The sequence below is a fragment of the Vreelandella sp. H-I2 genome (assembly GCF_052959335.1).
The window spans coordinates 398,980-456,321 of the sequence record NZ_JBRAMC010000002.1; the positions used below are offsets into that span (position 1 = coordinate 398,980).

Here is a 57,342-nt window from a genome sequence, read left to right on the forward strand (position 1 = left end):
CAACGCGCGAGCTAAACCAACACGTTGCTGCATGCCGCCGGAAAGCTGGTTGGGGTAAGCGTCTTCCCAGCCCTCTAAGCCAACCTGCTTGAGCGAATCATGAGCAATTTTGTGTCGTTCTGCTTTTTCGACGCCGCGAATTTCCAAACCGAACTCGGCGTTTTGCTGCACAGTGCGGTGAGGAAATAGCGCGAAATTCTGAAACACCATCGAGAAGTGTCGGCGGCGACACTCCAGCAGCGCCTTTTCTTTCAGGGTTGGAATGTTCTCCCCATCAATGACGATCTCACCTTCGGTGGTGTCAATCAGGCGGTTAAGGCAGCGAATCAATGTCGATTTACCCGACCCTGATAGGCCCATTATGACAAGTAGTTCGCCTTCAAACACATCAAACGAAATATTGGATAGCCCTAATGTCTGGCCAGTTTTCTCCAGAATCTCGGGGCGCTTCATGCCCTGGTTACGTAGCTCAATCCCTTTTTGAGGATGCTTGCCAAAGACTTTGCTTAAGCCACGTACTTTAATTTTGACGGGTCGTGTCTCGTCCATCGGCGATGCCTTTTGTTGAGCGGAATTGGGGCGTGTCGTTACTGTCTGTATCGCCACTGACCGTTATTAGGTCATGTTTCACTAGCCATCAGAATAGCGACACAACACTATCCATAAAGAAAAAAGAGCTTGGTTTGGATAATTTATTAATAATTATTATACATAGGTGGGGCGTGTGTGTCACAACGGCTCGCTCAACGGAGCAATTAACGCTACATGTGTCATTTTTTACCCATCAAAGGCTAGTTGACAAAACCTTGATAAAAGGTAGTTTTTATAAAATATGTAACTGTTTTAATTAATTTTTTATTTGTTTTTTTGATATTGGCACGTTAAATGAAAGGGGTTGAGTGTATTACCTTTGCATGTACAAGGTTAATTATCGAATCAGGTAGGCAATATTTGGTACGACAGAATATTTAGTAAGTGAATATTTAGTAGGTAAAGTACTGAGTAATTAACGGTGTTAGCAATGGAATGGAGGTGGGTATTATGGACAAGCGATATGGCTACATGGAGAGTAAGCAGATTACTAAGCGCCCACGTTGGTTAACATTGTGCATGATGGCAACTGCTGCGAGTGTTATTACGTTAGCGGGTTGCGGTGATGAAGAGCCGCCCGTGCCTGCGGAAGAGCCTTCTCCGTTGGAGCAAGACGCCACCTCTGAGCCTGAGCCCAGCATAAATGAAGAGCCTGCGACGCAGCAGAATTCTGGCTTAGAAGCAGAATCAGCATCCGAAGGCTCAATCACACAAGACAATGGCGAAGACTCTGAAGCGCCTGTATCAAGCCAGGGCATGTCGGAAGAGAATATGCCGGAAGACACGATGGATGAGCCTGTAGAAGGCGGTAATAACTCAGATGAAGATGACGCCGGTTTTGGCGAAGGGACTGATCCCATGCCTGGCACCGAAGATGACGAAAATTCGACCAGTAACCAGTAAGTACCGCTCCCTACGATGGTAAATCGCTCAGCTGTTTGTTCCCTGCGGCTGCCCCACACGGTTTACCATCTTTTCCGCCCCCGCGCCCGCGGGGGTTTTTTTAACAGTGAGCGCTTAATTTACCTTAATCTTTGCTTGCTAAAAGTGGTATTTAAGCTGGAAATCCAGTGCATCACCACTATGTTTAAAAGGACGGAACGTAAAAACGTATTGGTAGAGGCTGACTAAGGAGTGAATAAGACATGATGTCATTAAAAACCAACATGCCGTCTTATGCTTTACTACTGATGACAATCTTGGTGGTAGGGGCATTATCTGGGTGTGGCGAGAGTGCTCCCCCTGAAACAGATGCCCAACCCGAAGAGCAAGAACCTATGAATACCGGCCCAATGCCCCTAGATAGTGACCCCGCCGCTGAAGCGCCAGGCGAGGGCGTAACAGAGTAAGCATAATTAGCGTAGATGTGCTGAGCGCGCCTGAATGCCAATAATTATTCTTCTTTGTCTTCGAGGCGGCGGTAGAGGGTCCTGCGAGCAATCCCTAGTACCTCTGCCGTACGCCGCTTATTACCCCCCGTTGCTTCTAATACTTTATTGATATAACGCTTTTCGACTTCTTCTAGGCTGGGCCAGCGGATTGGTGGAGGTGTTGGCATTTGGCTTCCTGCCACCACTTCGCCACTTAAGGTAGGCACCAGCGGCGTGCCAGGCTCCGAGGTTGCTTGCTCGCGTAGTCGTTCGGGTAAGTCTTTATGGCTGAGTGAGCCGTCTTCGCTCAACGTGACAGCCCGCATAATCGCATTTTCCAGTTCGCGCACGTTGCCTGGGTAGGTGTAGTTCAGCAAATCATTAAGTGCTTCGGGTTCGATTTTCTCTATCTGCTTGCTTTGTGCTTCTGAGTGCTTGTCGATAAGGGCAAAAACAAGGTGCTCAATGTCAGCACCGCGCTCGCGAAGAGGAGGGATGCGTAAAGAAAAGGTTTCCAGGCGGTAAAAAAGATCGCTACGGAAGTTATCCTGCTCGATCTCTTTTTCAAGGTTACGGTGAGTTGCGGCAATGATACGTACGTCCACGGGCTCTTCTCGCTCTCCACCCACCGGGCGCACGGTTTTCTCCTGCAGCGCTCGCAGCAACTTAGCCTGAAGATTGATAGGCATTTCACCAATTTCATCTAGAAAAAGGCTGCCGCCATGGGCGCTGTGGAAGAGCCCTTTGCGCGCTTCGTTAGCACCGGTAAAAGCGCCTTTTACATGACCAAAGAATTCGCTTTCCATCAAGTCAGCAGGAATGCTTGCACAGTTAACCGGTACGAATGGTTGGTCATTGCGTGGACTTTCCTGATGGATAGCGCGGGCAAGTAGCTCTTTGCCGGTGCCGCTTTCGCCTAATATCAAGATAGGAGCGTCGCTTTTTGCAAGGCGAGAGGCGTCATGAAACAGAGCTTGCATGACCTGGCTTTTACCTACAATGCCATGGAAATGACTAATGTCTGAATCGTGACAAACCGCTAAACGCTGGCGTTCTAGCACCCGGAATACGGCTTCTCGAATAGCATCCAAATCGAGTGGCTTGGTTAAAAAATCATCAGCCCCGAGCTTGAGTGCCTCGACAGCTTGGTCAATGGTGCCAAAAGCGGTAATCACGATAATGCCCAGCTCACTGCCTGCTTGGCGTAGCTGCTGAAGTAACTGTATGCCCGTCATGCCGGGCAAACGCACATCGGTGATTACCAGCGAGACAGTGGTATGGCTCAACAAGGCGATAGCTTCTTCAGCGCTAGGGACACCAAGCGTTTTATAGCCTGCATCCTGCAGTTCTTCTTCTAATAGCTCACGTATAGCGGCGTCATCTTCCACCACCAATAAAGGTAAAGGGTGTTCCTGATGGGTCACAAACGTTGTCCTCACGCGGATACGGTTTCACTAAGGGGGAGCGTAATTTCAAACCCAGCGCCGCCAAGGGCGCTGTCAAACACGCCGATGGTGCCGCCGTGGTCATTAATAATGCGATGTACCATAGAGAGTCCTAAACCACTGCCTTGACCGACGGGTTTGGTAGTGAAAAAGGGATCGAATACTTTATGATGATGGACGCTGGGAATCCCCGGACCATCATCTTCCACCCACAGTATTAGTTCGTTTTCTTGTTGCTGGGCTCGCACCCTGATGCGGCTTACCTCGGGAGCTTGCGCCGCATTTCGCAGCAAATTGGATAGCACTTGCACAATTTGTTGGCCGTTGGCGAATAAATTGGGTGTCGGCGACGGTAATTCAATGTCTAAGCAAATATTACGTGGTTCAAGTTCTTCTTCGACGAGGTCGCTGGCGCTCATAATAAGCTGATCTAGGGCTAGCTCGCCTTTCTCTACGTTATGCTGTCTACCTAATTCCATCAATTGGCGAACAATTTCAACGATACGTTCCACTTCGCCACGAATTCGCCCCAGCCGAGAGCGTTCATCATCGCCAATGACTTCACGGCGAGCCAAGCGCTGGGCCTGCCCATTAATCACTGTTAGCGGCGCGCCTATCTCATGGGCGACCCCTGCCGCAAGTACGCCTAGTTCAGCGAGTTTTTTCGATTTGCGCAGGCCCTTTTCAAGCTCTATTTCGCGTCGCTGACGATCCTCTATTTCATGGTCTTTTTCTGCCATCGCATCCAACATGCCGTTTAACCCGGAAGCGAGGCGGCGATATTCGGTAGGCCCGTCTTCAGTGGCGCGTTGGCTGCGGTCGCCATCTTCAACCAGCAGCATGACGTGGAGCAGCCGGTTAAGCGGGCGTTCAATATGGCGACGAAACCCCCACCAAATACTAAAAACGATCCCGGCTGCGCCGATCACAAACACCAATACGGCCACAATACTGATAAAGCCAGTGTAGTTCTCAATTCCTGTGTTTAGTCGATTAACCTGCAGTACGCCATATACTGTGCCATCTTGTGAGCGCAAAGGTGTCAACGCAGAGTAATAATTCCAACCCTCGTATTCACGATAATTGCTATATAAGTCATCGCGTTCAATGACCTGTTGAATCTCTTCCTGGCTGAAAATATCTTTGCCAAGGCCTAGCCCGTAAATATCGCGCCCCTGGGTATCAAATACATAGGCGCCATAAATGCGATGGAAGGAGAAGGCCGATTGCAGGGCTTCTTCAAGTGGCGTGCTGCTATCTGGAGTAACCGCGTAGCTCAACGAAGAGCTCAATGTGCGGGTAATAATCTCTACTTCTGTTTGTAGCTTTGAACGTACATTATCCTCAAGTGATTTAATGGCCACTAAGCTAAATACCACGAGGATGACAAACAGCGGCACAATCACCGTTAAAATAATTAAATTGCGTAGTCGCATGCGGCGTCCATGATGGCATTAATGCATTTTAGTAACAGCTAATGGAAAGGGCGCTATTAATGGGTTGGCGTCAGGCGATAAAGGCCACCCTGAGGATCATCCGTAAGCAAGTAGATGGCATCGTCCGGGCCTTGAGCAACCTCCCGAATACGACCAATCTCTCCCTCCAGTATGAGCTCTTCTTCGGCTACGGCGCCATCTTCTATGCGCAAACGAAGTAGCTTTTCGCTGCTAAGCCCGCCGGCCAATAGATTACCTTCCCATTCACCATAGGCATCGCTGGTAACTTCTGTAAGCCCAGCCGGGGCAAAGCGGCCTTCAAATACATACACCGGATCGACCATGCCAGGCAACGAATCTTTGCCAATCGGTTCATTGGTCGCATAGTCATTGCCTTGGCTTACGTCGGGCCAGCCATAGTTATTGCCTGCTTCAATATGGTTCAGCTCGTCGCCGGTGCGGGGGCCGTGTTCAGTTACCCATGCTTCACCATTGCTAAGTACCGTCATGCCTTGGATATTGCGATTGCCCAAGGTGTAAATTTCATCCAGGGTACCGGGGTCATCAACAAAAGGGTTGTTATTCGGAACGCCGCCAGTGGCGGTGAGACGTAAGATGGATCCAGCATGGTCGTCGCTTGCTTGGGCGCGGGATGGTTCACTACCACGGTCACCAATACTCATTAATAGTGTTCCGTCGGGCAGCCACGCCAGGCGCGAGCCATAGTGGCGGCCAGGGCCTGAAGCGCGACCCTGCTCAAACAAGTGTTCGATATCACCCAGTTCGTCACCAAGCCATTTAACGCGTGATAGCGCCGAGCGCGTTTGATTGCCATCGGGCTTGCTCCAGGTGAAGTAAATCCAATCGCTGTCACCCGCGCTATCACCGCCTTCAAAGTCAGGGTGTAGAACGATATCTAACAGGCCGCCCTGGCCCTGAGTACTGACATCGGGCATCCCATCCAAGGCGCGAGTTTCGCCACTGGCAGGGTTAACTAACGTCAACTGCCCGCTGCGTTCACTCACCAGATAGCGACCGTCGGGTAAAAACGCTACCCCCCAAGGGTGCTCAAAGCCATTAGCGACACGCTCAAGGGAAAGGTTTAAATGATCGGTTTGCAAGGATTCCAAAATGACGGCATTGCTTGCAGTGCAAGCCAGTGGAAGGCCAAAAATTCCTGCCCCTAGCACCCCAGTCATTAGCCAACGGCGAGTGGGACTGCTCGTGTTTGTAGACTGCATAGCGTTCCCTCTGGTGGTGTTAATCCCCATCATTATTGCCTGTAGTTTAGCAGTGACTCTTCGCCCGCGTCGGGGTTCCGCTAATAGTAAATAAACAGTGTGCCTGGAAAAGAGTGTTTACATTAGCAGGGCGAGCAGCACGGGCAGATAAAATAGCGCTAGCAGCGTTGAGCAGAACACCAAACTGGCGACATAAGCAGGTTCACGCTGGGCGCGCTGAGCAAAAAGATAATTGAATACCGCTACCGGCATGCACATCTGCACTACTAAAATGCTTTGTGCCAAAGGCGGGAGGCCTACCCAACCCGCGATCAACCAGGCGATCCCAGCAGCGAGGGGAACGCGCACCAAGCTAAAACCGAGCCCTGATCGCAGGTTTTTTACCTGAATGCTGGCCAGCGATACGCCTAGGGTAATGAGCATGAGAGGCACCGTAAAACCCGACATTAAATCTACTGTATTCGCCAGCCAGGGCGGCAGTGAAGTGCCCGTCAGCAGCAGCGTCATGGAAATAATAATGGCGTACACCGTAGGCGTTTTAACGAGGGTTTTGAGCGGGTTGCCTTGGCTACTAAGCGCAGCACCCAGGGTGAATTGAAACAGTGATACGGTAACCATTACCGTGATTCCGTAGGCAAAACCTGCACTACCAAAGGCATAAAGCACCACAGGTAAACCCATGTTGCCGGTATTGGGGTACATCATAGGCGCAATTAACACTCGCCAGCTTCGGCGCAGCAGTTTCGCCACTAGAAAGGTGGCTGCACCCATGCAGATAATGACCAGCGATGCGGCCAGCATGGTCTGGCCAAAGGTGGCCGCATCAATATCCGCACCCGCCAGAGAAGCTAACACCAGCGAAGGTGTTCCAATGTTAAATACTAGCCGAGTGATGAAGTCGACCGGATAGGGGTGGCCTAGGCGTACCCATAAATAGCCAAGCCCTGCACCGGCAAGCACGGGCGCCATGACGGCAAAAAGTTCGGCAAGCATTTACTGTCCTTGGCAATCGTTAGCCGCCTATTGTCGTTAATGCGCGGGCTAACTGGCAAGGCAAGCGCTTGAATTAGCCTAAACTGCGGCGGTTTTTGCGCGCCATTGGGTGGGTACTTGGCTTCTTAAAAACTCTAAGAGCGCATGGGTGCGGCGTGTTTGATGGCCGTAGGCGTAGAGCAGCGTAATGGGCAGGGGCTCCGGCTCCCAGCCTGGCAGGCAGTTGATCAGTTCGCCTGGATGATGCTGCTCGCGCCTGGCGGTTAACCAGTGTGAGAGCAAGCCGATCCCCTGGCTGCGCGCGATGGCGTCAATATGCAGGGTGGTGAGGTCTACACGCAGCCGTGAACGGGGCGGGTTAAACGTGTATTCGCCATGATCAGGATGAGCGAGCCGCAACCCATTAGACGATGAACCCAGCAGGTCTATCCAGGCATGCCGATTAAGTTCTTCGGGATGATTGGGCATTCCGGCGCTCGCTAAATAGTGGGGGCTGGCGTAAAGCCCGCGGGTTAAATAGCCCAAGCGCTCCTGGTTTAGCCCACACTCATGAGTCTGCCCTAACCACACATGCACACTGTTGCTGTGCATTTTCGTCGGCGGGGTCTCACGGGTGTGCAGCGTTAGCTCTACCTTCGGATGACGATTTAAAAAGGCATCAATCGCACTGGCTAACCAACTGCGCGCCAGGGCGCCGTGCACTTCAAGGGTTATTTCACCGCTGATCTCCTCACGCAGTTCAGCCAGCGCCTCCTGGCTATGGGCCGCCATCGCCAATAGCTCGGTACAGTAGTTGTGAAACAGCAAACCTGCTTCGGTAGGGATCAAGCGATTGGCTTGACGTCGCAACAGCGGCTGGTTAAGCCGGGTTTCAAGTTGGCTGATTCGCCGGCTTAGGGTCGATTTGGCTAATCCGAGCTTTTGCGCGCTGCGTGTCAAACTGCCCGTGGTCATTACATCGGCAAACGCAGTGAGTTCGTCAAAGTCATACATGGTTAGGCCCACGGGAAAAGGGTGAATGCTAATTGTGCCATTTTTCGGTGTAAATGAAAATAATAGGCATTTGTGTTCCGGTATGCTGAACGTACCGTCTCACCCCAATGTGCAAAGAGTATGCAAAAATATAAATGCTAATAATTCGTATTTAATAGAGCGAATCGTCACACATCTTGCTCACCCACTATGAAGGACGAAGTTATGTCTCCCTGTTTGCGCCGTACGCTGCTGGCCAGCGCCATCTCTTCGCTTGCCAGTAGCGCACTATGGGCACAAGAAACGCCCCGTTTAGACGATATGGTGGTCACTGCGTCGGGTTTTGAACAGCAGGTTACCAATGCGCCTGCGTCTATCAGCGTGGTTTCCCGGGAAGAGTTAGAGCGTGGCCACTATCAAAGTGTCACCGATGCGCTGCGCGATGTGCCCGGTGTGATTATCACTGGCGGGGGCGCAGGGGATAACGGCCAAGATATCTCCATTCGCGGGATGCCCTCCCAATACACGCTTATTCTGGTGGATGGTCGTCCGCAAAATTCCCGTGAGTCCCGGCCCAATGGTAGTGCTGGGTTTGAGCAAGACTGGCTGCCGCCGCTACAGGCCATTGAGCGAATTGAAGTAGTGCGTGGGCCCATGTCGACGCTTTACGGCTCCGATGCCATCGGCGGTGTCATTAACGTGATTACCCGCAAGGTTGCGCAGGAGTGGCACGGTAATGTGCAGCTCGACACCGTGCTTCAGGAAGACAACGACTCCGGCGATAGCCGCCAAGCTAACTTTTATCTTAGCGGTCCCTTGGTGGGAGAACGGTTAGGCCTTCAGCTTTACGGGCGCGCCTCTCAGCGCGACGAAGACAATATTCTTAACGGCTACGAAGATAAAAGCCTGCAAAGCCTCACCGCGCGATTTACGCTTGCTGCCTCGGATAACCACGATTTCACTGCCGAAGCAGGTATTACCGAGCAGGAGCGTCAGTCGCTAATGGGAAACTCGGCGCCATCAGAGGGCTGCAGAGGTGGCTGTGAAGACAGTTTCAATGAATTTACCAACCAGCACGTTGCGCTAACCCACAGTGGACGCTTTGATTGGGGTACCAGCGAAACCTACATCCAGCAAGAGAGCAGCGAAAATAAATCGCGTGATATTGAAATCACCAATACCACGGCCAAAACCAGCGCGGTCATTCCGCTGGGAATGCATATGCTGACGGTAGGGGCGAACTACGAAGAAGAGTCGCTTAAAGATAGTACAACGAACAAAATATCCGACCGCAAAGAAATTGAGAACAGTCAGTGGGCGCTGTTTGTTGAAGATGAGTGGATGCTTACCGATTCCTGGGCATTGACCGGCGGTTTACGTGTTGATGATGACGATAATTACGGTAGCCATTTAAGCCCGCGTCTTTACAGTGTGTGGAATATGACGCCTGACTGGACGTTGAAAGGCGGCGTCTCGACCGGTTATCGTGCACCTAACCTGCGCGAGATTACTCCCGACTGGGGGCAGGTCAGCCGTGGTGGCAATATTTACGGCAATCCTGATCTTGAGCCAGAGACTTCGCTCAATAAAGAGCTGGCCCTGCTTTATACCAGCGAAACTGGCTTGAACGGCAGCGTCACGGTATTCCATAATGACTTTGACGATAAAATTACTCGTATTGCTTGCCCCATCGATATCTGTACAGATGGGGCTAACGATTATGGTAGCGACCCGACTTACCGCGTCAATGTGGACGAGGCCATTACCCAAGGCGCCGAAGTCAGTATTGCCGCGCCGCTAAACGATGCTCTAGCGCTAACGGCCAGCTACACCTTCACCGATAGCGAGCAAAAAAGCGGTGAATACGCGGGCGAGCCGCTAACTCAACTGCCGCGTCACCAAGTATCGGCTACGCTGGATTGGCAAGCCTCGGCTAAGCTCAGTCAGTGGACAAAAGTGACCTACCGCGGTGAAGAGAGTCAACCAACTACCGGCCCTTCGAGCAGTTCCCTTGTGGCCCCTTCCTACACCTTTGTAGATGCAGGCGTTGGCTACCAGCTAAATGAATCGACTCAACTGAACGCGGGTATCTACAACCTATTCGATGAAGCGATCGACTACGACGAGTACGGTTATGTGGAAGATGGTCGCCGTGTTTGGTTGGGTCTTAACGTCGCTTTCTAGATTTTATAGACAAGTAATTAGCGCAATACAACAGCGGCTATCCAGCGATAGCCGTTTTTTTATTGCGAGCGAACGCTAAGGCTATTAACTAAAAAAGCCCCGGCGCATAGCCGGGATAGAAGGGGAGCATCGAAACAGTAATTGAAACTTGAGAGTTAGCGATGATTAGAACTCGTAACGGGCTGACAACCACAGACGGCGGCCTTCTTTGCTATTGGCGTAGCGGTTGCCGTAGCAGGTTTGTGGGTTGCCCGCACGGTCGGTGGATGCATAGCCCTGATAGTCGCCCAAGTCATCATAGGAGGGAGCGCCGCGTACGCTCTCACGGTTACGTTAGCGTTTGCTACGGTACTCCGCTGAGAGCCAAGCAGGGGCGAACTGGTAGTGCGTAAACCAGTCAATTTGTTAATGATATTAATTTTCAAAATAATGTTTAAATGCTAATAATATTTTACAAATACGAGTATTTTCAAAAAAACTTTTGTTGCGACTTTTGAAACCTAGTGCTCTGGAAGAGCGGTTCCAGTTAAGTGTTGCGTGGTATGGAACGCTGTATTCGCAGGAATGTTGATGCAAGTGCTTTTGATAATCGTTACTATTCTGTTCAATTCAACAGCGAGGACACTTTATGCGGGCCGCTACGTTACGCAATAGCATTGTGGTACTACTAATGAGTGCATTATTGGTGAGTGCCGCTCAGGCACGTACGCTGGATACCGCTTATGGCGATATAGAAGTGGAAGGCACACCGGAACGTGTGGTCACGCTGTACGAAGGGGCGTTAGATGCCTCTTTGGCCGCTGGTATAACGCCGCTGGGAGCAGTGACCACACGCGGTGGTGACAACGTAGCTGAGTATGTGGAAGCGCATTTAGGCGAAGATCGTCCCGCGATTATGGGCGTGGTCCGCGAGATTAATATTGAAGCCGTGCTGGCGCAGCAGCCCGATCTGATTCTGGCGCCAGCACAGCTCTCGGACGAGCAGTATCAACTGCTTTCTCGCATTGCGCCGACCGTAGTGCCCCATGCTCAGCCGCTCGCTGCTGATAACTGGAAAGCTGAAGCGCGTCTTTACGGTGAAGCATTAAACCGTGAAGAGGCTATCGAAGACGCTATCAACTCCGTTGAACAACGCTCGTCTGCGTTGGCAGAAGCGCTAGCAGATGCCAATATCAGCGGTACGGCTTTTTTAGTCCGCTGGATGCCCGGAGGCCCAATGGTAATGTCGGAAAATTTGATCGCGACAGGGTTGTTAGAGCGGGTCGGCCTTGATGTCCAAGGCGCAGATTTGATTGGCGAACGTGGCGTACACAGCGATGTCCTTAGTCTGGAGAACCTCTCTCAAGTAGACGGTGACTGGCTCTTCCTGGCCACTCTTAACGAAGATGGACAGGTAGCATTAGAAGCGGCAAAACAAAGCCCTGCGTTTACTCGGCTTAATGTGGTTCAGCAAGAGCAGGTAGTGCCTGTTAATGGTCAGCTGTGGAGCAGTGCTAATGGCCCATTAGCTGCCCAAGCGATTCTTGATGATATAGAGGCTGCCTTGTTGCCGTGACGGTTCCACGTTTTGCAACGCCTAACGTTACCAGGCGTGCCACTTCCCGTACCCTAATGTTGCTACTACTCACCGCCCTTATGGCGGTGAGTGTGGTTAGTTTGTTGATCGGAGCGGGCAGCGTTGGCCCCTTAAGGGCGTTAGCGATGCTCTTCGGCGAGCATGACAGCGAAGCGCGTTTCGTGATTTGGGAACTGCGTGCACCGCGAACGTTAATCGGTATTGTGGTAGGTATGGCATTAGGTGCATCGGGTGCGCTACTGCAGGCGGTAGCGCGTAATCCATTGGCCGAGCCGGGGCTGTTAGGGGTGAGTGCTGGCGCAGCTTTTGCTGTGGCGCTTGCCTTAGTGCTGGGTGCCAGTGCCGCTACTTTGCGCATTTCAGTTGCACAGTTAGGTGCCTTAGTGGGCTGCGTTTGCGTTTTAAGCGTTGCGCGCTTTCGTGGTGTCGGTAACGACCCTATACGCCTAGTGCTCGCCGGGGCTGCTTTCTCTGGTCTATTAGCGTCACTCACATCGTTAATACTACTTTACGACCAACGTGCCGCTGACGAAATTCGTTTCTGGGTCATTGGCAGTTTAGCCGGGCGACGCCTTGACGACCTGATTGCCGTGCTGCCTAGCTTATTGTTAGCGACAATAGTGGTCGCTTTAATTGCCCGTCCCCTCGCCGCTCTGGCCCTAGGCGAGCGTGTTGCTTCTGGGTTGGGTCATCACCCAAACCTCATTCGTTGGCTGGTCGTGGCTTGCGTGGCGCTTTTAGTCGGTGCGGCGACTGCCATCGCCGGTCCAATTGCGTTTGTGGGGCTGGTGGTGCCGTTTGTTGCTCGCGCTTTTGCGGGGCCTGATATTCGCCGCACGCTGTGGTTCTGCCTGCCCATTGGTCCTTTAATTGTGCTGTCGGCTGATATTATTTCGCGTGTGGTGGTTGCTCCTTCGGAGCTTCCATTGGGAGTGCTTACTGCGCTTTGTGGTGCGCCCGTACTGATAGCCGTCGTGCGTGCACGTCGCTTACCGATGTTATGAGTTGGTTCATGAAAGCCACATCTATACGTTCCTCTGCTATTCATTCCTCATCAGATAGAACCATTGATATGCCTTGCGCTTCTGACGATCAGGCGCGCGAAGGAGAAAATGGCAGTGTACCGCCACCGCAAGGCTACTGGCGGTTGGCGTGGCGAAGCCGATATGGCGCAAACAGCCTTTTGTTCGAACAACGTGCAGTGGTGATTAACCTTGGCCTGTTAGTCACGCTGTTGCTCGCTTGTATGCTTTATCTAAGCCTAGGCAGCGTTAAGGTGGCGCCGGGGGCGGTGCTACAGGCGCTACTTGGCAACGCTGACATGATGGCGAACTTTGTCGTGCAAGAGCTACGGTTGCCACGTTTAACCGCTGCCTGCTTCACTGGTGCGGCCTTTGCATTGGCAGGCATACTCATGCAAACGCTAGCCCGCAATCGCTTGGCGACACCCGGTATTATCGGTATTGATAATGGTGCGACGGCGTTTGCCGTGGCATCCATCGTCGGGGTCGGCTTTTCCATTGCGCCCCCAGCCATGGCGTTGGCGGGGGCCACTACCGCGGCGGTGCTTACCTTTGGCCTTGCGGCAGGCAGTGGTACCCAGGGGTATCGCTTTATCGTGGCGGGAATAGGTGTTGGCGCCGTGTTTGGGGCGATCACTCAACTGTTACTCGCCCGGGTGGCGATTGACACCGCTAATGCCGCCTACCCATGGACCGTGGGTTCATTGAATGCCCGCCCCATAGGCGCACTGCAGTTATTGATGTTGGGATTAGGTCTCGGCTTAGCAACCGCACTGGCACTAGCGCGTTCGCTAACACTGCTACGTTTTAAGGATGCCACCGCTAGCGGTTTAGGGGTTAAGGTTAAACATCGGCGACGGGAAGTGCTGTTACTGTCGGTAGCGCTGACTGCCTTGGCGGTAGCGGTCGCTGGGCCGGTAGGCATGGTGGGGCTTATTGGCCCCGAAATTGCCCGTTCACTTTCCAGTTCACGCAGCGTACCCATTTTGGCGGCGACGCTATCGGGCGCGCTGGTGATGGTGCTTGCAGACCTAGCCGGGCGCACGCTGCTGGCGCCTATCGAGATTCCGGTTGGTATCGTTACGGCTGTGGTCGGCGGGCCCTGGCTGCTATGGATATTAATGCGCCCTCAACGGAGCTTCACATGAGCCAAGCCCCGACATCACCCATGCCTTCACTGGCGACTCAATCACTGGGCATGAGTTATGGAACTCGCCAAGTGATTGAAGATTTGGATATCTCCTTGCCTAGTGGCCAAGTCACCGCCATTGTGGGCCCCAACGGCTGCGGTAAATCAACGTTGCTGGCTGGGCTTGCCCGTTTGCATAAACCCGATAGCGGAGCTGTATTGCTAGATGGTGCCGATATTCAGCGCCTGCCTACTCGTCAGTTGGCCACTCAATTGGCGCTGTTACCCCAGGAGGCGGTGGCGCCGGAGGGCTTAACCGTCACTGAGCTAATTCGCTTTGGCAGACAGCCCCATCAAGGCTGGCTGCGCCAGTGGTCGGCGGAAGATCAGCGCGTGGTACAACACGCGTTGGCAGCGGCAGGGCTTGAGCAACTCGCCGACCGGCCGATTGATGCGCTTTCCGGCGGCCAGCGCCAGCGGGCCTGGATCGCCATGACCATCGCCCAGCAAACCCCGCTGTTGCTTCTCGATGAACCCACCTCGGCATTGGACCTTGGCCACCAGATCGAAGTCTTCGAACTGGTCAAGCACCTTGCCCATCATGGCCGCACCGTGGTGATGGTGTTGCACGATCTTGCTAGCGCCTGCCGTTATTCCGACCATCTAATCGCCATGCGCGAGGGTCAGATCGTTGCGGAAGGCCCACCCGCTGCGGTGGTTACGCCAGATTTAGTCCGAACGCTTTATCAAGTAGAGTGCACTCTATTAACTGACCCTGATACCGGCAGCCCGTTGCTTGCCAATGTGCGGCGTTCTCGGGTAGGTGCCTAGTTTAAGTCTATCGTTTGGTCTACGAAAAATTTAAGAAAGGAACGCTTGTGTCTTCTCCTTCACTCAGTTTTCAAGCATTGGTGCGGCTACTGCGCTATGCCAAAGGCTATCGGCGGCGCATTGCTGCCGCCACCGCCTGTTCAGTTATCAACAAGCTGTTTGATATTGCCCCAGAGATTCTGATTGGTGTTGCCATCGATGTAGTGGTTAACCAAGAACAAAGTTTTGTCGCAAGCCTAGGGTTTGAAACGCCACAACAGCAGATCACCATGTTGGCGGTATTGACGTTTGTTATCTGGGCGGGGGAGTCACTGTTCGAGTACCTGTTCCAAATCCTGTGGCGCAATCTGGCCCAGCGACTACAGGCGGATATGCGCCAGGATACCTATGAGCACGCCCAGCGTCTGGATATGGCGTTCTTTGAATCGAAAAGCTCCGGCCAGTTAGTGGCCACCATGAACGATGACGTCAATCAGCTCGAGCGCTTTTTGGACGGTGGCGCCAATGCGTTAATTCAAGTGCTCGTTACCGTGGTGGCGGTAGGTGCGGTTTTCTTTGTGCTTTCGCCGCTCATCGCGTTGTTGGCGTTCACGCCTATTCCGCTGATTATCTGGGGCGCGTTTTTCTTCCAGCGTAAAGCAGGGCCGCTCTACAGCGATGTGCGTGAGAAGGTCGGAGATTTGGCCAGCCGGTTATCCAACAACCTTAGCGGCATTGCGACGATTAAAAGTTTTACCAGTGAGGATCGCGAAGCCAAGCGCCTACGCGATGCAAGTGAAGCCTATGTGGAAGCCAACCGCCGTGCGATCAAGGTTAGCTCTGCGTTTATTCCCGTTATTCGCATGGCGATTTTGGCGGGCTTTCTCGCCACCTTCACCGTGGGCGGCATGATGGCACTCAACGGCTCGCTGAATGTGGGCGCTTATGGCGTACTGGTGTTTCTAACCCAGCGGCTGCTCTGGCCGCTCACCGGCCTGGCTCAGGTAATCGACCTGTTCGAGCGCGCCATGGCCAGTACGCGGCGGATCCTTGATCTACTGGAAGTGCCTATCACCGTTAAAGACGATAGCACCACTCCGCTTTGTCAGCCGGTACGCGGCGAAGTGACGATTGATAACGTGAGCTTTCGCTACGCTACCAGCCAGGTCGGTGTCGATGGCATTCAGCTACACGTGCCCGCTGGCAATACCTTGGCACTGGTGGGGGCGACGGGGTCGGGTAAATCTACCCTGGTCAAGCTGTTGCTGCGCTTCTACGACCCGGAAAGAGGCCGAGTGCTGATTGACGGCCAGCCCATCACTGACGTCAGCATGAACTCACTGCGCCAGTCGATTGGCTTGGTGAGCCAAGACGTTTACCTGTTTGAAGGCAGCATTCGCGACAATATCGCCTACGGTAAGCCCGACGCGGACGCCGCTGCGATTATCGATGCCGCCAAAACAGCCGAAGCGTGGAGCTTTATCGAGACGCTACCCCAAGGGCTGGATACGCCGGTAGGGGAGCGGGGCGCGCGGCTTTCCGGCGGCCAACGCCAGCGGCTCTCTTTAGCAAGGGCGCTACTTAAAGACCCACCTATTTTAGTGTTGGATGAAGCCACCAGTGCAGTGGACAACGAAACCGAAGCCGCCATTCAGCGCTCACTAAAACGCATCGCTCATGGCCGCACAGTCATCATGATTGCTCATCGGCTTTCCACGATAGTCCACGCCGATGAAATCGTCGTGATCGAGAAAGGCCAAGTGGCCGAGCGGGGTAGCCACTCAGACCTATTGGCGACTAATGGCCATTACGCCGCCCAATGGCGAGTACAAACTGGCGAAGCCCAGGCGGGGGATATAGAAGCACTCAGTGTTTAAATGACGTTTTAGCGGTTAACTAACAGGGCATTCAGAGTGACGGGTACATGCTCATCAATCTCCTGATAGCCCAACATCGACAGCACGGTGCGCACCGTGCTGTTCGCCATTAGAACTCTCCCATCCATCGCCATTGGCTCGGCATGGGTCACGCGTATTTCATTCAATCCTTCACGAGTAAACCGCAACGGTACGGTTTCCTGTTGGTTAATCATGTCTGACTGAACGCTAAAGGTCAGTGTTTCTACAAGCGATTCACCCATGTCCAAGCCGTCCAACCGCTCAGGCGGCATTTGCGCCACCAGCGTCACTAAGGTGGTGTTCGCCAGCATCCCTATCCACGGCGGCAGCTCGCCAAAGCGTTCCAGCACATCGGTTTGGCTGAGCTTTAACGGTAAGCGCAGGGTGCCATCGCTGGAGATATCGCCTTGAAGGTCGCGTACTTGATGGTGATGCGTTTGCGGCGCCTCGCCATTTAATTGAGTAATTGACGCTTGTACCTGGGACTGGGCCGGGTCAAGCTGCCAGTCAGCGTGTACGGGCAACGCCAACAATAAGGGCAATAGAGCAATCAATGCTTTCGCTTTCACAGACGTCTCCACATAAAGAACGATTCAACAAACCAAGAGCTACCCACCAGACCCCAAGGCATGCAATAAGTGCCGAAAAAAATGCCACAATGACATTAAGATAGCGTGATGGGGCTAGCCTCACACCGCCACATTCGCTATTATATGCACGCTTTTCGGGCCTATAGCTCAGTTGGTTAGAGCAGGGGACTCATAATCCCTTGGTCGTAGGTTCAAGTCCTACTGGGCCCACCATTAAATCAAAGACTTACCCTCCACTGTACCCTCCCTCGCTGTACCTTTTTTCGCTAGTGTCTACAAAGTGTCTACACCCTAGAATTTAGGCCCGTATGTGACGGCTTCCGTCAGATGGTCAGGGGCTACGTGTGCATAACGCATGGTCATTTGTATGGATTGATGACCGAGTATCTTTTGCAGTGTTAATAAGTTGCCGCCGTTCATGATGAAATGGCTGGCAAATGTGTGTCTTAGCACGTGGGTTCGTTGTCCTTTAGGCAGTGTAATACCTGCTTTATTAATAGCATTGGTAAATGCTTGGTAGGCATCGCGAGGGAATAGGCGCCCGATCTCTGGGCCGTGTGCCTTGAGGCGTTGATAGAGGTCATCGGAAAGCGGTACCGACCGGCTACGTCCATTCTTGGTGTCGACGTAGGTGACACGGCCATCCCTGACTAATTCAGCGCGTAGATATTGGGCTTCGCTCCAGCGGGCTCCAGTGGACAGACAAAGGGTCGCTATTAGCGTGACGTGTTTGTTACGTGACTGCTTTAATTCTTCAAATAGTATTTTGATCTGTTCGTGGGTGAGGTAACTAAGCTCACGCTCTGGTAGTCGTATGGCTTTAATCGCGGCAAAGGGATTGTCGCCGTGCCATTCTCCTAGCTGTATGAGAACGTTAAAAACCGCTCTGAGATAGGCGATATCGTGGTTAACGGTATTGGGTGAGAGTCCTTGTTCAAGCCGAAATTGGCGGAATTTTGCAGCGCTTGCAGGGCGGATCGTGTAGGCATAGGGGTTCTCCATAAGACCCACTAGCTGATGCAGCTTGGCGAGGCGTGACCGGCCATCCTTGAGCGTGGCGCCGTGCATGTCGTACCAGAGTTGAACCAGTTCCAGTAAACGTCTGCGGTCTTTTTTCTTTGGTACGTAGTCTTCACCCTGGGCCGCTTTGGTAAGCAACTGGGCTTCAAAGCGCTTTGCTTCTCCCTGAGTAGGAAGTGTTTTTCTAATACGTTTGCCATAGCGACCGTCCGGCCATATATCGACCTTCCAACCACCTTTGACCTTTTTGATGCTCACGCGGCTTTCCCTACCAATCGTCGTTCTATGAGCTTTTGCTCTACTATCTGCCTGAACTGCGCGGAGTCGACCCCTCGACGGCGGTAGTATTCTGCTAGGTCTTCCCACATGCCGGAGCGTTGGAGGAAGCGCACCGCTTGATGGGTGCGGAAGCCTTGTCGGGCGTAAATGCTGATGAGGTTGCCAAACGCGAGGGTGACGTTCTTCTCATTGCCTAAGCCAGGTGTTTTGCGAGCGCGTTTATACATGAACGCAGGCTCATGGCAGTAGAAGCGGGCGTCTTCCTGCATAAGCTGCCAAGCAGGGTCGATAAGGTCGCGGCTGTGGTTGAGGCGGTATGACTGCATGGCGGTTCGCCAGAGGCCGGAGAGGTGAGGTACCACGTCAATGAAGCGGTTGAACCCGTGGGAGGCGTCCAGCACTTCGCCGGTATCGACGTTGCAGGGTATGCCCATCGCGAACTCACGAAGCACCGATTGATGGAAACGCAGCTCGATACGCCAGACGGTTTTTTCAGGATCGTAGGCGGAGCTGAGGTCATCATTTACGGCGTGTTTCCAGATGCCTTCCCAGAAGTGCATTTTGTCGCGGTGTTTGGCTTCAAGCGTTTTGTTGTAGATCGAGCATTGAAGCGCCCCAGCAGTACCAAACATATAGGTTTCACCACGCCCATAGGTGGTGGCAATGGTGTTGTGGGCAAACTCCAGCTCTTCAATGCCATCAATGCGCATGATCTTTTTAGATCGGGTCACAAAACGCTGCATGAAGTCTTTGGGAGGCTCCCAGCCTTGAACGTCTAGCGCGAGGTGGATGGCACAGCCGACCGGTTCCACGTAGGCGAGCATGTGCGCTGCGATGTTGTACATGAAGTCTTGGCAGTCTTGGGGGCTACGCTCTTGGATGAAGTGGGGGGAGAGCTCGATTTTTAGGTGAGTACCGATGTTCTCTACCTTGGTATGCCGCGCCTGGAAGAACACGATCACGCCTAGCTCATTGTTTTGGAGACGGTAGCGGAAGCCTGAACCGGCTGCGCCGGCCCCTACTGACCAAGTGACATCAAACAGTTCCATGGTGGCACCGTGGCCTTCGTTGTAGACACTTATAATTTGATCAAACTGGTATAGGCAGGGTTTGCCCTGGTAGAGCTGACGAACGGTATCCACGCCAGCATTCAGCAATTTGATTCCCCCTAGCGACTTTTGGCCCTTCTGGGAAATAAACAAGGAGCCCCGTGCATCCTGTTCACCCTTGATCAATGAGTCTTGTGAATAGCGTTCCCAACGTTTCATTTTTCAAATGTTCCTTACTGTCAGGTAATGGCAGGTTTCCGACGGTTTCACCGTTATTCTGCGAGACGTGTTACAGGGATGGTCTCGACCGCTTGCCGCCAGTTCATTGCAACGAAATTGGCTGTGATCGAGCCGGTTTGATCGTTGGTTTTGGCGAGTTGGGTCGCGTCGTAACGGGGTAGCACGGTGGCCTGGAGCAGCACGTGGAGGTTGGTACGTTGGGTGGAGGTGGATTCGTTTTGGAACAGACGACCGGCAACGGGGACGCTGGAGAGGCCTGGAACGCCGGAGACCTGGGAACGGTCGTCCTGTGACGAGAGGCCGCCTAAAAGCAGGGTTTGGCCGGAGCGAATCTGAACGGTGGTGTTGATTTGGCGTTGGTTGGTGATGATATCGGACGCTAACAGGGAATCCGTGAGTGAGTCGGCGGAGGTGGTGATATCCATGATGACCAAACCGGAAGCAGTGACCACCGGTAGCACGTTTAAGCGTATGCCTACGTCACGGCGTTCGATGGTCTGAAAGGGGCTGTTTACGTCCGCAGATTCGCCAGTCACGCGACCCGTCACAAACGGTACATTCTGGCCGATAGAAATAGTGCCGCGCTTGCCGGAGAGGGTAAGAATTTGCGGTGTGGATAACACGTTAGAGCTTGAGTCGCGCTGTAAGGCGTTGATGGCAAAGGCCAGAATATCACCGTCGAAGATCCCGAAGGTACCGCCCGACGAGGCGAGAGAAGTGCCCAAATTATCGGTGTTAAAGCCGCCCACGATACGGCTACCGGTTGCCCGACCCAGTGAGACGCCTAGATCAAAGGTGTCCCCATCGGTCGTTTCAAAGATGACTGCCTGAATGAGTAATTGAGGGTGGGCAACGTCTACTTGCGGGAGCAGTTCTTGCAGTTGGGTAAGCTGCTTTTCCGGTCCTTTGGCCAAGATGGCGTTTGAGGCATGAAGCACCTGCACACGCGGCAGGGTGGTGCCGTCCTGGGCGTTCTGGGTCAGAAAGCTAGTCACCAACGGAGCGATATCGTCAGCGCGTACATTGTTGAACGAGAACAGGTGTGTGGCCTGGGGTTCTGGTGGCGGTGTCAGCGTGGGCGCGTTGGCGATTGCGGCGGCGGGATCGTATGGGCCGGTTGGTTGCGGGTTGGTCATCGGCGCTTGGCTGGACGGTGCAACGGTCGGCGGATTACCAGGGAGGATGGTGTAACCGTGCGAACTCAGCACACCTTGAAAGAATTCATCCAACTGGTGATCGGGGACCTCGGGCGCGTATACGGTGAGTGTGCCGGTGGCGGTGGGGTGAATGGCCAACGGGGTATCGGTTTGCTCAACATACCAACGCACGAAGTCGCGGATATCGGTGTCTTGCATCTGGATCGGTGTAGCGTTGGCGGTGGCGGCGAACGTGGCCAGGGCTAACGTGGCGGCGGTGTTAGCAACGAATTTCAGCATGGGTAACTCCATTTTCTACGCGAACAAGACAGGCGCTCACAGGGACGATGGCAAAGCCTTGGCGGGCGAGATCGTCGGTGGTGAGGGTCTGGCGGTCGCTATCAATGAGGCGGTAAGTGGTGTGCTCGCCAAACTGGCTAAAGCTGGCGATACGGGTGGTACTGAGGTGGGGCAGTTCTAGCGGTGCAGCAGGGGGAGCAGCGTCGGGTGATCGAGCGTTGACGCGATCGGCCACGAGGACCGACAGGGTGATAAAGCAGCCCAGCGCAAACGAGGCCAGGGAGAGAAACGGACGGTTAAAGCGTTTCCAGTAGATACGGGTCATTTTCATGTAAAACCTCGCGTCACGCGGTACCCGCAATCTGCCGTGGGTAAGCCAGGGCGGCAGCACGGAGTAAGTGCCGTGGGGGTAGTGGTCAGAGAAGGCTTGTTTGGTGTCATACGCGGGATAGAGCGCGCGACCGGTGTAGGTCCAGCGTTCAACGGTGAGGCTTTGGGGAGAGTCGCCGTATTTGACGATACCTAGATGCACTTTTGGCATGGGCATCTTTGAGCCCATGAACATCGAGTAAAGCGCGCCGATGAAGGGCACGGAGACACGATCCAGGCGGCGGCAATAGACCACGTGTTCCGCGAGAGCGACGCGGGCTTGCTTGTCCATGATCGACAAGTCTTGAATCAGAAAAATAATATCCCAGCCCAATTTGCGAGCATGGAGAAACCAGTTGATCACATCCTGGCGGCTTTTATCGTTCCAGGAGCGAGCGTTAAACCACGTACCGCATTCATCGAGCACCAACAGGCCGTTTTTGTTTTCGTCGTAATCGTCGGTACCGGTACCGATGGACTCCAGGTCGGTAAGGACGGGTTTATCAGGGATGCGGTAGCAGCGGGTTAGCTTGGCGTGTTCACCAATCAACTTATCCAGATTCAAATCCAGATTGGTGGCCACCTTGCAGCCCTGGGTAAGCTTGTCCTTGATCTTGCCCACGGCAACCAGGGTTTTACCGGCGCCCAATTTGCCGGTGACGACGTAAACGGCCATTAGAGAACGGGCCTCCCTTGCTCCCAGTCGATCAACTGCTTTTTCTGCTGGAAGACCCACATGGCCACTTTGCTGCTGTAAATGGCGGCAATACAGCCTTCGAAGTTATTAGGCTTGATAGCCCCAATGCCTTGGGCAAGGTCTGCAGGGAGCGTAGTGCTAATCGTGCTGATTATGGCGGCAAAGGTGACCCCCAAGCCGACAAGGAGCGTGATATACAGCGTTGTCCAAATAAGTGCACCCGCTAAGCGGTTGGTAAAGCGGGAGGCAATACGGGTGATAAACCATTCCAGGGCGCGAGAGAAAAAGCTGATGATTGCGCCCATGCCGAGCAGTGCAGGAAGTGCCATCTATGCTGTCCTCTGACCAGAGCGAAAGAAGGTGTCGACGATGCTGACGACCGTCCAGAAATAGATAATCCAGGTCAGCCAGGACTTGATTAAATCGAAGGGTCGACAGGAGATTTCGATGGGGCCAAACGCGATAGGGGTACAGCCACCAGAAGGCAGCGAGGGAAGGCGCGAGGTAATTTGATCGGCAATGTCGGAAGTAGCACCGTCGCCGATTTGATCCATGAGGGCGTTTACTTCGCCGGTGTATTCCTGTTCTTGCGCGGCGACGCCATCCAGGGTTTCATCCATGCCGGAGGCGTCGAACAGGTCGTCACCATCACCGAGGTCTTCAGTAAAGCGTGAGGTGAGTTTATCAACCATGCGGTTAAGCAGTTTGGAAATGCCACCTAGTAAGCCATCGCCTTCACCGTCTTCACCTTCTCCCTCGCCATCCCCGTCACCGTCGCCTGTGTCATCGCCAATACTGCCCAGGCCTAAGCCCTTGAGAGCATCGGTAAAGGTGGTGCCTAGAGCGTCAAGTGAGTCAGTGATGGTTTCTGTTTGGCCATCAATGGTGTCGGTCACGTCGCTGGTTTGGTCGCTCAGCGCGTCAGTAACCGTAAGAGAGGAGAAGTCAATTTGCTCATTAATCTCCCTCGTCTGATCACTAAGGGAGCCGGTTACATCGTTGGAGAGTGCGTTAATGGCGTTACGGTTGGATTGGCCAGATGAACGAATAGCTTCAATGATGCCGGATTCGTCAAACTCAAATTCCGGTACAGTTGAACCGCCACCAGAGCCGCCACCATTGTCATTGTCGGAATCATCCCCGCCACCGGTATCGCCACCACCGTTGTCACCGCCTGGGTCAGTGGGATCGGTTGGGTCGGTAGGATCGCCACCACCGTTGTCACCCCCACCCGTATCACCGCCAGTGTCGCCACCACTACCACCACCGCTAGATGATTTAGTGTGAGTATTACCGGAAGAATCAACATAAGAAAAATAGTCGGGAGCAGACTCCCAATCGACTAGATACGAGGTATCGCCAATCTTGACGCAGCTAGACGGGTCAGAGCACCCCCCAGGAAGTGCATTTAGATAGTCAGGCGCACTAAAATCGATAACAGAGAAAGTACCATCACCACCAGCGTTTAAATTAGCGTCAACAGCATCAGGGTTAGGCTTTTGGCCCGTTGCAGAAGCTTCCAAGGTAACAGTACATTGCACTTCATCAGAGCCAACCTGAGAGCAGACAGCAGCAGAACCAGTAACAGCACAAGCCCCGCCAGCGGTAGAAGCCGATCCCCCAGAGGTTAAGTAATTAGCAGATGAAGCCGAGACAGGAACACTTGAGCCGGAATACTGCGCACACTCTTCATCAGTATAAGTAAGGCCATATACAGTTGTATTTGCAGGTTTTACAAAAGTTTCAAGGTCAGCAGCGGAACCGTATTTAAAAGCAACTCTATTTTTTTCACCTTTATAATTATTCTGACAACCAATTACCCATGCAAAGGCAGCACCGTAATTAGTCGTATAATAATTCGCATAAGCCCCACAAGACATAGGCGTTAAATAGGAAGATTCTTTAATAGCCGCGTCAGAATCAGCAGAAAACACCATTAAAAAAGGCACTATAAGAGTTAATAAAACGGCTTTTTTAATCATGTTCCCCTCGCGATATAAAAAGGGGCGTTTCCGCCCCTTGGTGTCCCTTGCTTAGCGGTATTAAGAAGCGCGGTTAGCAAACTTCTTAAACAGCTTGATGCCAATTAACGCGGCGGTGATAGACGCCACGACCGGCCATGCGTAACCGGCCATTTCAGCACCCGAGGCGGAGACTTCATCGAAGGCCGCAGCGGCACCGGTGGCTTCCTGTGCGTGAACGGCTGCCGAACCCATCAGCAGAGCGGCACCGCCTGCCACTTTGGCTTGTGTGGTCTGAACGGCGGTTTTTGCGTTTTGAAAGAGTGCTTTCATGGTCATTAGACTGACTCCATAAATTTCTTAGTGATGACGACGATGTGTCCGAATGCCCAACCAGCGGCATACGAGGTGAAAAGAGAACCAACCACAAACGTTAAGCTCGGATCGTTCATCGTTGGCCCCCACTTACCGCGCCGATCCCGAAAGCGAGAACGAGGCCGACGCAATAAACCAGGAGCCACAGACCGGAAAGTTCAGATGTGTCCATGGCTCAGAATCCTATTTTTTGTCGCTGTTGGTAGCGGGTTGTTGCTGGCTACCGGTGGCGTTGGGTCGGCGGGCGGCAAGTACGTGAAGCACGGTTTTGCCACCGGCAGCCGCGGAAGAGGTGCGGAGCTCGATATCAAGTTCCATGGCACAGGGCATGTGTGGAGCAGCGGCGTGGAGCTGGTCGAAAATCTCATAGGGCGCCGTCATGACGCTGACCTGATTACCGAGAGCGTTTTCGTTCTCGGCTGAGGCAGCTTGCATGATGGAAATTTTGGCGCCCTGAATGCCGTTATCCATCTTGTAGCGAGAGGCACCGATAACGTGGGCTTGAATGGTGTTGATCATGGTGATGTTTCCTTTTCGTTAGCGTTGGGTTCTGGCGGCTTGGGTTAAGCAGTAGTCCGCGAGAATGGCTAGCTCAGTGGTTTCAGGTGTTACGCCGTTTCGTACCAGTGCCAGGTATTCGGCCTGTGCGTAGTAGGTGGCGGCGCGTGCATAGTCCCTGCCGTGGAGGCACCGCTGGCCCCGCTCCCTCAGAGCTCGGGAATCAAGGCAGGGGGATGTCCCAGCCCGCCCTCCGTGGCCCTTCTGTCGCGTCGCACGGCAGCCCACCTCGGGGCCGCTGTCAACCGCTCGTGCCTCGGGTATGACAGCGGCCCCGAGGCGGGCTAAGGGCACCGTGCGACCGAAGGGCGACGGATGACGGGCAGGGGACACAGGATCAGGCCTCGTTGCCGTGGGGAGCGGGGGAGGCGTCACCCGCAGGGGCTTTCAGCGGTGCTTTTTGGCCGCTTTCTAGCTGGGTCAGGCCGTACTGAATCAGATGTTCCCCCAAGGCGGAGGGGGTGAGGCCGTTAGTGCCTGCCTGGATCAAGTACCGGCTGTGAATCTCTTGATCGAGAAACACGCGGATGGGCTGTTTTTTACTCATGTGCATAACTCCGAAAGGGCTAAAGGCCGTTGTGGATAAAGGGCGACGCGTTAGCCGTGGGGGTGTGGATAGGTGTGCCAAGAAGCAAATTTTCATAGCTTCGGAGGTTTTGCTTGATGGCGTGGCGAATCTGGCCGCCGACTGAGCGACCTTTTAGCTCAGCTAAGCGCTTCATTTCCTCGTAGACCGATGGTTCAACCATCATGGAAATGGTGATTTTCTTTTCTTTTGTGCGGCGAGCAGGTGCAGGGGCGCGGTCGGTGGCCTGGACAAGGCCGTAGTGCTTGGCGAGGTAGTCGAGAGCGTGCTGGTAGTGCTTAAACACGATGGCGTAGGTCTTACCGCCGTCGATTTTGCTAAAACGGGTAATGGTGGCGTCTTCTAGGTCGAGGGCGAGCATGTGGGCCGCAGGCACCGCGATAAAGCAGAAGCCGCCAGCAGGGACGATGTGCTGATGTAGCAATACGTTGTCGAGGGTGGCTTCACCGTCCAGCAGCAGGCGTTGAGTGCAAATAGTGAGGCCTTCCATCTCCAGCAGCGTTAAAGGGGCTGCTAGCGTGGCGGTAGGGGCTTTAGTGGCGACAGCGCCCATTAAGGCATTCATGACCACTCCTCCGCGTTCAGGCACTGTGCGTTGAGGAGGGCGACGTTGATCATGCGGTAACGACCTACCTTAATGGTGGGGAGGTAGCCGCGGCGGATGTGACCTTGAATCACACCTTCATCTAAACCGGAGAGCTGTGAGAAGCGTTCGATGGTCATTGTTGGCACATTAGCCGGGACCTGGGGCGCGATGCTCGTTTCCATGTGTCATTACCTGCACTGTAATGGGCTGTGATAGTCTTTGAATTAGAATTCGACTTTTTGAAAATCTGGTGTATCTCATATGGAACACCATGTCTCAAATGGAATATAGCCCATATGGACAATACGTCAACCCCTATTGGGGAAAAAATTCGTGAAGTACGCGAAGTCCAGGGATTAGGAAGGCAAGCGTTTTGCGATATGACTGGGGTTCCAAAGCAAACGCTGATAAATGTAGAAAACGGAAGAAATGAGCCTTCATTCAAAGTAATGAAGAAAATTGTTGATGCATTTCCGCAGTACACGATGTGGTTAATGCATGAACAGGTGATCGAAGAAGCAGGTCAAATCAGCCCACAAATAGAAAAAGCTCGTGCTGACCTCAAGAAAACGGGAACGGATACCAACTAGCAAAAAGGGTTGTTGATAAATGGTTCCAGGGGGAAGGCATTGTGGATAAAGGGGGCAGAGAAGAATGGTAGATATGAATTTTTTGGGTGCCCTCCCACCAATATTGTTTACTTTTTTGATTGGGGTAATAGCGCTTAAATTTTTAGAGCTTTTGTTTTGGGAGAAAACATGGCAGTCATTTTTTAATGCTTTTTTAAAAGGGCTGAAAGACGATGGCGCTAGTAGTCGAAATAATAAAAGATATCACTCAAAGAATAGGCGGAAAGAGCCTGAAGTAAAAGAAGCTGTTATGAACTCAGAGTCGTTATCTGAAACGCTGCTTAGAAAAGGGGAGGCGTACATAGGTAACGACTTTTTAATGTCTCCAACCGAACGAGACGTTTACAAAGTTTTAGAACGTGCTTATGGGGATAAGTATTATATATTTGCTCAGGTGCGTGTTGTGGATGTTTTGAGTCCTAATGCCAGGAAATACCATACGTGGACAAAGGAGTATCAGGCACTTTTTAGGCAAGTGTCTCAGTGGCATTTTGACTACTTGATGTGCCATAAAGAAGACTTCCGCATCTACTGCGCGTTAGAGCTAGACGACTCCAGTCACGAGCGCCCGGATCGACAGCGTAGGGACAGGATTTTAAACGCTGTATGTAGTGATGGTGGAGTTGAGTTGAAAAGAATGCGACTGAATCATAAAAGTAAAAAAGTAGAGGTGATATATGGATAATCAAATTCCATTGCTAGTGGCTATACTTGCAGGTCTAGTGGCTTTAGGAGGTGCATTGATAAGCCGAATGTCTAAAATACATGAATACAAGTGGAAAAAATTAGAGGAAATAAAAGAATTAGTTCAAGGTTTATGTCTTGATATGAAAAAGATAAGCTCTATCAGCTCAGCTAAAGATAATATTAGGAATTTTGACCTTTGGATAGATAATGCTGATCATGCATATAGTTCTGCCGGAGAGCTGAAATTAGTTTATGAAAATCTTTATGGAAATGATTTTACACCCGAAGGATATTCAAGACTAATAGAAAATGCAGAATCGAAAAAATTTAGTTTAATTATGAATATGAATTTTTTTAATCATTTTTTAATGAAAAGGAAAAGGTATTTCAAGAAATATAAACAAAATGTAGATGTTTTTTTTGGAGATAAGGAAGCTAGGTTTAAAAAGGAGTATTTGATTCTCGTTGAAAGGGATTTGATTGACTTTTGTAAAAAAATAGATAAAGAATTAAGCACGCTTACTTTGTTGGAATATGCAATTATACTTTCAATTTTGGGTGGGATGGGCTTGTTGTTATACATTATTGGAGGAGGGCAGTTTCCGTATGGATATATTGAGTTGTTTGATAGATTTAAGTAATGAATTAGGTTTTTTTGCCATTAAATTAGTGTGGTTACTTGAATGTTGATCTAATGGAAAGCAAAATAGTTAAATTAAAGGTGTGGTTGGATGGTAAATTATAGTTAACGAATTTTTGTCCACAAAACGTCAACAAGGATGAAAATTATAGACGAGTATAGACAGACATGAATTATATAACTGATTGAAAAGACGACTAAAGCCGATTATTGGCATGCTATTCACACGGCTCATAATCCCTTGGTCGTAGGTTCAAGTCCTACTGGGCCCACCAATTAAATCAATTGGTTACAGATGTTAAAGCTTCTTTCCGTCAGTGCTTGGTTGCCAATCTGCGGCAACCTGGCAACCACGCTGTCAAATCGTGTCGGATCGGCATGAGCATATCGGCTGGTCACCGTCAGAGATGAATTCCCCAGCAAATCCCTAATACTCTTCAGTAATTGCTCCTGCGTAACAATATCGTCCGAACAATAGCTCCATTAGAAATACGCGCTCGAGCAGGGGCTTAAGTTCTAAGTTGGCCATGTGCTTCGGTAATTAGAAGCGCAGGGAAGATTAGTACGTATTGGTAAGGGGCTATACGCTAAAGCGCGCTCAAACCGTATCACGGGTAAGCCAATGATTGCGGCGCCCGGTGGCTTTGATCAAGCCGCTAAAGAGGCATTAAATCGCTTAGGAGTGCAGTGGGAGCCGACCAGTGCCGAAAAGGCTTATCAGGCGGGCCGCACACAAATTCCGACGCGAGTGATGGTCAAAGTGAAAGGACCGTTTCATCGCCAGATTGCCTACGGCGAATATCGCTTGGGTAGTGAACGTGCTTCTGCATGAAGATTTGTCGTGCCTCTCGAACTCAAGCCTCAATGCTATAAGGTATGGTCGAGCTACCCGTGCGAATATTCTGCCATTCCAGAAATAGCACGGTGAAAAGGAATCGCTTTTGAATATTGAGTTAATGCGGAACGGCCGGTGTTACCTAGTCATGGGACTGCTGCTATGCACTCTGCTGACGGCTTGCGCCGCCCCCATCGAAGATCCCCAGCGCGCACCCCTGAATGCCTTGACGCAGGCTGGATTCGACCCGGTCAAGCTGGAAGCACCGCTCAGGGCTTGGGTGCGTGAGACTTACGACGATACCAAGAAAGCCCCCTGGCATGTCTATCTGGAAGGAGATGGCAATGCATGGTTACGTGGCGGCGTACCCAGTCCGAACCCGACACCACGTTCACCCGTGGCGCTATGGCTGGCCCTGGAGGATACTTCGCACCGAGTGGCGTATATCGCGCGGCCTTGCCAGTGGTTCACTTCACTACCGGATGGTTGTCAGCCATCGATATGGACTGATGAACGCTACGGAGAGCAGGTGCAGCAATGGCTGCTAGAAGCCATTCAGATGATAACTGGCGATCAACCTGTTCGGTTGGTAGGTTTTTCGGGTGGTGCGCACTTGGCGTTACAGCTGGCACCCTTCTTACCAGAGGTCGATGGGGTGGTATCAGTGGCAGGCAACCTGGATGATAAGTTGTTCGCCGAGCACCATCGTTTGCCAGCGCCTCGTCATGTGCCGAAAGGGATAATGGAAGTGCCGTTATGGAGCCTGAGCGGAGGTGCGGATCGCACTGTGTCTCCTGAACTGACCGAGCGCATGCTCAAGGCACGCGGGGGGCGCTGCCAGTCACACCAGGTATTTGATAGAGTTGAGCATGTAGGGCCGTGGCAGCTTAACTGGCCGCGCATTCAGGACTTCTTGGAAGATTGTGCGAGTCGCTGAGGTGGCCAGGGAAGGGAAAAAGGCGGGTGCCCCTCATGGGCACCCGCCGTCATGCTGGGCTACTTAAAAGTCGTAGCGAACCTGTAGACTGCCGGCTTGCGAACTCATACTGTTCGACCAGCCATAGGCATAGTCCACCGAGGTGGTGAAGCCACCCTCGCTATAGAGGTCGACCCCCAATCCAGCGCTGTAGCGAGTCTTGTCGGGTTTTGGCCCCTCCACGAGGAAGGTCTCTTCGGGGGCGAAGGTAAAGGCAGTAACGTTGCTGCGCGCTTTACCCTGGAAGTCATGGTAAGCACCTAGGGTAAGGCGAGGCTCGGCCATTAGGCTGCCCAGCGGCATGGTATGTGCAAGCTCGCCTTCTAAGCCCAGTTCAAAGCGCTCGTAGCGCTGCTCATCCTGACGCAGATTGAGTGAGCCAGCTCCGCGCTCTTCATAGGCGTCCAGCTCCAGATTAGAGTAGGTCGTGGAGATACGAGGGGTCAGGCGCGTAGCAATATCCAGTCGATACTCGTAAGCGGCGGCGGCCACGGCGCTGAACTGTTCGCTGTCGAAATTAGCACGAGCGGAGTTACCCACTACTCGGCGTGAGGTTTCGTTATCGCCCCAGCCATAGGAAAGCTGGGTATCGAATAGCCAGTTGCCATAGGTGCGACCTGCATAAGCGGTGAGCTGGTCAAAGTCGATATCGCTGCGAACTAGGCCGTTCTTGCCATCCACATCTGTGGTGGAACGTGACCAGGCTAGGCCAAGCACGCTGCCATTATCCAGCTCAACATCGCCACCCAGAACGAAGCCGCTGGTGTCACTATCGAAGCCTTCCACTCCGTCTAGAGCACGCTGGTCGACCTCGCCATAGAGGCCCTTGATCCACACGCCTTGGGCAGCCACAGTATCGCCGGCGGCCACACCACGGGCCCGCGCGGAAACCGCGTTGCTGCTGCTCTGGCTGGCAGAGGCGGTACCACCGGCTACAGCGCCGCTGCTATCGGGTAGCAACTGTTCAAGCTGTTCCCCGTCACCGATCGCATCGATCAGGGAACGCACAGCGGCTTCATCGGCGCTATTGGCCAGAATGCGGTTAAGGGCATTGCCGAGCCCCTGCAGTTGACGCGCCTGGGCACCTGTAGCATTGCTGGCATCAATGGCGCGACGCGCGATCTCTTCGCCATCTTGGCCGCCATAGGTGACTAACAGCTGGTTACCGTCGCCGCTGAGTTCCACCTTGCTGACCCGATACAGCCCAGAGTCAGTTTCTAGGTTAAGGGCTTCAAGGTCGAAGTCGAGCTCAGTGGCTTCTAGGGCCACTAACTGCTTGCCGTTGCGGTAGGCCTCACTATTGCCGAACACTAGGGTCGAACCATCCGCCAGGGTAATACGCTCGGCACTAAGGCCACTGAGCTGTTGGCTGGAAAAGCGCAGGGTGGCGTCTGCATCCTGTACATAGTTACCATCAATGGCGCGAATGCCCTCAACAACAAATACGCCGCCCTTGTTGGTGATGGTACCTTGGTATTCACCGCCAGCCAGGGTCACGGTGGCACCGTCAAAGTCGATATCACCGATCACGCTGCCGTCGGAGAGGCGTGCGGTGATATTTTCACCCTGCAACACCATTGCTCGGGCATCGTGCACCGCTGTCGTAAAGGCTTCCACGGTACCGCGCTGGTCGATAAAAATATCGCCGGAGGTATTGGTAATAGAGATAGCGGTAACACCGGAAATAGTGCCGCTTTTGTGGTTAATAATGCTGCCGTTAAATTCACTATCTTCGATGCGGATAGCGTCATGGCCTTCCATCAGACCACGGTTGACGATATCGCCTTGTAGTACCGAGCCTTCGAGCATGTAGATAGCGCCATCACGGCCTCGGATAACCGCCTGGCCGTCCTGGCCCTCCACACCGTTGATGATGTTGCCAGTTAGTTCGGTATTGAAAATACCCAACGCGTAGGCTTCCGTGTTGTCGTACTCCTCGCTGTTGTAATCGGTTTCCGGCATCGCCTCGATGAGCCCTCGGTTAACCAGGCTGCCTTCTATTGTCGCAGGTGCGCTGATGATCTCGTCATCTTCGCCGGTCTTATCACTAATCAACAGGATGGCTGAGGCATCGCTACGAATAGTGCCTGAGTTATAAAGGAATACTTGCTCTTCGCCACTCGCGAATACCGGCAGGCCATTAAGCCGAGCTGCATCTGGGTCCGTCGCTTTCAATCCGATGAGATGCAGATTATTGAAGTCAATCGCCCCAACAACTTCAGGGTTTTCATCTGCATCGTCTTCAGGGAAACTGACTGTGCCCGTCGCGCTAATCTCGCTGGTATTGACAACAATGGCATCTGCCCACGTATCGTTATCAACCGTTATGGCATTTCGATTCTCAGCGATAATGTCGGTAGGGTTTTGTCGCTCATAAGCCGACTCAATCTGAGTACCCACCACAAGAAACAGTGGATCGCTCAGCGTATTTTGGGAGGCATCGACTGTAAGATATTTTCCGCCGGGATTGGGTCCAAGCGATGAAAGGAACCCGTCTTGGTTTATCTCTTCTTGGGTGAAGTGATGATACTCATAATACGGAACGTAGTCGTAGCTTGGCGCTGAGTGTGCCGTACCAGCAAATACGGCCAATGAAATAGCGGTGGCCAGTGGTGCCCTTTGTAACTGCATGTTTTTCCCTTAGAATTAGTTCCCCGTCGGACGCAGGAAGGCTACATCCATTGGTTGTATCGGCAGGAGGTTAATAAACTTTAGTGAATATCGGCTCAATTAATCTCTGAGCGGATTAAGCGTTTAGCGTGGCGCATTCTTCGTCTCTGTGGGCACCTTATGACTACTTGAAGTTACTTGGCGGCTGGAACGATGGCCAGGCCAGATTCAATAGAGACGGGATTCCATCTTATCGCGTTGTCACCTTGTCCCCAACACCAAGTTACCGAGAGTGAGTGGGCTGTATAGTAGATGCTAATGAGTGGCAAGATTATTAAAGAATGCAGGATTGTCCTGGGTTTCAGACTTGCAGGGTTGCGGCTTTTTTCTAGCTTTTGATGGTATCCAAACTGGTTCCCATGGCTTTTGCAAATTCCGCTTGAGAGACATGAAGCTTGGCACGAATGGCTTTTACATCGGGCACTGCGTGGCGAGTAATGCGGCTAGCCTCATTTTTACCCTGCTTAAGTTTAACGGCTTCCTGCAGCGATGCTTGGAGTTCGTAAAAAATGCTCATTCGGAACACTCCTTTTTTACTCATTGTCGGTTGCTATGACTTGTACCTGACGGCAAATATGGTCGCCGCCTGGTTGTCATCTGGCTGCCAACAGGGTGTTTACCGTGTAAGTAGTGTACATAATGGAAAATACTAACTCTATGATATTGCTTGGATTCTACGTTGCAGACGCGATCCCAAAGTTTATTTGGTTGCACTCATAATCACTTGGTCATAGGTTCAATTCCTACTTTTACCACCAATAAAATTAATTGGTTACATGGATTAGTGATTCTTTTAGTCAGTGCTTGGTTGCCAATGCGCGGCAAACTGGCAACCACACTATTCCATCGTGTCGGATCAGCATGAGCATATCGATTGGTTACGGTCAGCGATGAATGCCCCAGCAAATCCCTGATGCTCGTTAATGACTCCCCTTTGCTAGCTAGTAACGAAGCATAGCAGTGTCGCATATCGTGAAAACGGATATCTGGTCGGCCGATTGCTTCCCTGGCTCTTTCAAATGCTCCCCTGGCTCTCTCAGGCGGCTACCGTCACGTTTTTGCTGAGTGCCATGGCAACCGTCTATATCACCCGACATGTAATGGGAGGTGGAGCATGAGAACCTTAATGGCTTACGCCGCAGGGCTCTTATTCGGACTCGGCCTCGCCATTTCGGGCATGACCGATCCGGCGCGTGTTCTCGGCTTTCTGGATATCGCCGGCGAATGGGACCCTACCTTGGCCTTCGTACTGGGCGGGGCCGTCATCACTACCTTCATCGGCTACCGGTTGGTATTGCGTCGGAGCAGCCCTTTTTTTGGTGATGAATTCCACTTACCAACCAAGCGTGAACTCGATAGCCGCTTGCTCGGTGGGGCGGCGCTCTTTTGCATTGGCTAGGGGCTTTCGGGCTACTGTCCCGGTCCTGCCATCGCCTCGATCGTCGGACTCACCACGCCTCTCGTCGCGATGCTTGTGGCAATGATTGGCGGGTGGTGGTTAGCAAAGCGGTTCTCAGGCAGCCGCTGATCGGCGCTTGAGCTTCAACCATTGTTTGCTACGATTGAAGTACAGGTTTCGAAGTGTATTTTTAAGTTAACGAAAGATAACTAGTGTCTGAAGAAAGGATGACGTTGGGTAAATTAAATTAGGAAAAGGAGGTCATATGCTCCCTTCAACGACTTCACGCGTTGAGCAAAATACTGCCGACAGCATCAACCAGCATATCCGGCGGCGCAGCGAAGACAACATTGCGTACTTCGCCGAACATCCCCATAAAATTGAGCAGCGACTACACGAGCTCGACCATGAGTGGGATATTGAACGCACTCTGGAAGCCAACGCATCAACCCTGAGCTTGGCTGGTGTAGCTCTTGGGGGCTTGGTCGATAAGCGTTGGCTTCTGTTGCCTGCGGCGGTAACCGGTTTTCTTCTGCAACACGCATTGCAGGGCTGGTGCCCACCCATCATTATCTTTCGAAAACGTGGTGTACGCACTTCAAAAGAAATCGATCAAGAACGCTATGCGCTTAAAGCATTACGTGGAGACTTTTCCCACCTAGAAAGTACTCCGCCAGCAAGCCCACGTGATCGTATGTACGAAGTGCTGGACAGAGTTGAGCGTTAAGAACGGTCTCACTTATCTAAGCGAATGCTCGTCAGACTAAGCAAGTCCGACCCTTAGCGGCAGGACCAAAATGTACATGCCAAATCACCGCTCTGCTCTCCTTTATTAAGAGAGCAGAGCTTATTTCTGCACGCTACACCTCTCCCCAATGTCTTTCAGTCCGCTGAGTAATGTACTTACCCTGCTCAAGGTTTATGTTTATGCGCTAAGACACCTGTTCCTGACAATTAGGAACTAAAAGGGGGCTTCTGAGACTTGATGCCGCCTCCTTACGCAGAGTTATTGCCCGTTAATCATGCTAACGGGTACTAATAAGGAAACTGCTATGCACGTTTTGCTAATTGAAGATGACCCGCTTGTCGCCTCGGGCATTCGCTTCGGGTTAATGATCTTCGATTTTGTGGTGGATCACGTATTGACGCTTAAAGTTGTACATCAGACGCTGCAAACGGTTTCTATTGATGTGATCATACTTGATCGCGACTTGCCCGATGGAGGTGGCCTGCAGGTATTATCAGAGTGGCGTGAGCAAGGGGTCGATGTGCCAGTATTAGTGCTTACAGCAAGAGACGCCGTGCGACCGAGTGAATGGTTTACAAGGCGGCGCAAATAACTTTACTGGGCTAACCCCCTCTTTTATTAATCAGGCAATGTTAGAACAGGCGCTATCAATTATAGCGCCTCAACAATCGCTACGCGCATTTTCTTCGGATCTCCCGCAATAGTGGCCATCAAAAAGATAGCCTTACCATCAGACGCCTTTGCCCACCGCTGACCAATAAGGTTTTTCTCACGTGAATCTCGGTTTTCCTCTGGGGCGCGATTCTTGCTTTTGTATTCCACGACCAGTAAGCGTCCGTCATCGAGAAGAGCAACACAATCTGGATAAAATTGATCAGTAGAGGTTGGCAATGAGAACGAATTCGAGTGTCTGCTGACGCTGCGCGTGCAGTATTTAACCTTGGGGTGTTAATCGACCATGAAAGCGCACTGTTCTGATTCCATTAGCATTTATGGAGTCAAGAACAGTCACATCGTCAGGCCCCAGAAGGCTTTTTTGAAGCGGTAGCTACGTAGATATTTCATGATTCCGACTGTGGAAGTGATTTGTCGTACCGTATTCAACAATTGCGTTCGAGAAAGCCTCTACCGTACCGGGGCGGCCAAACAGAAATCCCTGGTACATATAGCAGCCCAGTCGAGCCAGCACCAAGCGCTGGTCGTCGGTTTCCACGCCTTCTGCAATCACCCGCAGCCCTAGGCTTTCGGCAAGGGTAATGATGGTGGCGGCAATCGGCGTGGATGGCATATTCAGGGTTAAATCCCTGACGAAGGCAATGTCGATTTTAAGCGTGTCCAGAGGCAATACCTTGAGATAGGAAAGCGATGAATATCCAGTGCCGAAGTCATCAAGGGCGAAACTGATCCCCGCCCGTTTGAGCTCCTCCATTTTATTAATGGTGCCATCAGGGTCGCTTAATAACAGAGATTCGGTAAGTTCTAGGGTCAAGCGTGCGGGCGGCGCACCATAATGTTGAATGACCGAGAGCACCTGGGCAGCAAAATCAGGCTGCTGGAATTGACGAACGCTGACATTCAATGACAGCTTTAAGCCTTGCAACCCTGGCACATGACGCCACTCGCCCAACAGGCGGCAGCCTTCTTTCAATACCCAGTGTCCCAGCGACAAAATAAGCCCTGTTTTTTCAGCGATGGGAATAAAGTGTCCAGGTGAAACCATGCCTCGTTTTGGGTGCTGCCAACGTATGAGAGCTTCGGCGCCGATTACTTGCCTGTAGGAATCAACCTGAGGCTGGAGATAGAGACACAGTTCATCGTGTTCAATGGCGTATTGCAATTCACGTTCAAGTGTTAGGCGCTCTTCCAACTCGTCTTCTTGTGCTTGATGAAAGAGCCTGGGTTTACCATCACGGTGTTGTTTGGCTTCTAATAGGGCAAGCCCTGCTCGTTTGTAAAACTGCGGTGTCACCTCCTGTTCAAGGGTCTGAAAGATAAGCACCCCAACATTCAACTGACACGGATAGATGTGGCCTTGTAACAGGTAGTCTGTTGTCAGGGATACCACTACCTCATCAATAAGGTGCATTGCCTCCTGCTCGGCACTGGGCGCTTCGTGCGAAGCAAGCGAGCCTGCTAAGGCAAATTCGTTCCCATCAAGCCTTGCGACGAGCCATCCAGACTCTAGCCACTGTTGAAGGCGTTTGCCCAATTGGCGTAATAACTCATCGCCCATATTTTGCCCCAGGCTGTCGTTGAGCACCTTCAAACGATCAATTTCGAACAGCGCCAAAAATGCATGCGGGTCGGTAAACGACTTTTTGGCACAAAGCTCGGCGAGTTGTTCCTGCAACGCTCGCCGGTTGGGCAAGTCAGTCAGCACATCGTGATAGGCGAGGTAGTGAATACGCTGTTGGGCTTGTCGTTCTTTAGAGCGGTCGCTGAGCAGCGCAACGTAGTCCCGGTCGTCGCTGTCAGCATAGATAACACGGCTTACGCTCAGCCAGGCGGGGAAGCTTTCACCGCTGGCGCTCAGTGCGTCGATCATGCCGTTCCATTCACCTTTTTTTTCCAATACTTTGCAGATGTGTTTGCTGAGTGAATGGCTGCCTTCAGCGTAGTCAAGTTTTGACACCGACATGCCCTCAAGCTGCTTACTGCTGATACCCACCACCCGTTCAAACGCAGCGTTACACAGCCTAATACGGGCCTGTTCATCGAGCACTATCACGCTATCCTGAAGAGAGGAAATCACCTCAAGCAAGCGAGTTTGGGTCATATGTCCATGGCGCTCGCTGTCATACAGACGGCGCTGCACTCGGGTAGCTATTAGCGAGAGAAAAGCTATTAGTACTGTACCGCCACCAATCAAATAAATAATCCAATGAGTCATGTGCAAGGCAGGCGCGCCAGCATTAGAAGTAGGCACAAACCAAGCCGCCTGCATGGCCACATAATGCATGCCGCAAACCGCTATAGAAACGCAAAGCGCCGCAATAAAGGTGCAGGTCCTAGCGCGTTTCATACCCCATTCATGCTGGCAAAGGCGATAGGCATAAATGCTGACAATGCCTAAGCCAACGGCGACCAGCAGTGATACCAAAAATAGGTCCAGGGCATGGTATAGCTCGGCGGACATGCGCATCGCGGCCATGCCGCTATAGTGCATTATTCCAATACCAATTCCTAAGCCAAGCCCTGCCATCACTAGGGCGCGATGGGAAGGCTTTTTGTGCGAAATGACGGTCACGGCACCTAAGCTACCCAGGATGGCAGGAATAATAGATAACAAAGTAGGCAAAGGAACGTGACTGACAGGAAAATCCAATTGATAGGCATGCATGCCGATAAAGTGCATGCTCCATATGCCCAAGCCCATGGCGCTGGCACCAGCAAGCAGCCATGTGCCGCGCCAGATCGTATTAAATCCTTTCCGCACCAGTTTAATAATATCTAAACCGGCAAAGGAAGCGACCCAAGCAACTAGCCAGGAGAGTAATACTAAGAAAAAGTCGTGTTCTCCCTGAACCGCGTTTATGACGTTAGGGTCTGGCAATATATTGAGTAGCATTTATTGATCGACAACCGGTTGGCTATAGGTAATACAATTAATATCGGCTCATACTCCTCAAACTGTAATAGGGAAGGTTTGAGTAACTGCCGATAATCGTCAACTCTAACTTGAGTCGATAAAAAAATCGAAAATTCAGACACTCTTCTTCCGTTCTTTGTCCATTTTCCGCTCATTGAGCGGAAAAACGGGTGCAATAGCCATATTCCATGAGGCGTTTCTCATTGATCAACAAGTTGCTGAACGCCGCCAGCAAGTGCAGCTGATAAGGTGCTTTTGGCCAGCTCACAATAACGAACCTTTACATAACCAAAAACTTGTTTGATGTATCGAAAGGGGAGCTCCACTTTTGCACGGATACTGGCTTTGATTTTTTCGACTTTCTATCGCCAGGCATCCAGCTTCTTACGGGCGCAAGGCCGTTTGGCAATACACCAAGAGTCGTCGTTACGGTGCTGGCGCTCGTCTCGTTTTTGAATACCCAGATAAAAGGTATCACTGGCAACCTATTGCTTTTCCCCGTGAAGTGTCTTCGCGCAGCATCATGCCATTTTTTCCAGATGGTTGTTCACTTCCTGGAACAGCACCTTGTCCAGGCCGTGGCGCTCCAGAAAATGGCGAAACTTGAGTATCGTGGTTTCGTCCGGCAATCGGTTCAGCTTCAAACCAGCGAATTGGCGCAGGGTTCGTTCTATTAGAAGGCGTCTTCCATGGCCGGATCGCTCAGGTTGTAGAACAACTGCATGCAGTGGATGCGGAACATGTCCGACAACGGATACGTAGGCCGCCCCGCCCTTGCATTGGGTTAATAACGGACGACCTTCTTCTCCAACTGCCTCCAGGGGATCAGCTTGTTCATCCGCTCCAAAAAATTTCGCGGCGGGTCTTTCGCTATTTGTTCTGGTATTCGGCTTCGGAGATGGTGATTTGATCCATGGCAGCACTGAATCTTATGCTGTTGATGATGGCAATCTTATCGCTGATATCAAGGGCTATTTCAGAGCATCCCTAGTTTGCTTGTTTGAGCAATAGCGTTTCTTCGGGCTGTAACATCAGTTCACTGATATGATTGCTTGGCCGTGTCGCAGCAGCAATGAAAAGGATTTAAATGGTTCGCTATTGTATTATTAATTTAAGAATCGGTGGAACAATCAAGCTCATAGAGGCACAAGCGTGGCTGCTCCACGCTCGTGCTCTTCGCTACTTTTTTTAGAACTCGGCCCATTCCTCTTTAACGGTCTCGTGACGCGAACTCAGCGCGGTTTTATTAGAGGTATGTTTCGAAGGGGTAGGCAGGGAGAAATGACTCGCCTGCTGGTCAGTTGTTCTAGTCGATGCGGTGGAACTAGGTGTATGCCTATTGGAAGACGTCTGGTCATTGACTTGGAACGTAGCAATCAGCTCAGCTAATTGCTTAGCCTGTTCTTCTAAAGAAGAAGCGGCGGCGCTTGTCTGCTCGACAAGCGAAGCATTCTGTTGAGTCACGGAATCCATCTGAGTCACTGCCACATTGATCTGATCGATACCGCTGTTTTGCTCGCGCGTGGCCGATGAAATCTCGTTCATAAGAGCCGACACCTGACGAATCGATTCTACGGTCTCGTGAATAGTTTGTCCGCTTCGCTCGACTTGCTCGGTACCGTTGGCTATCTGTGATGTGGTCTCCTGAATCATGGCGCGGATCTCCTTGGCGGATGCCGCGCTACGGCTTGCCAGCGAACGCACTTCACTGGCTACTACCGCGAAACCACGGCCTTGCTCACCCGCACGTGCTGCTTCTACCGAGGCATTCAGCGCCAATATGTTGGTTTGGAAAGCAATAGAGTCGATAACACCAATAACTTCATTGATCTTTTGAGAGCTTTCCGCGACTTTGCGCATTAACAGGATGGTCTGTTCGACTTCCTGTCCGCCTGCTTCAGCTTTTTGAGAAGCGCTGGTTGAAAGCCGGTCGGCTTCGATGGCTGATTCGGTATTCTGACGTACGGTAGATGACATCTGCTCCATGCTAGACGCCGTCTCCTGGAGAGCAGCGGCCTGCTCCTCGGTACGCGATGACAGATTCTGGCTGCCAGTGGCGATTTCACTCGCTCCTGTGAAGACGCTGTCGCTGCTGTTACGTAGGGATAACACGAGATCGCTCAGCTTCGTCTGCATATTCTTCATCGCGCTGAATAGTTGTCCGATCTCATTGGTGCCTCGGTTTTCTATTTGCGCCGTCAGGTCACCCTTGGCGATACGATCAAATTGCGCAATGGCCTCCTTGAGGGGGCTTACTACAATACGCATCATCCCGGTACGTACAATAAACGCGGCAATCAATGCCAGTACGAGTAGAGCGATACCAATTGCTTCGACAAACCTGCTCGAGGCGGCATCCCTAGCGATCAACTCATCGCCTCTCTGCTCGGCATAATGGATGAACTCAAGCACTGCTGTATCGAACGAGTTATACCCCTCACCAAACGCTTGCCGTTGAGCAAAAATCCCCTCCATGTCGGCACGATTCACTGCATCAAGGAAGGCCGCATCCAGCGTTTGCCGATAGGCTTCCTCGATGGCAATGATATAAGGAAGCCGCTGGCTACCCTCTGGAAGCTCTACAGACATGAATTCGGCAAAGCGCACCTGAGCTCTCGCGAAGGACTCCTGAGCTTTCGCTATTTCACGGGCAGCTTCCTCTTCCATACCCTGGCGAACGAATTCCCCAAACCTAATAAGATTACTGCGCCCTTCCCCTAATCTGACCTGTGCACGATTGATAGTATTCATTTGGAGAACATTGATCTCCGCGAGTTGATCAATTGTTCTTGCACTGACGCTATTGGAATAAAATCCTAAGGCACTGATCGCAGCGATCATCGCTACCAATACCGCCAATGCCCAGGTCAGGCTTTGCTTGACCGATATATTTTTCATTTTTCTTCTCCCTTGCGTTAGTTAAGTTATTGGGTCAGTGCAAACGATGCATGACCCATTTCTTCTTATATTGATGGGAGATAGCAGTGAGCCTCCCCCTAAATTTTATTCGGTGGACTTTTCGACCAGTGCCATCTCTTCATTGGTTAATAATTTATCGATATTGATGAGTGACAAAACTGACTATAGACCTATGCAGTAACGGTAATGATGGAAGTATCTCCTGAGCGGTCTTTTCTTAAATTATCGCGAGAAGAGGCTGAGTAGGTTAATGCGGAGCAGTTCGGCGACATTGTGAATCAACGCCATGCAGCTCTTACGAGAGGGGGAATATGAAACGCTATGCAGCCTGCGATTATTGATTACAATAAGTTCACTATGACCAACTGCTGATCGACGAGCCTGCTCTTGCCAGGGAGGGTTATCGGCGTGTGTAGTAATAGCTTGAGTATAAAAAAGAAAAAACTGTGAGGTATTTATTGGGAGCGACACTGCCCATAACGTTTGAATACTATGTGTCGTGTCCTGGGTGATTGTTTACGCGTTTACATGTAATTAAGAATGGAGGAGCTTGCACATCGAGACGGGGAAGCATCGATGGCCCAGGAGGAACGCACCATGGATGACATCAGCCAGTCAGCGGCCAAGATCAGCGACATCATCAGCATGATCGACTCCATCGCTTTTCAGACCAATATTTTGGCGCTAAATGCCTCGGTAGAAGCAGCCCGTGCCGGTGAGCGTGGTCGAGGCTTCGCTGTAGTCGCGCAGGAAGTGCGTATCCTGGCCAGCCGGTCAAGCGAGATCAGGCGGCTCATCGATACCTCGGCGGCCCATACCCATACTGGGGCGGATCTGGTTCGAAAGACGGGGGAGAACATGCGCGAGATTGTCGCCAGCGTATCGCGGGTTACCGATGTAATTGGAGAAATCAGTGCAGCTGCCAAGGAGCAGAGTAGCGGCATCGGTCAGGTGAATGCCGCGGTCAGCGAGATGGACACTATGACGCAACAGAATGCCGTGATGGTTCAGCAGACCTCAAGTGCGGCAGGGGATATGCGCAATCATGCTGAACGTCTGAACGTCTGAACGTCTGAACGTCTGAACGAGCTGATCAGTAGTTTCGTTCTAGGAGAGGAGACGGCTCAGGGGCAGCCTCCATTCACACCCCGTTCATCGGCTACGCCTGCCATTGCTTCTCAGCGCCTTTCGGATAGAACAGAGGCTAGGCGGAGGACCCAGCCCGTGGGGGAAGCGTGGGAATCTTTCTGAGGTAGCCTGCTAGTCGAGCCAAGCAGTATCTCTATCGGGCCCTGCCTTATGGTGGGCCCATTTACTTCTGTCGACGTGCTAAGGCGGAATCTAGCGCCGCCATTAATCGGCGCTAGCCCCGCATGCCGCCCCTAGTCAGGTCAAAGGTTGGCCTTAACCAGACTCTGTCACTACGCGCCAATTTCGACGTATATTTCTGTATCTTCAGAATGTTCTTGCTTTGACATAGGCCATTGTTTGCTTTCCGCCTGAATACGTTGATAAATTTCTTCACGGTGAACTGCAACGCTTTTCGGTGCATTAACACCGATTCGGACCTGATTCCCCTTTACACTTAGTACAGTGACAGTTACTTCGTCACCTATCATTAGAGTTTCTCCGACACGTCGAGTCAGGATAAGCATTGGTTTCCCTTTTATATATAGCATTACCCTGCATGGGTTCTCGCTTCCCGGCAACAGAGCTTAGATTTGGATGAAATAAAAATAGCGTTTATTAGAATATATGGTTATAAAACATTCGTCCTATACGCTTTCTTTCGCATGGGAAAATTGTGATACTAATGCAGTAAGCAAGGACATGCTTTAAGGAACCCGAGCAGGATGCTCGATGTGCCAAGGATGCACTAGCAGGAAGCTAGTGGATGATACGCAGGATGCACAGCGCGATCAGCGCTATAAAGCCCGACCCTAACAGGCCGGGCTTTTTTTTTGCTTTCGTGAAATTAACTCATGCACCGCGCAAAACTCAGTCCTTGGAAAAATAGGCATCTTTATGACCCTGACAATATGTATATTTCTTACTGCTAACACCCATATCTCTACTTAACTAGCTAACATAAACACAGCAATATTCATGCCATATTTCAGTGCTCCTGCCAACAGCAGCTTATTAGGCTGAAAATGGCGTTGGTCGCACTAGATCAACAGTTCGTCATTGGCTCTATGTTGCAAAAATAGCCCAATAATGGAAAAATGACAATAGTCAATTAGACACCATATGGTCAAAAGGTCATCATGATGGCTCCCTTTCTTCGGGCATTGAGCGACCTCCTTGTCCATCTAAGCGAAGACCAGCCCAATGAGACGCTGTATGAATTTTGGGCTCATCTTTTGGAGGCCTTGATAGGGTCGTATCCTGCCGATGCCGTTACCCTGATGGCTGCTCGTAGTGGTGGGTTACAGCCCGTCGCTGTACTCGGCCTGCCCGAGGATGTCTGGGGCCGCTGCTTTGCGCTGGATGCCCATCCCCGCTTGGCCAAGATTGCCGCACATCCTGCTGTTTGCCGTTTCGAACCTGATTGCCCTCTCCCCGACCCCTTTGACGGATTGATCGATGAGGAACTGACCCAGGTACACGATTGCATGGGCGTGGCCCTGCGTGATGGTGATCAGCTTATCGGCATGTTAACTCTTGATGCGTTGAAGCCAGGTCAGCTTGATGGAATAAACGAAGAGGAGTTATGTGCAGCAGCGCACCTGCTAGGTGCCTGTCTTCGCCTTGCCAATCAGCCTAGGGCGATCCGCCTGCAGTCCGGTGAGGCACTCGACACCAAGCATTACTCCCCCGCGCATTTGCATTGGCATAGTCCCGCCATGCGGCGGCTCGATGAAGCCATAAACCTGGTCGCTCCCACTGATATGAGCGTTCTTTTGCACGGTGAAACAGGGGTCGGTAAGGAGCGTGTAGTGCGCCAGTTACATAGGCGTTCGGCTCGCCAAAAACACTCCTTGATCCGGATCAATTGCGCGGCCTTGCCAGAGCATTTAATCGAGAGCGAGCTGTTCGGCCACAGCCGTGGCGCTTTCTCCGGTGCAATCAAGGATCATCGTGGTCATTTCGACATGGCCGATGGTGGCACTTTAATGCTTGATGAAATTGGTGAATTGCCGCTGTCTCTTCAGCCTAAACTTTTACGTGTGCTCCAAGAGGGCGAAATCCAGCCACTGGGAAGCGAACGTGCTCACCAGGTGGATGTGCGCGTCATCACCGTTACCAACCGCGACTTGAAGGCTGAGGTCGCTGCTGGTCGCTTTCGGGAAGATCTATATCATCGACTGAGCGCCTTTCCTCTACAAGTACCGGCGCTGAGAGACCGACGTGAGGATATCCCTCTGCTTGCTGGCAGTTTTCTCGAAGAGAATCGCATCCGCCTCGGCCTGGCTAACTTGCGCCTGGCTGAGGATGCAGAAAGTGCCCTGTTAGCCTGGGATTGGCCGGGCAACGTGCGTGAACTCGAACATACGCTGAGCCGCGCAGCCCTGAGGGCACTCGGCGATACTCTTCAGGAAAAGCGCGACCTTGAAAGCAATCACAGCCGAGCTGCGGTGCGTATTACAAGAAAGCACCTGGACATGCCCGCCAATGAACCGCAACAAGCTGAAAGTACAGCAGATAATTTGTTTTCTTCTGAAAGCCCAGAAAACTGGTTGGCCTTGAGAGATGCAACCGAAAATTTTCAGCGTCGATATATCTACCAAGCCTTGTCTAGCCATGGAGACAATTGGGCGGCGACAGCCCGAGCCTTGGCAACGGACACTGCCAACCTGCATCGCCTAAGCAAGCGTTTGGGGCTTAAGTGATCTCCTCCTGAATGCGGCTACAACCCAGACGGATCTTTCATCCTGCCCGGCTCTGAAGACGCCTTATCATCTTTTGGAATATCCCAGCTCATTGATAATATAAGGACTATTTAAATGCATCAGGAGATCAAGAAAAACATACGTATAAGAAACAACGTAAAAGTTTCCGGGTACGGCACACAAGCGATGGTGTTTGCAGCTGGATTTGGCTGTGACCAAAACATGTGGAGATATATAGCTCCTTCATTTGCCGATGACTATCGAGTCATATTGTTCGACTATGTGGGTGCTGGAGAGTCCGACCTTCAGGCTTATTCCACCGAAAGGTATGGCGACCTGTACGGCTATGCCCAAGATGTACTCGATGTTCTTACAGCACTAGATGTGAACAAGGCGGTATTTGTAGGGCACTCGGTGGGCTGTATCATTGGACTACTGGCTTCAATTCAGGAGCCTGAGCGCTTTGAGCGGATAGTAATGATTGGCCCGTCGCCTTGTTATTTGAACGATGAGAACTACATAGGAGGGTTTGAACGGGAGTCACTCGAAGGGCTCATGGAGATGATGGACAAAAATGATATTGGGTGGGTCAATCTCCTTGCTCCTACCATCATGAAGAACGAAGACCGACCTGAGCTCACGGAGGAGTTAAAGGAAAGCTTCTGCTCTACAGACCCAACCATTGCTCGCAACTTTGCCAGAGTTACCTTCTTTTCTGATAACCGTAGCGATTTGCCCAAAGCTACCGTTCCATCACTTGTTCTGCAATCTTCTGAAGATGCTATCGCTCCGACCTCGGTCGGTGAGTATATTCATCACCATATGCCGCAGAGTACGTATAAGGTTCTTAAGGCAACGGGGCACTGCCCACACATGAGTCATCCTGGTGAAATCATCGAGCGGATGAGAAGTTACCTTGTAAGCAAGTCGCCTTCGAGGGCAAGAAGACAAAATAGCCAAATACATCAATTACCATGCGGCTTCTTGTCGTTTAGCCTGGATGGCAAAATTATAGTATTAAATGAGAAACTTCTTGATTGGCTTGGCTATCATGTCGAGGAGCTTGAAGGAAAGCCAATAGACTCAATATTGACAGCCTCCAGCATCCTATTCCATCAAATGTACTTTTTCCCGATGATTCGGTTGCACGGCAAGGTTAAAAACATCTTTCTAACCTTACTCTCCAAGGATGGGGCAGAGCTCCCTGTGCGTATTAACGGAACATGCCATAACCTTGATGGCACGCTTATAATTGAATGTTTGATATTAAAAAGCGTATAGCTTCTAGGATCTGGCCAGTGCTATGCTCGGCGACTGGTCAGATTTGCTTTACGGCACGTTGTGCTCACTGGGTTATTAACAAGCAATACCGTACCCGATGGCCCTACGCCTTCGCGATGAAGTTGGGCTATAAAGGCTCGTGGGCTGCGTGCTAAGCCAGATACGCAGCCACAGACTCACATTGGTTACGGTTTGGTTGTCGATCGCATGCAAAACGGTATAGACGGTATAGATAGTGTGAGTAATGGAAAAGCTTTAGCGTTTGTTTAGTAGTAATAACCGTGTTGCAGGCGCGGTCCTTATAATTACAAAATTGCGCCCATAACCCTTGGTCGCAGGTTCAAGTCCTACTGGGCCCACCATTAAATCTGGCAGTTTCCTCCCCTCTAATCTCCATTGTTCTTCAGTTTGTAATTGAGATTTATTTACTGACACGCAGCAACGTTGCCATAATGCATTTATTCTCTTCTCCTTAAGCGCCTTTTGCATCCTGCGCGCTGTGTCAGCAGCCTCAGGCCAATGATGATGCTTGGTGTAGGCTCATCTATCTTTTCATTCCTTGGACAGCCTCAATTTCCCCACCTATCCTCATGAGATATGAGTTATAAGCGTGGGCCAGCACGGACCGCCGAGATGGAATATTGATAAGGTAAAGAAGGTGTTTGTGTAGTGGCATCGAATCGTAAGGCATCTTCATTCTCTACAAGGAGAGTAGCATGGTGTATGCCCCGATAAGTCTCCGTCCCAACCTCCGCAGGATCCTCCCAATTCGATGGTTTTCTACGGCTCGGCCGTCGCCATCGTGGTCTTTTCTGCTATTTCCTCGTTCGCCGGAGTGGACAAGGGCATCCGCAGTCTCTCCGAGTTCGATATGCTGTTGGCGCTGCCTGAACCGGAAGCCGATCCTCCCTCTACGTAAGGCAGAGTCAGGAGCCATTTGCAAAAATCACCATCACGGAGATTGCTTGTCATGAAACACTACACCCAAGCGGCCATGGGTCTTGCCGCTACCGCCATGCTGACGACCCCGCTTGCCTTGGCGCAGCCGGATGAATCCGTGCAGACCGAGGCCGGTGCCATTGCCGTCGAAACTGTCGTGGATGGCCTCGTGCACCCATGGGGTATGGCCTTTCTGCCCGACGGACGCATGCTGATTACCGAGCGCGAGGGGCGCCTGCGCATCCTTTCGAAGGACGAGACGCTCTCCGATCCGATCGAAGGGGTGCCAGATGTCTTCCATCAGGGCCAGGGCGGCCTGCTTGATGTGGCGCTGCATCCGAACTTCGCCTCGAACCGCTGGGTCTATCTCTCCTTCGCCGAGCCCGGCGAGGGGGGCGCGTCCACCGCGCTCGGCCGCGGCCGCCTCGAAGATGACCGACTTGAAGACTTCGAGGTGATCTTCCGCCAGGAGCCCAAGGTCGACGAAGAGAACCACTTCGGAGGGCGCATCGTCTTCACCGGCGACGATACGCTCTTCTTCACCTTGGGTGAACGCTTTCTGTTCGATCCGGCCCAGGACCTGTCCAACCACTTGGGCACCATCGTTCGACTCAACCATGACGGTTCGGCAGCCGCAGACAACCCTTTCGTTGATCAGGACGACGCCCGCGATGAGATCTGGTCCTACGGCCATCGCAACATTGAAAGTGCCGCTATCCACCCCGATACGGGCGAGCTGTGGGTCGCCGAAATGGGGCCGCTGGGCGGGGACGAGCTCAACCGTCCCCAGGCCGGTAAGAACTATGGCTGGCCCGAGGTAAGCTGGGGCAAGCACTACAGCGGTGAGGAGATTCCCGATCCTTCCGAAAACGGCGAGTATGCAAATGCGGTCAAGCAGTGGACCCCCGTGATCTCGCCATCCGGAATGATCTTCTATACTGGCGACAAGTTTGCCGATTGGCAGGGCGACATGCTGATCGGTGGGCTGACGGAGCAGGGGTTGGTGCGCATCACCTTAGATGGCGCGGAGGTGACCAATGATGAGCGCATCCCGCTAGGCGTACGAATTCGCGATGTCGAGCAAGGCCCGGAGGGATGGATCTATGTGGTGACCGACGAGTCGGACGGCAAGGTGATGCGCCTGAGAACGCTGGACGACTGAGATGGCGTTTCTTAGCATTTCTGTCTTAGCTCTTCTGTTGTGAAACGCCCCGTTCCACAAGCCAATATTGACTCATTGTGCTTATTGTGGCTGTGAATAAAAATCCGTATCATTCGCTTTACTACAATAGCGATGCGATTTTTATCACCTTTGAGGCCCTCTTCATGCTCCGGAACACTCAACCCTTCGCGCGACGTCCGCTTGCTGTTGCTATGCGACGTTCCCTTACCCTTTCGCTAGGCGGCGTGTTGAGCATTGCGCCGCTTGCCGTTCTGGCTCAGGAAGAGGTGGTGGATACTGGCACCACGGTGGTTACCGCCACAGCATTGAAAGTCGATACGCCCGAAGTCGAAACACCGCGAGCGATCTCGACCGTGGGTGCCGAAGAGCTGGAAACGCGCAATGTTCAGCAGTTAGATGAAACGTTCCGCTATCGGTCTGGTGTGCTGTCAGGCCACTATGGCTCGGACAATAATACCGATTGGTTCAAGGTGCGGGGTTTTGACCATGCAACGTATCAGGATGGCTTGCGCCTCTTTGATCCGGGCTACTATAAATGGACGCCGGAACCGTATGGTTTGGAAAGCGTAGAAGTCTTTAAAGGGCCGTCGTCGATTCTGTACGGTGAGGCACCCTCCGGCGGCTTGATTAATGCAGTAAGCAAGCGTCCCACCGCCGAAAAACGTGGTGAGGTCGAGATCCAGGCGGGTAACCGGAATCATCGCCAGTTCGAGATCGATACTTCGGGGCCGGTCACCGAGAGCGGCGATGTACGCTACCGTTTCGTGGGGCTTTACAAGGAACGTGACGGTGATCTGAACGACACCGATAACGAGCGTGTCTACTTCGCACCGAGCCTTGAATGGGATGTTTCCGATAATACCCAACTGACGGTATTAGCCAGCTTTCAGAAAGACGACGGTGTTCCTGTTAATCCATTTAAGCTTGCCTATGGCACATTGTTGGATACCCCCTTTGGTAAGGTATCGCCGCAAACCAACTACGGTGCGCCAGATTACGACAAGGACGAACGTACCCAGTCAGCCATCGGTTATGAGTTGCAACACCAACTGAATGATACTTGGCAATTCGAGCAAAACCTTCGTTATAGCCACTTGGATCTGGATCTCCGTAGCACTTACATCATGTCGTCTCCCAATGATGAGCGGACAGCTCCTCTTGGTCACCTACAACGTGATGGGGAGATAGACAGTTTCACCGTCGATAACCGCATGGTCGGCAAGTGGTACACCGACCGCACGGAAAATACGCTGTTGGTTGGGGTGGATTATCAAAATTTGAGCCTAGATGGTAAAGAGTTTGACGACTTTGCTTACGATGTTGTCGATATCTTTGATCCTAATACAACCATTGCGCCGGTAACTAGTGACCAGTTGGATCGCCGTCAAATCGACAAAGAGCAGTTGGGTCTTTACGTGCAGAATCAGTTACGTATCGACGACCGCTGGGTACTGCTCGGCAGCTCGCGCTATGATAGTGCGGATGTGAAGAATTTTTATGAGGGAACGGGTGTCACTGTTGATGAAACCCAGACGGCGACCTCTTGGTCTGGCGGTGTGATGTATCTGGGCGATAACGGCCTAAACCCTTACCTCAGCTACAGCGAATCTTTCCGACCAGTTGAGGAAGTAAGTGCTTTCAATGCGGGTTTCGATCAGATAGAGGGTGAGCAGTGGGAAGCGGGGGTTAAGTACGCGCCGTTTAATTGGGATGGCTATGTTTCGGCGGCGGTGTTTGATATCAAGGAATCCAACTCCTTTAGACCAGCACCAAGTGGGAGCCAAACACAGGAAGGTGATACAACGTCCAGCGGCTTTGAGCTAGAAGGTGTGGGCTACCTGACGGATTCATTGAAGTTGACGGCGGCCTATACCTACACCGATGCACGAGACAAGGATGATCAGCGCAGGGAGCTAATTCCACGCCATATGGCATCCGCATGGTTGGATTACGGTTTTGCAGGCACTGCGTTGAATGGTCTGAACGTGGGGGCGGGCGTGCGTTATATCGGTGAAACACCATCGTCTCCTAGTCCCTTCAACCCTATTCGAAACTACGATGTGCCTTCCTCTACACTGTATGACGCTATGGTTAGCTACGATATTAACAATAGTTGGACGGCACAGCTGAACGTTAATAACGTAACGGATGAGGAATACGTTGCGAGTTGTGATTTCTACTGTTACTACGGCGAATCCCGCAGTGTGATCGGCAGCTTGAAGTATAGCTGGTAAGGGTAAGCCTTCCTGCTCTGCTAAGCCCGGCTACTCGCCGGGCTTTTTTGGGCTTGAGGGGAAATGACTCACCTACACAGCGCTGCTAAACAACCACCCCTGGCTCGCTGGCAACCTGGTGCCGTTTCCTCGGCACACAGATAGGGCTTCCGCTTTCAGGGTCTTGGATGACATGGGCATCCAGATCAAAGACATGCTTAAGATTGTAGTCCGTAAAAACATCGCTGGGTGGGCCGCTGGTGACGATACGGCCATCACACATCATCACCAAATGATCGGCGTAGGCGGTGGCCAAGTTTAGATCGTGAAGCACCAGTAGCAAGGTGCGACCTTTTTCGTGAGCTAGGCGCGAAAGTAACTCTAGCAAATCAACCTGCACCTTTAGATCCAGAAAGGTAGTGGGCTCGTCGAGCAAGATTAAATCAGTCTGCTGGGCCAGCACCATAGCAATCCAGCAGCGCTGGCGCTGCCCGCCGGAAAGGGCATCGACATTACGATCGGCGAATTCCGTCACATTGGTAAACGCCATTGCTTCGCGAATGGCCTCGGCGTCCTGCTGGGCGTTTTTCTGCCACAAACCCTGGTACGGAAAGCGGCCCATGCCCACCAATTGTTTTACGCTCAGCCCCTCGGGTGCTACCGGACCTTGGGGCAGAATCCCTAGGCGCTTGGCTACCTCCCGCGTTTTGCTGCGATGGATATCCTTGCCGTCCAAATACACATGCCCGCTACGAGGTGTAAGCGTGCGCGCAAGGGTTTTTAGCAGCGTCGACTTGCCACTTCCATTGGGTCCCAAGAGCACCGTGAGCTTGCCTTCTGCGATGTCGATATCCACACCATCCAACACACGTCGAGCATCATAGCCAGCATGTAGTGCTTCGCCTGTCAGGCGGGAGGGCGGGTTTGATGGGTATGGCATGACGGGCTCATTGGAGTTATCGAAACAGCCAGAACCGTAAGTCAAAATATTCTCATTTTCAATATATTCTGTTAGCCAATGGGCAACTGCTCGCTGCTTGGAGGTGACCAAAAGAATTTCGTTATATCGAACGGTTAGTTCCAATTGAGTAGACCGTTGTGTTTTTATATGCATAAAATAATCATTATCATTTAGATGTAGATTACTTTTTCAAGGGCAAACTCACTCAAAAGTAGGGGAATGAACACTCGATGTACATAAAGAAACGTCAGGTATTTTGGCCTACGGTAACGCTCGCGGGACTAATAGCAGCCACACAGGGTCACGCTCAGGAAACGGCAACCAACGATGCACAAAGTGGACGAGGCGACTCAAATCAAACAGTCGTGGTGACCGCCTCGCGTACAAATGCAACAAAAGAAGATTCGCCTCAGACAGTACGGATAATTAGCGAGCAAGAGATCAATCAACAGCGACAGCTGACCAGCGATTCGTCTCAGATACTGAGCAACCTGCTGCCCTCTTACTCACCCAGTCGCCAGAAAATGAGCGGCAGCGGTGAAACCCTGCGCGGCCGCACGCCGCTGATTCTGATCGACGGCATTCCCCAGACAAACCCGCTGCGCCCCACCGGCCGTGAAGCTCATGCCATTGATTTTTCAATGGTCGAGCAGATCGAAGTGATACAGGGTGCCAACGCCACTAATGGCGTAGGCGCGGCGGGTGGGGTCATTAACCTGATTACCAAGCGCCCCGAGCCAGGCTCCTTTAATCAGCACGTGGAAGCGCAGATAACCACTCCCACCAGCGAGCTTGACGGCGATACGCTGAGCTATAAAACCAGCTACGGCTTGAGTGGTAACAGCGGTGATGTGGATTACCTGTTCTCGGCAAGTTATGAGGATCAAGGGCTATTCTTGGATGGCAATGGAAATGCTGTCGGGGTGGATAATACCCAGGGCGATCTCATGGATGCGCGCTCTTTCGATATTCTGGGCAAGCTGGCTTACTGGTTGGATGACAATCAGCGCCTGCAGTTTTCGCTCAACCATTACAATATCGAGGGGCATAATAACTATGTAAGCGTAGCGGGTGATCGTGCCAATGGAATAGTAACGACGTCCGAGCGCGGTACACCGGAAGGAGATGCGCCTTACAACCGGGTATGGACGACGGGGCTCAGCTACGACCACTATGATCTTGCCGGCATGCATCTGAGTGCACTGGCTTTCTACCAGGATTACGAGGCGCTGTTTGGAGCGACCAATTCCGCTACCTTCCAGGATCCTGCCATTGCCCCTGTAGGAACTTTCTATGACCAGACCATGGCAGCCACCAGCAAGTTTGGTACTAAGGTCTCGCTGACCAAGGATGATCTGTGGGATGAGCGCCTGAAGATGACCCTGGGTTTCGATACCCTGTTCGATGAAACCGAGCAGTACCTGTATCAAAGTGACCGCACCTACGTACCGCCCACCGAATACACCGACCTGTCGCCCTTTGTGCAGATTGACCTGCGCCCGCTAGACTCGCTACTGCTTTCCGCTGGCGCGCGCTATGAGTATGCCAAGCTCGATATCAACAACTACCAGACGGTAGCGGCCAACAATGGCGTTACTGTCGAAGGTGGCGACCCCAGTTTCAATGAAACGCTCTATAACATTGGTGTTGTGTGGAAGCCGGTCGACCACTGGAGCCTATTTGCCAATTACGCCGAAGGGTTCTCCATTCCCGATGTAGGGCGTGCATTGAGGGGGATCAGTACCCCTGGCCAATCCGTCAACAACATCGAAAATCTGAGCCCCATCGTTACCGATAATATCGAGACCGGGGTGCGTTTTGAGAACGGGCGTCTGGCGGCTGAACTTAGCTATTACGAATCTTCTTCCGACTTCGGCAGCCGTCTAACAGAGGTAGATGATGTCTTCTATATGCAGCGCCAAGAAACAGAGATTAAAGGTTTTGAGGCCGCGGTAGATTACCAGCTTAACGATCAGCACTCCGGTCGCTTGGCCTACTCGCGTATGGAAGGGCGTTACGATAGCAACGACGACGGTAACTTAGATGCCAAGCTATCGGGACTGGATGTCTCGCCGGATCGCCTGACGGCCAGTTGGTCAGCTAATTGGTCAGATGAGCTCTCTACCTTTGTTCAGGCCAACTACGCCTTTGATAAAACCTTCGATGAAGCCAACCGTGAGTTCGATGGCTATCTGTTGATGGATGCTGCCGTGGGATATCAACTACCCGTCGGGCAGGTCAATGTAGGGGTATCCAACCTGCTTGATGAGCAGTACGTCACGTATTACTCGCAAAGCGCTCTAGTGAATGATGAGCGCTATTTTGCGGGGCGAGGCCGCACCTTAACGCTGGGTTATCGTTTGGATTTCTAATCAGCCGCTTTCTATTTTTATTTTCTATGCTCGATACTGTTTGGCGGCGCCCCGAGGGTGCCGCTTTTTTTCGTCAACAGGTTCTAGAAGCGAGTGCGCCATCGATGCAACAAATAGACAAAAAAGGGCGCGCCTATCCCGGCAACGAAGATCCCCGCAGGCAGGTCTTTGGGTAAAAAAGCCACTCGGCCCAGCAGGTCGGCGTAAAGCACTATCAGGGCGCCGACCAGTGCTGACGCGGGCACTAGCTGTGCCATATTACGCCCCACCAACCTGGCTGCCAGATGGGGGGCAATTAACCCCACAAAGCTTAAGCCCCCTGCAAACGCCACCGCGGCACCGGCCAGCGCCACGCTGCAGGCAAGCAAGACTAATCTGCTGCGCAGAATTGCTACCCCGAGCCCTTCGGCAACGGTGTCGCCCAAGGCCATGGCATCGGCATGCCGGGCGAAGGCTAGGCTGATCGGCACCGCAACTAATAACCAAGGCAATAGACCTTGAACATCCCCCCATTGCGCCGCGTAAAGGCTGCCGGTAAGCCATACATAGGCGGTCATGGCGGCAGAGTCATCACTGATGACGATTAACAGCGTAGTGCCAGCGCCCATGGCTGCTGCAAGGCCAATGCCCACCAGTACCATCCGCGATGGGCTGATGCCGCCTTTCCAGGCGAGGCTAATCACCAACAGGGCGGAGACCAGCGCTCCCAGCATGGCGGCAACAGGTAGCCAGTGAATGCTAAGGGTGCTGCTCAATAGTGCCAGGAAAAGTACCGCCGCCAGGGCAGCACCGCTGGTAATGCCGATGACATCCGGGGAGGCCAGCGGGTTACGCACGATGCTTTGCAGAATCGCCCCCGCTATTGCCAGGGCGGCACCGACCAGTATGGCCAGTAGAATTCTGGGTAGCCTTAACTCCCAGATGATAAAAGCGATATCGCTACTTTGCGGCGCGGCGAGGGCGTGTAGCACCTGGGTGAACGGTGTGGGAAAACTGCCTAAACAGAGCGATAACCCGGCGCTGGCTACCAATAAAAGGCTTAGCATAAGCATGCTGCGCAGTAAGTGGTTACTGTCGTTCTGCGCCTTGCTATCGAGGGGTAATGTTGCTGCTTGTCTCATTGGCCTGCCATCTTGCGTCGCGCCAGGTAGATAAAGAAAGGCGTGCCGATCAGCGCCGTCATGACGCCGACCGGTATCTCCTGGGGGGGCATTAAAAAGCGAGAGGCGAGATCGGCCAGCAGCAGCAAACAAGCTCCCAGCAGGGCGCAGGCAGGTAATAGCCAGCGGTGATCAATGCCAAATAGCCCTCGCGCCATATGGGGCACAATCAGACCCACAAACCCGATCATGCCCGCCAGCGCTACGGAGCTACCCGCCAGCACAATCACAATCAACCCGAGCAGCAGCTTGATGGTGTTAGCCTGCATGCCGAGCCCGGTGACCATGTCATCGCCCAGCAACAGCACGTTGGCATGGCGGACTAACAGTGCGCTGAGGAGCAGTGCTGCGCCGAAGAGCGGCAGTAAGGGCGCTACCAAAGCGAGGTCGCGCCCTGACACTGAACCCGCCAGCCAGTAGAGCACGCTTTCAAAACTTTGCTGATCAATCACCAGCAGCCCTTGGCTGAATGACACAAACATCGCCGTTACCGCCACCCCTGCCAGCACAACCCGCAGTGGGGAGAGCTCACCGTGGCGGCCACGGCTAAGCAGTACTACCAGTACAGCAGCGACCAGTGCGCCCAAAAGTGCGGCCCATACGTAGTGGGCGGGGGTATGTAGCGGCAATAGCGAAACCGCGACCACCACAAAAAACATCGCGCCGGCGTTAATGCCCAAAATGCCCGGCGACGCCAGCGGGTTGCGCGTGATGGTCTGCATCAGTGCACCGGCAATCGCTAAGCTGGCACCCACCAGCGCGGCGATCACCGCACGGGGTAAGCGCTCAGTTAAAAGAATGATGTGGGAAATGTTGGTAGGGTCGTAGTGGGCGAGCGAACCGAATAGCGAGGAGAGGGCGATCTCTGTCGTACCTAACATTACGCTGCTGAAAAAGGCGCCCAGTGCCACCACCGCCCCCAGTACCAGGCCAATACTTTTTGCGGTGGCGCTGTTCAGCATGGCAATGATTCCCCACGTCCTGAGGCGCGAGGCAGGCAAGCTTGAAGCTTGGCCGCTTCAGGCTGCGACAGGCCATAATGGTTATAAAGATCATCCAGCATGGCATTGGCCGCTAATATACCGCCGCCCATCATCCAACTGACCGGATCAACTTCAAATACGCGCCCGCTTCGTACCGCTGACAGCTGTTGCCATAGAGGGTGGGAAGCCCAATGTTGGTAATTACCCGCTATTGCAGGGTCATCCGGTTCAAGCAGAATAAACAGGGCATCGGCATCCAACACCGGAATATTTTCAGTACTGGAAAGCTTCATTCCCCAACTCTGGCTTTGCAGTGTATCCGGCTGCGCAAAGCCCAGCTCATCTAGAATCGAGCCTGCAAAGCCGCTGGTATAGATACGTGCGTGGTCGCTTTTAAAACGCACCACGGCCACTTTTTGCGGCCACTCACTGCCCAGCTTAACGGCGATTTGCTGGCGAAAATCAGCAGCCCTTTCATCCCAGCGCTGGAGTAACTCGCTGGCCGCTGCCTGGCGGTCGGTGGCTTCGGCTACCATCGTGAGCGTGGTTTTGAAGTTAAATACTGTCGGCGCTGTTACCGTGGGGGCGATAGCGTTGAGTAGCGGTGCTATTCGCGCGTGGCGAAAATCACTGGCAATCACTAGGTCAGGATTAAGCCAGGCAATTTTTTCCAGATTGGGTTGAGTTTCCAGCCCTACATGTTCGACGCTATCAAGTGAATCACGCAGGTAGCGGTACATGGGCTTTTCCAGCCATGAGTCGACTACGCCAATGGGCCTCAGTTCAAGGGCAACGGCACTGTCGGTAGCCCCCTGGTAAAGTGTAACTATACGCGGTGATTCAGAGGGGTGGTTTGGCGTGTTAGCGATCGTCATAAAGGGAATTAGCGCCGAAAACGTTATCAGCAACACC

At 52.3% G+C, this 57,342-nt stretch carries 53 protein-coding genes, 1 tRNA gene and 1 pseudogene (2 of these 55 cut by a window edge); 24 read left to right on the forward strand and 31 right to left on the reverse strand.

All coding sequences use genetic code 11. The annotated features are described in order from the left end of the window. A protein-coding gene (locus ACUVOF_RS06370) for a quaternary amine ABC transporter ATP-binding protein (RefSeq protein WP_447043539.1) crosses the window boundary here: on the reverse strand, positions 1–549 show its start. 654 nt of this gene lie to the left of the window's left edge; 549 of the gene's 1,203 nt are visible here — the first part of the coding sequence; its start codon is at positions 547–549; its stop codon lies beyond the left edge, outside the window. Between the two features lie 492 nt (positions 550–1,041). On the opposite strand from ACUVOF_RS06370, the gene ACUVOF_RS06375 reads away from it, so the two are divergent. Together ACUVOF_RS06375 and ACUVOF_RS06380 are read left to right on the forward strand one after the other, a co-directional pair. Beyond that, complete coding sequence (locus ACUVOF_RS06375) at positions 1,042–1,494, forward strand: hypothetical protein (protein ID WP_447043540.1); 453 nt, start codon at positions 1,042–1,044, stop codon at positions 1,492–1,494. 242 nt (positions 1,495–1,736) lie between these two features. Beyond that, positions 1,737–1,940 (forward strand): hypothetical protein, encoded by a 204-nt coding sequence (locus ACUVOF_RS06380; RefSeq protein ID WP_447043541.1) that lies wholly within the window; start codon positions 1,737–1,739, stop codon positions 1,938–1,940. A 44-nt stretch (positions 1,941–1,984) separates the two neighbouring features. Here ACUVOF_RS06380 and ACUVOF_RS06385 read toward each other — a convergent pair whose 3' ends face one another. The 5 genes from ACUVOF_RS06385 to ACUVOF_RS06405 all read right to left on the reverse strand — a co-directional run bounded on the left by ACUVOF_RS06385 (position 1,985) and on the right by ACUVOF_RS06405 (position 8,069). Beyond that, the gene (locus ACUVOF_RS06385; RefSeq protein WP_447043542.1) at positions 1,985–3,385 is read right to left on the reverse strand and encodes a sigma-54-dependent transcriptional regulator; all 1,401 of its coding nucleotides are present in this window, start codon (positions 3,383–3,385) and stop codon (positions 1,985–1,987) included. An 11-nt stretch (positions 3,386–3,396) separates the two neighbouring features. Further along, a complete protein-coding gene (locus tag ACUVOF_RS06390; protein ID WP_447043543.1) occupies positions 3,397–4,842 on the reverse strand; it encodes an ATP-binding protein in 1,446 nt (481 codons plus the stop codon). Between the two features lie 56 nt (positions 4,843–4,898). Beyond that, a complete protein-coding gene (locus ACUVOF_RS06395; RefSeq protein ID WP_447043544.1) occupies positions 4,899–6,083 on the reverse strand; it encodes a PQQ-dependent sugar dehydrogenase in 1,185 nt (394 codons plus the stop codon). Between the two features lie 117 nt (positions 6,084–6,200). Further along, a complete protein-coding gene (locus tag ACUVOF_RS06400) occupies positions 6,201–7,076 on the reverse strand; it encodes an AEC family transporter (RefSeq protein WP_447043545.1) in 876 nt (291 codons plus the stop codon). A 78-nt stretch (positions 7,077–7,154) separates the two neighbouring features. Next, the gene (locus ACUVOF_RS06405) at positions 7,155–8,069 is read right to left on the reverse strand and encodes a LysR family transcriptional regulator (RefSeq protein ID WP_447043546.1); all 915 of its coding nucleotides are present in this window, start codon (positions 8,067–8,069) and stop codon (positions 7,155–7,157) included. A gap of 204 nt (positions 8,070–8,273) precedes the next feature. Between ACUVOF_RS06405 and ACUVOF_RS06410 the strand changes: the two genes are divergently transcribed. Then, entirely contained in the window at positions 8,274–10,232 is a 1,959-nt protein-coding gene (locus tag ACUVOF_RS06410; RefSeq protein WP_447043547.1) for a ligand-gated channel protein, read from the forward strand. Positions 10,233–10,397: 165 nt separating this feature from the next. Here the strand turns inward: ACUVOF_RS06410 and ACUVOF_RS06415 are convergent, their stop codons facing one another. Next, complete coding sequence (locus ACUVOF_RS06415; RefSeq protein WP_447043548.1) at positions 10,398–10,523, reverse strand: hypothetical protein; 126 nt, start codon at positions 10,521–10,523, stop codon at positions 10,398–10,400. Positions 10,524–10,860: 337 nt separating this feature from the next. Between ACUVOF_RS06415 and ACUVOF_RS06420 the strand changes: the two genes are divergently transcribed. From ACUVOF_RS06420 to ACUVOF_RS06440, 5 genes are all read left to right on the forward strand, one after another. Further along, the gene (locus tag ACUVOF_RS06420) at positions 10,861–11,787 is read left to right on the forward strand and encodes an ABC transporter substrate-binding protein (protein WP_447043549.1); all 927 of its coding nucleotides are present in this window, start codon (positions 10,861–10,863) and stop codon (positions 11,785–11,787) included. Between the two features lie 56 nt (positions 11,788–11,843). Continuing rightward, positions 11,844–12,812: a FecCD family ABC transporter permease gene (locus ACUVOF_RS06425; protein ID WP_447043791.1), complete on the forward strand. Its 969-nt coding sequence runs from the start codon at positions 11,844–11,846 to the stop codon at positions 12,810–12,812. Positions 12,813–12,880: 68 nt separating this feature from the next. Beyond that, positions 12,881–13,978 (forward strand): FecCD family ABC transporter permease, encoded by a 1,098-nt coding sequence (locus tag ACUVOF_RS06430; protein ID WP_447043792.1) that lies wholly within the window; start codon positions 12,881–12,883, stop codon positions 13,976–13,978. Further along, on the forward strand, positions 13,975–14,790 hold the full coding sequence (locus tag ACUVOF_RS06435; protein ID WP_447043550.1) for an ABC transporter ATP-binding protein: 816 nt from the start codon (positions 13,975–13,977) through the stop codon (positions 14,788–14,790). The genes ACUVOF_RS06430 and ACUVOF_RS06435 overlap by 4 nt, the downstream gene beginning before the upstream one ends. 47 nt (positions 14,791–14,837) lie before the next feature. Next, positions 14,838–16,646 (forward strand): ABC transporter ATP-binding protein, encoded by a 1,809-nt coding sequence (locus ACUVOF_RS06440; protein ID WP_447043551.1) that lies wholly within the window; start codon positions 14,838–14,840, stop codon positions 16,644–16,646. Positions 16,647–16,654: 8 nt separating this feature from the next. Here the strand turns inward: ACUVOF_RS06440 and ACUVOF_RS06445 are convergent, their stop codons facing one another. After that, positions 16,655–17,236, reverse strand: coding sequence for a hypothetical protein (locus ACUVOF_RS06445; RefSeq protein ID WP_447043552.1), 582 nt, complete (start codon positions 17,234–17,236; stop codon positions 16,655–16,657). Positions 17,237–17,393: 157 nt separating this feature from the next. On the opposite strand from ACUVOF_RS06445, the gene ACUVOF_RS06450 reads away from it, so the two are divergent. Then, positions 17,394–17,470: transfer RNA gene (locus ACUVOF_RS06450), tRNA-Ile, on the forward strand. 78 nt (positions 17,471–17,548) lie between these two features. Here ACUVOF_RS06450 and ACUVOF_RS06455 read toward each other — a convergent pair. The 12 genes from ACUVOF_RS06455 to ACUVOF_RS06510 all read right to left on the reverse strand — a co-directional run bounded on the left by ACUVOF_RS06455 (position 17,549) and on the right by ACUVOF_RS06510 (position 26,595). Next, entirely contained in the window at positions 17,549–18,535 is a 987-nt protein-coding gene (locus tag ACUVOF_RS06455; protein ID WP_447043553.1) for a phage integrase, read from the reverse strand. Continuing rightward, complete coding sequence (locus ACUVOF_RS06460; RefSeq protein ID WP_447043554.1) at positions 18,532–19,824, reverse strand: hypothetical protein; 1,293 nt, start codon at positions 19,822–19,824, stop codon at positions 18,532–18,534. Before ACUVOF_RS06460 ends, ACUVOF_RS06455 begins: the two co-directional genes overlap by 4 nt. Before the next feature lie 53 nt (positions 19,825–19,877). Continuing rightward, on the reverse strand, positions 19,878–21,281 hold the full coding sequence (locus ACUVOF_RS06465) for a secretin N-terminal domain-containing protein (protein ID WP_447043555.1): 1,404 nt from the start codon (positions 21,279–21,281) through the stop codon (positions 19,878–19,880). Beyond that, on the reverse strand, positions 21,262–22,326 hold the full coding sequence (locus ACUVOF_RS06470) for a zonular occludens toxin domain-containing protein (RefSeq protein WP_447043556.1): 1,065 nt from the start codon (positions 22,324–22,326) through the stop codon (positions 21,262–21,264). The genes ACUVOF_RS06465 and ACUVOF_RS06470 overlap by 20 nt, the downstream gene beginning before the upstream one ends. Continuing rightward, positions 22,326–22,676, reverse strand: a complete 351-nt coding sequence (locus ACUVOF_RS06475) for a DUF5455 family protein (protein WP_447043557.1) — start codon at positions 22,674–22,676, stop codon at positions 22,326–22,328. The genes ACUVOF_RS06470 and ACUVOF_RS06475 overlap by 1 nt, the downstream gene beginning before the upstream one ends. Then, positions 22,677–23,870, reverse strand: coding sequence for a hypothetical protein (locus ACUVOF_RS06480; protein ID WP_447043558.1), 1,194 nt, complete (start codon positions 23,868–23,870; stop codon positions 22,677–22,679). A gap of 519 nt (positions 23,871–24,389) precedes the next feature. Beyond that, entirely contained in the window at positions 24,390–24,647 is a 258-nt protein-coding gene (locus tag ACUVOF_RS06485) for a major coat protein (protein WP_447043559.1), read from the reverse strand. Between the two features lie 109 nt (positions 24,648–24,756). Continuing rightward, positions 24,757–24,855 carry a tail virion protein G7P-2 gene (locus ACUVOF_RS06490; RefSeq protein WP_447043560.1) on the reverse strand — a complete coding sequence of 33 codons (99 nt, stop codon included), beginning with the start codon at positions 24,853–24,855 and terminating at the stop codon, positions 24,757–24,759. An 11-nt stretch (positions 24,856–24,866) separates the two neighbouring features. Then, positions 24,867–25,202 (reverse strand): hypothetical protein, encoded by a 336-nt coding sequence (locus ACUVOF_RS06495; RefSeq protein ID WP_447043561.1) that lies wholly within the window; start codon positions 25,200–25,202, stop codon positions 24,867–24,869. 376 nt (positions 25,203–25,578) lie between these two features. Then, the gene (locus ACUVOF_RS06500) at positions 25,579–25,788 is read right to left on the reverse strand and encodes a hypothetical protein (protein WP_447043562.1); all 210 of its coding nucleotides are present in this window, start codon (positions 25,786–25,788) and stop codon (positions 25,579–25,581) included. A gap of 19 nt (positions 25,789–25,807) precedes the next feature. Beyond that, the gene (locus ACUVOF_RS06505) at positions 25,808–26,392 is read right to left on the reverse strand and encodes a hypothetical protein (protein ID WP_447043563.1); all 585 of its coding nucleotides are present in this window, start codon (positions 26,390–26,392) and stop codon (positions 25,808–25,810) included. Further along, a complete protein-coding gene (locus ACUVOF_RS06510) occupies positions 26,389–26,595 on the reverse strand; it encodes a DNA-binding protein (RefSeq protein ID WP_447043564.1) in 207 nt (68 codons plus the stop codon). Before ACUVOF_RS06510 ends, ACUVOF_RS06505 begins: the two co-directional genes overlap by 4 nt. 114 nt (positions 26,596–26,709) lie before the next feature. On the opposite strand from ACUVOF_RS06510, the gene ACUVOF_RS06515 reads away from it, so the two are divergent. From ACUVOF_RS06515 to ACUVOF_RS06535, 5 genes are all read left to right on the forward strand, one after another. Beyond that, on the forward strand, positions 26,710–27,003 hold the full coding sequence (locus tag ACUVOF_RS06515) for a helix-turn-helix domain-containing protein (RefSeq protein WP_051430520.1): 294 nt from the start codon (positions 26,710–26,712) through the stop codon (positions 27,001–27,003). Positions 27,004–27,067: 64 nt separating this feature from the next. Then, complete coding sequence (locus tag ACUVOF_RS06520; protein WP_447043565.1) at positions 27,068–27,727, forward strand: DUF2726 domain-containing protein; 660 nt, start codon at positions 27,068–27,070, stop codon at positions 27,725–27,727. Further along, complete coding sequence (locus ACUVOF_RS06525) at positions 27,720–28,370, forward strand: hypothetical protein (RefSeq protein ID WP_447043566.1); 651 nt, start codon at positions 27,720–27,722, stop codon at positions 28,368–28,370. The genes ACUVOF_RS06520 and ACUVOF_RS06525 overlap by 8 nt, the downstream gene beginning before the upstream one ends. A 621-nt stretch (positions 28,371–28,991) precedes the next feature. Continuing rightward, the gene (locus ACUVOF_RS06530) at positions 28,992–29,201 is read left to right on the forward strand and encodes a hypothetical protein (RefSeq protein WP_447043567.1); all 210 of its coding nucleotides are present in this window, start codon (positions 28,992–28,994) and stop codon (positions 29,199–29,201) included. Positions 29,202–29,310: 109 nt separating this feature from the next. After that, positions 29,311–30,141 carry an alpha/beta hydrolase gene (locus ACUVOF_RS06535; protein WP_447043568.1) on the forward strand — a complete coding sequence of 277 codons (831 nt, stop codon included), beginning with the start codon at positions 29,311–29,313 and terminating at the stop codon, positions 30,139–30,141. Between the two features lie 63 nt (positions 30,142–30,204). On the opposite strand, the gene ACUVOF_RS06540 is transcribed toward ACUVOF_RS06535, so the two are convergent. The 3 genes from ACUVOF_RS06540 to ACUVOF_RS06550 form a co-directional block, all read right to left on the reverse strand. After that, positions 30,205–32,811 carry an autotransporter outer membrane beta-barrel domain-containing protein gene (locus tag ACUVOF_RS06540; protein WP_447043569.1) on the reverse strand — a complete coding sequence of 869 codons (2,607 nt, stop codon included), beginning with the start codon at positions 32,809–32,811 and terminating at the stop codon, positions 30,205–30,207. 367 nt (positions 32,812–33,178) lie between these two features. Further along, positions 33,179–33,367 carry a NadS family protein gene (gene nadS / locus ACUVOF_RS06545; protein ID WP_447043570.1) on the reverse strand — a complete coding sequence of 63 codons (189 nt, stop codon included), beginning with the start codon at positions 33,365–33,367 and terminating at the stop codon, positions 33,179–33,181. Between the two features lie 203 nt (positions 33,368–33,570). Continuing rightward, positions 33,571–33,849 carry a tyrosine-type recombinase/integrase gene (locus ACUVOF_RS06550; RefSeq protein WP_447043793.1) on the reverse strand — a complete coding sequence of 93 codons (279 nt, stop codon included), beginning with the start codon at positions 33,847–33,849 and terminating at the stop codon, positions 33,571–33,573. A 115-nt stretch (positions 33,850–33,964) separates the two neighbouring features. Here ACUVOF_RS06550 and ACUVOF_RS06555 point away from each other — a divergent pair. The 3 genes and pseudogenes from ACUVOF_RS06555 (at position 33,965) to ACUVOF_RS06565 (ending at position 35,589) form a co-directional block, all read left to right on the forward strand. After that, a pseudogene (locus ACUVOF_RS06555) lies at positions 33,965–34,378 on the forward strand (DUF6691 family protein). A gap of 136 nt (positions 34,379–34,514) precedes the next feature. After that, positions 34,515–34,976: a hypothetical protein gene (locus tag ACUVOF_RS06560; RefSeq protein WP_447043571.1), complete on the forward strand. Its 462-nt coding sequence runs from the start codon at positions 34,515–34,517 to the stop codon at positions 34,974–34,976. A gap of 325 nt (positions 34,977–35,301) precedes the next feature. Beyond that, positions 35,302–35,589: a response regulator gene (locus ACUVOF_RS06565; RefSeq protein WP_447043572.1), complete on the forward strand. Its 288-nt coding sequence runs from the start codon at positions 35,302–35,304 to the stop codon at positions 35,587–35,589. A 456-nt stretch (positions 35,590–36,045) separates the two neighbouring features. Here the strand turns inward: ACUVOF_RS06565 and ACUVOF_RS06570 are convergent, their stop codons facing one another. The 3 genes from ACUVOF_RS06570 to ACUVOF_RS06580 all read right to left on the reverse strand — a co-directional run bounded on the left by ACUVOF_RS06570 (position 36,046) and on the right by ACUVOF_RS06580 (position 41,484). Then, positions 36,046–38,565, reverse strand: a complete 2,520-nt coding sequence (locus tag ACUVOF_RS06570; protein WP_447043573.1) for an EAL domain-containing protein — start codon at positions 38,563–38,565, stop codon at positions 36,046–36,048. A 542-nt stretch (positions 38,566–39,107) separates the two neighbouring features. Further along, positions 39,108–39,509: a hypothetical protein gene (locus tag ACUVOF_RS06575; protein ID WP_447043574.1), complete on the reverse strand. Its 402-nt coding sequence runs from the start codon at positions 39,507–39,509 to the stop codon at positions 39,108–39,110. Between the two features lie 265 nt (positions 39,510–39,774). Next, entirely contained in the window at positions 39,775–41,484 is a 1,710-nt protein-coding gene (locus ACUVOF_RS06580; RefSeq protein WP_447043575.1) for a methyl-accepting chemotaxis protein, read from the reverse strand. Between the two features lie 561 nt (positions 41,485–42,045). Between ACUVOF_RS06580 and ACUVOF_RS06585 the strand changes: the two genes are divergently transcribed. After that, positions 42,046–42,573, forward strand: coding sequence for a methyl-accepting chemotaxis protein (locus ACUVOF_RS06585; RefSeq protein WP_447043576.1), 528 nt, complete (start codon positions 42,046–42,048; stop codon positions 42,571–42,573). Positions 42,574–42,926: 353 nt separating this feature from the next. On the opposite strand, the gene csrA is transcribed toward ACUVOF_RS06585, so the two are convergent. After that, complete coding sequence (gene csrA / locus ACUVOF_RS06590) at positions 42,927–43,160, reverse strand: carbon storage regulator CsrA (RefSeq protein WP_447043577.1); 234 nt, start codon at positions 43,158–43,160, stop codon at positions 42,927–42,929. A gap of 615 nt (positions 43,161–43,775) precedes the next feature. Here csrA and norR point away from each other — a divergent pair. From norR to ACUVOF_RS06615, 5 genes are all read left to right on the forward strand, one after another. After that, positions 43,776–45,338 carry a nitric oxide reductase transcriptional regulator NorR gene (gene norR / locus ACUVOF_RS06595; protein ID WP_447043578.1) on the forward strand — a complete coding sequence of 521 codons (1,563 nt, stop codon included), beginning with the start codon at positions 43,776–43,778 and terminating at the stop codon, positions 45,336–45,338. A gap of 114 nt (positions 45,339–45,452) precedes the next feature. After that, a complete protein-coding gene (locus tag ACUVOF_RS06600) occupies positions 45,453–46,619 on the forward strand; it encodes an alpha/beta fold hydrolase (protein WP_447043579.1) in 1,167 nt (388 codons plus the stop codon). Between the two features lie 772 nt (positions 46,620–47,391). Next, the gene (locus ACUVOF_RS06605) at positions 47,392–47,538 is read left to right on the forward strand and encodes a hypothetical protein (RefSeq protein WP_447043580.1); all 147 of its coding nucleotides are present in this window, start codon (positions 47,392–47,394) and stop codon (positions 47,536–47,538) included. A gap of 51 nt (positions 47,539–47,589) precedes the next feature. Continuing rightward, complete coding sequence (locus ACUVOF_RS06610; protein ID WP_447043581.1) at positions 47,590–48,720, forward strand: PQQ-dependent sugar dehydrogenase; 1,131 nt, start codon at positions 47,590–47,592, stop codon at positions 48,718–48,720. Positions 48,721–48,932: 212 nt separating this feature from the next. Then, the gene (locus tag ACUVOF_RS06615) at positions 48,933–50,975 is read left to right on the forward strand and encodes a TonB-dependent siderophore receptor (protein WP_447043582.1); all 2,043 of its coding nucleotides are present in this window, start codon (positions 48,933–48,935) and stop codon (positions 50,973–50,975) included. Positions 50,976–51,060: 85 nt separating this feature from the next. Here ACUVOF_RS06615 and ACUVOF_RS06620 read toward each other — a convergent pair whose 3' ends face one another. Next, entirely contained in the window at positions 51,061–51,894 is an 834-nt protein-coding gene (locus tag ACUVOF_RS06620; protein WP_447043583.1) for an ABC transporter ATP-binding protein, read from the reverse strand. Positions 51,895–52,145: 251 nt separating this feature from the next. Between ACUVOF_RS06620 and ACUVOF_RS06625 the strand changes: the two genes are divergently transcribed. Further along, positions 52,146–54,287 (forward strand): TonB-dependent receptor, encoded by a 2,142-nt coding sequence (locus ACUVOF_RS06625; RefSeq protein ID WP_447043584.1) that lies wholly within the window; start codon positions 52,146–52,148, stop codon positions 54,285–54,287. A gap of 83 nt (positions 54,288–54,370) precedes the next feature. On the opposite strand, the gene ACUVOF_RS06630 is transcribed toward ACUVOF_RS06625, so the two are convergent. The 3 genes in view from ACUVOF_RS06630 to ACUVOF_RS06640 are tightly spaced (each overlapping or abutting the next) and all read right to left on the reverse strand, a layout consistent with a single transcriptional unit that may run on beyond the window. Continuing rightward, on the reverse strand, positions 54,371–55,408 hold the full coding sequence (locus ACUVOF_RS06630) for a FecCD family ABC transporter permease (RefSeq protein ID WP_447043585.1): 1,038 nt from the start codon (positions 55,406–55,408) through the stop codon (positions 54,371–54,373). Then, positions 55,405–56,409, reverse strand: coding sequence for a FecCD family ABC transporter permease (locus tag ACUVOF_RS06635; protein ID WP_447043586.1), 1,005 nt, complete (start codon positions 56,407–56,409; stop codon positions 55,405–55,407). The genes ACUVOF_RS06630 and ACUVOF_RS06635 overlap by 4 nt, the downstream gene beginning before the upstream one ends. Continuing rightward, positions 56,403–57,342: the 3' portion of an ABC transporter substrate-binding protein gene (locus tag ACUVOF_RS06640; RefSeq protein WP_447043587.1), read on the reverse strand. It continues 5 nt past the right edge of the window; 940 of the gene's 945 nt are visible here — the last part of the coding sequence; the start codon falls outside the window, past its right edge; the stop codon is at positions 56,403–56,405. Before ACUVOF_RS06640 ends, ACUVOF_RS06635 begins: the two co-directional genes overlap by 7 nt.

Bases quoted from the DNA above. Each gene is read 5' to 3' on its own strand.
- ACUVOF_RS06530 (WP_447043567.1), top strand. From the start codon at position 28,992: ATGATTGCGGCGCCCGGTGGCTTTGATCAAGCCGCTAAAGAGGCATTA.
- ACUVOF_RS06505 (WP_447043563.1), bottom strand. From the start codon at position 26,392: ATGAATGCCTTAATGGGCGCTGTCGCCACTAAAGCCCCTACCGCCACG.
- ACUVOF_RS06490 (WP_447043560.1), bottom strand. From the start codon at position 24,855: ATGGACACATCTGAACTTTCCGGTCTGTGGCTCCTGGTTTATTGCGTC.
- ACUVOF_RS06410 (WP_447043547.1), top strand. From the start codon at position 8,274: ATGTCTCCCTGTTTGCGCCGTACGCTGCTGGCCAGCGCCATCTCTTCG.
- ACUVOF_RS06605 (WP_447043580.1), top strand. From the start codon at position 47,392: ATGGTTTTCTACGGCTCGGCCGTCGCCATCGTGGTCTTTTCTGCTATT.
- ACUVOF_RS06395 (WP_447043544.1), bottom strand. From the start codon at position 6,083: ATGCAGTCTACAAACACGAGCAGTCCCACTCGCCGTTGGCTAATGACT.
- ACUVOF_RS06600 (WP_447043579.1), top strand. From the start codon at position 45,453: ATGCATCAGGAGATCAAGAAAAACATACGTATAAGAAACAACGTAAAA.
- ACUVOF_RS06465 (WP_447043555.1), bottom strand. From the start codon at position 21,281: ATGCTGAAATTCGTTGCTAACACCGCCGCCACGTTAGCCCTGGCCACG.
- nadS (WP_447043570.1), bottom strand. From the start codon at position 33,367: ATGAGCATTTTTTACGAACTCCAAGCATCGCTGCAGGAAGCCGTTAAA.
- ACUVOF_RS06630 (WP_447043585.1), bottom strand. From the start codon at position 55,408: ATGAGACAAGCAGCAACATTACCCCTCGATAGCAAGGCGCAGAACGAC.
- ACUVOF_RS06515 (WP_051430520.1), top strand. From the start codon at position 26,710: ATGGACAATACGTCAACCCCTATTGGGGAAAAAATTCGTGAAGTACGC.
- ACUVOF_RS06430 (WP_447043792.1), top strand. From the start codon at position 12,881: ATGCCTTGCGCTTCTGACGATCAGGCGCGCGAAGGAGAAAATGGCAGT.
- ACUVOF_RS06585 (WP_447043576.1), top strand. From the start codon at position 42,046: ATGGAGGAGCTTGCACATCGAGACGGGGAAGCATCGATGGCCCAGGAG.
- csrA (WP_447043577.1), bottom strand. From the start codon at position 43,160: ATGCTTATCCTGACTCGACGTGTCGGAGAAACTCTAATGATAGGTGAC.
- ACUVOF_RS06475 (WP_447043557.1), bottom strand. From the start codon at position 22,676: ATGGCACTTCCTGCACTGCTCGGCATGGGCGCAATCATCAGCTTTTTC.
- ACUVOF_RS06565 (WP_447043572.1), top strand. From the start codon at position 35,302: ATGCACGTTTTGCTAATTGAAGATGACCCGCTTGTCGCCTCGGGCATT.
- ACUVOF_RS06500 (WP_447043562.1), bottom strand. From the start codon at position 25,788: ATGAGTAAAAAACAGCCCATCCGCGTGTTTCTCGATCAAGAGATTCAC.
- ACUVOF_RS06615 (WP_447043582.1), top strand. From the start codon at position 48,933: ATGCGACGTTCCCTTACCCTTTCGCTAGGCGGCGTGTTGAGCATTGCG.
- ACUVOF_RS06390 (WP_447043543.1), bottom strand. From the start codon at position 4,842: ATGCGACTACGCAATTTAATTATTTTAACGGTGATTGTGCCGCTGTTT.
- ACUVOF_RS06405 (WP_447043546.1), bottom strand. From the start codon at position 8,069: ATGTATGACTTTGACGAACTCACTGCGTTTGCCGATGTAATGACCACG.
- ACUVOF_RS06610 (WP_447043581.1), top strand. From the start codon at position 47,590: ATGAAACACTACACCCAAGCGGCCATGGGTCTTGCCGCTACCGCCATG.
- ACUVOF_RS06425 (WP_447043791.1), top strand. From the start codon at position 11,844: ATGTTGCTACTACTCACCGCCCTTATGGCGGTGAGTGTGGTTAGTTTG.
- ACUVOF_RS06460 (WP_447043554.1), bottom strand. From the start codon at position 19,824: ATGAAACGTTGGGAACGCTATTCACAAGACTCATTGATCAAGGGTGAA.
- ACUVOF_RS06375 (WP_447043540.1), top strand. From the start codon at position 1,042: ATGGACAAGCGATATGGCTACATGGAGAGTAAGCAGATTACTAAGCGC.
- ACUVOF_RS06620 (WP_447043583.1), bottom strand. From the start codon at position 51,894: ATGCCATACCCATCAAACCCGCCCTCCCGCCTGACAGGCGAAGCACTA.
- ACUVOF_RS06635 (WP_447043586.1), bottom strand. From the start codon at position 56,409: ATGCTGAACAGCGCCACCGCAAAAAGTATTGGCCTGGTACTGGGGGCG.
- ACUVOF_RS06400 (WP_447043545.1), bottom strand. From the start codon at position 7,076: ATGCTTGCCGAACTTTTTGCCGTCATGGCGCCCGTGCTTGCCGGTGCA.
- ACUVOF_RS06580 (WP_447043575.1), bottom strand. From the start codon at position 41,484: ATGAAAAATATATCGGTCAAGCAAAGCCTGACCTGGGCATTGGCGGTA.
- ACUVOF_RS06380 (WP_447043541.1), top strand. From the start codon at position 1,737: ATGATGTCATTAAAAACCAACATGCCGTCTTATGCTTTACTACTGATG.
- ACUVOF_RS06485 (WP_447043559.1), bottom strand. From the start codon at position 24,647: ATGACCATGAAAGCACTCTTTCAAAACGCAAAAACCGCCGTTCAGACC.
- ACUVOF_RS06435 (WP_447043550.1), top strand. From the start codon at position 13,975: ATGAGCCAAGCCCCGACATCACCCATGCCTTCACTGGCGACTCAATCA.
- ACUVOF_RS06470 (WP_447043556.1), bottom strand. From the start codon at position 22,326: ATGGCCGTTTACGTCGTCACCGGCAAATTGGGCGCCGGTAAAACCCTG.
- ACUVOF_RS06625 (WP_447043584.1), top strand. From the start codon at position 52,146: ATGTACATAAAGAAACGTCAGGTATTTTGGCCTACGGTAACGCTCGCG.
- ACUVOF_RS06420 (WP_447043549.1), top strand. From the start codon at position 10,861: ATGCGGGCCGCTACGTTACGCAATAGCATTGTGGTACTACTAATGAGT.
- ACUVOF_RS06540 (WP_447043569.1), bottom strand. From the start codon at position 32,811: ATGCAGTTACAAAGGGCACCACTGGCCACCGCTATTTCATTGGCCGTA.
- ACUVOF_RS06525 (WP_447043566.1), top strand. From the start codon at position 27,720: ATGGATAATCAAATTCCATTGCTAGTGGCTATACTTGCAGGTCTAGTG.
- norR (WP_447043578.1), top strand. From the start codon at position 43,776: ATGGCTCCCTTTCTTCGGGCATTGAGCGACCTCCTTGTCCATCTAAGC.
- ACUVOF_RS06570 (WP_447043573.1), bottom strand. From the start codon at position 38,565: ATGCTACTCAATATATTGCCAGACCCTAACGTCATAAACGCGGTTCAG.
- ACUVOF_RS06495 (WP_447043561.1), bottom strand. From the start codon at position 25,202: ATGATCAACACCATTCAAGCCCACGTTATCGGTGCCTCTCGCTACAAG.
- ACUVOF_RS06510 (WP_447043564.1), bottom strand. From the start codon at position 26,595: ATGGAAACGAGCATCGCGCCCCAGGTCCCGGCTAATGTGCCAACAATG.
- ACUVOF_RS06520 (WP_447043565.1), top strand. From the start codon at position 27,068: ATGGTAGATATGAATTTTTTGGGTGCCCTCCCACCAATATTGTTTACT.
- ACUVOF_RS06560 (WP_447043571.1), top strand. From the start codon at position 34,515: ATGCTCCCTTCAACGACTTCACGCGTTGAGCAAAATACTGCCGACAGC.